General features: G+C 68.7%; 50 protein-coding genes, 1 other RNA gene and 2 riboswitches (1 of these 53 running past the window's edge). Of the genes, 27 read left to right on the top strand and 24 right to left on the bottom strand.

What is annotated here, in order from left to right; genetic code table 11:
- An RNA gene (gene rnpB, locus A9310_RS07650) (RNase P RNA component class A) lies at positions 1-190 on the top strand; it begins 225 nt to the left of the window's first position.
- Between the two features lie 26 nt (positions 191-216).
- Positions 217-1,659, top strand: a complete 1,443-nt coding sequence (locus tag A9310_RS07645; RefSeq protein ID WP_065630069.1) for an RNB domain-containing ribonuclease — start codon at positions 217-219, stop codon at positions 1,657-1,659.
- A 273-nt stretch (positions 1,660-1,932) separates the two neighbouring features.
- Here the strand turns inward: A9310_RS07645 and A9310_RS07640 are convergent, their stop codons facing one another.
- The 3 genes from A9310_RS07640 to panB all read right to left on the bottom strand — a co-directional run bounded on the left by A9310_RS07640 (position 1,933) and on the right by panB (position 5,354).
- On the bottom strand, positions 1,933-3,426 hold the full coding sequence (locus A9310_RS07640; RefSeq protein ID WP_065630068.1) for a CYTH and CHAD domain-containing protein: 1,494 nt from the start codon (positions 3,424-3,426) through the stop codon (positions 1,933-1,935).
- Between the two features lie 67 nt (positions 3,427-3,493).
- Positions 3,494-4,477, bottom strand: coding sequence for a prolyl aminopeptidase (gene pip, locus A9310_RS07635; protein ID WP_065630067.1), 984 nt, complete (start codon positions 4,475-4,477; stop codon positions 3,494-3,496).
- A gap of 31 nt (positions 4,478-4,508) precedes the next feature.
- Positions 4,509-5,354, bottom strand: coding sequence for a 3-methyl-2-oxobutanoate hydroxymethyltransferase (gene panB / locus A9310_RS07630; RefSeq protein WP_058253120.1), 846 nt, complete (start codon positions 5,352-5,354; stop codon positions 4,509-4,511).
- Positions 5,355-5,680: 326 nt separating this feature from the next.
- Here panB and glnA (A9310_RS07625) point away from each other — a divergent pair, with 326 nt between their 5' ends.
- The 4 genes from glnA (A9310_RS07625) to A9310_RS07610 all read left to right on the top strand — a co-directional run bounded on the left by glnA (A9310_RS07625) (position 5,681) and on the right by A9310_RS07610 (position 11,802).
- Positions 5,681-7,021 carry a type I glutamate--ammonia ligase gene (gene glnA / locus A9310_RS07625; protein WP_065630066.1) on the top strand — a complete coding sequence of 447 codons (1,341 nt, stop codon included), beginning with the start codon at positions 5,681-5,683 and terminating at the stop codon, positions 7,019-7,021.
- A 66-nt stretch (positions 7,022-7,087) separates the two neighbouring features.
- Positions 7,088-10,117 carry a bifunctional [glutamine synthetase] adenylyltransferase/[glutamine synthetase]-adenylyl-L-tyrosine phosphorylase gene (locus A9310_RS07620; protein WP_083207295.1) on the top strand — a complete coding sequence of 1,010 codons (3,030 nt, stop codon included), beginning with the start codon at positions 7,088-7,090 and terminating at the stop codon, positions 10,115-10,117.
- A gap of 75 nt (positions 10,118-10,192) precedes the next feature.
- The gene (locus A9310_RS07615) at positions 10,193-11,143 is read left to right on the top strand and encodes an endonuclease/exonuclease/phosphatase family protein (RefSeq protein WP_065630065.1); all 951 of its coding nucleotides are present in this window, start codon (positions 10,193-10,195) and stop codon (positions 11,141-11,143) included.
- Positions 11,140-11,802, top strand: a complete 663-nt coding sequence (locus tag A9310_RS07610; protein ID WP_065630064.1) for a heme oxygenase (biliverdin-producing) — start codon at positions 11,140-11,142, stop codon at positions 11,800-11,802. The genes A9310_RS07615 and A9310_RS07610 overlap by 4 nt, the downstream gene beginning before the upstream one ends.
- Positions 11,803-11,843: 41 nt before the next feature.
- Here the strand turns inward: A9310_RS07610 and A9310_RS07605 are convergent, their stop codons facing one another.
- Positions 11,844-12,029 (bottom strand): hypothetical protein, encoded by a 186-nt coding sequence (locus tag A9310_RS07605; protein ID WP_065630063.1) that lies wholly within the window; start codon positions 12,027-12,029, stop codon positions 11,844-11,846.
- Between the two features lie 192 nt (positions 12,030-12,221).
- Between A9310_RS07605 and A9310_RS07600 the strand changes: the two genes are divergently transcribed.
- Both A9310_RS07600 and A9310_RS07595 read left to right on the top strand, forming a co-directional pair.
- Entirely contained in the window at positions 12,222-13,199 is a 978-nt protein-coding gene (locus A9310_RS07600) for a cyclase family protein (protein ID WP_065630062.1), read from the top strand.
- A gap of 143 nt (positions 13,200-13,342) precedes the next feature.
- Positions 13,343-14,401: an alcohol dehydrogenase catalytic domain-containing protein gene (locus tag A9310_RS07595; RefSeq protein ID WP_065630061.1), complete on the top strand. Its 1,059-nt coding sequence runs from the start codon at positions 13,343-13,345 to the stop codon at positions 14,399-14,401.
- A gap of 46 nt (positions 14,402-14,447) precedes the next feature.
- On the opposite strand, the gene A9310_RS07590 is transcribed toward A9310_RS07595, so the two are convergent.
- Together A9310_RS07590 and glnA (A9310_RS07585) are read right to left on the bottom strand one after the other, a co-directional pair.
- Positions 14,448-14,705 carry a hypothetical protein gene (locus A9310_RS07590; protein WP_065630060.1) on the bottom strand — a complete coding sequence of 86 codons (258 nt, stop codon included), beginning with the start codon at positions 14,703-14,705 and terminating at the stop codon, positions 14,448-14,450.
- 140 nt (positions 14,706-14,845) lie between these two features.
- Positions 14,846-16,279 carry a type I glutamate--ammonia ligase gene (gene glnA / locus A9310_RS07585; RefSeq protein ID WP_010841141.1) on the bottom strand — a complete coding sequence of 478 codons (1,434 nt, stop codon included), beginning with the start codon at positions 16,277-16,279 and terminating at the stop codon, positions 14,846-14,848.
- Between the two features lie 322 nt (positions 16,280-16,601).
- Between glnA (A9310_RS07585) and A9310_RS07580 the strand changes: the two genes are divergently transcribed.
- Positions 16,602-17,108, top strand: a complete 507-nt coding sequence (locus tag A9310_RS07580; RefSeq protein WP_058253112.1) for an RDD family protein — start codon at positions 16,602-16,604, stop codon at positions 17,106-17,108.
- 195 nt (positions 17,109-17,303) lie between these two features.
- Here A9310_RS07580 and A9310_RS07575 read toward each other — a convergent pair whose 3' ends face one another.
- The 6 genes from A9310_RS07575 to A9310_RS07550 all read right to left on the bottom strand — a co-directional run bounded on the left by A9310_RS07575 (position 17,304) and on the right by A9310_RS07550 (position 24,460).
- Positions 17,304-18,044, bottom strand: a complete 741-nt coding sequence (locus A9310_RS07575) for a DUF4191 domain-containing protein (protein ID WP_058253111.1) — start codon at positions 18,042-18,044, stop codon at positions 17,304-17,306.
- A 77-nt stretch (positions 18,045-18,121) separates the two neighbouring features.
- Positions 18,122-19,210 carry a lipoyl synthase gene (gene lipA / locus A9310_RS07570; protein WP_065630059.1) on the bottom strand — a complete coding sequence of 363 codons (1,089 nt, stop codon included), beginning with the start codon at positions 19,208-19,210 and terminating at the stop codon, positions 18,122-18,124.
- Positions 19,207-19,926 carry a lipoyl(octanoyl) transferase LipB gene (gene lipB, locus A9310_RS07565; RefSeq protein ID WP_065630058.1) on the bottom strand — a complete coding sequence of 240 codons (720 nt, stop codon included), beginning with the start codon at positions 19,924-19,926 and terminating at the stop codon, positions 19,207-19,209. Before lipB ends, lipA begins: the two co-directional genes overlap by 4 nt.
- Positions 19,919-20,818, bottom strand: coding sequence for a TIGR01777 family oxidoreductase (locus A9310_RS07560; protein WP_058253108.1), 900 nt, complete (start codon positions 20,816-20,818; stop codon positions 19,919-19,921). The genes lipB and A9310_RS07560 overlap by 8 nt, the downstream gene beginning before the upstream one ends.
- Before the next feature lie 37 nt (positions 20,819-20,855).
- Entirely contained in the window at positions 20,856-22,670 is a 1,815-nt protein-coding gene (sucB, locus tag A9310_RS07555; RefSeq protein WP_065630057.1) for a 2-oxoglutarate dehydrogenase, E2 component, dihydrolipoamide succinyltransferase, read from the bottom strand.
- 242 nt (positions 22,671-22,912) lie between these two features.
- Complete coding sequence (locus A9310_RS07550; RefSeq protein ID WP_065630056.1) at positions 22,913-24,460, bottom strand: leucyl aminopeptidase; 1,548 nt, start codon at positions 24,458-24,460, stop codon at positions 22,913-22,915.
- Positions 24,461-24,569: 109 nt separating this feature from the next.
- Between A9310_RS07550 and gcvT the strand changes: the two genes are divergently transcribed.
- Together gcvT and A9310_RS07540 are read left to right on the top strand one after the other, a co-directional pair.
- Positions 24,570-25,679 (top strand): glycine cleavage system aminomethyltransferase GcvT, encoded by a 1,110-nt coding sequence (gene gcvT / locus A9310_RS07545; RefSeq protein ID WP_065630099.1) that lies wholly within the window; start codon positions 24,570-24,572, stop codon positions 25,677-25,679.
- A gap of 91 nt (positions 25,680-25,770) precedes the next feature.
- A complete protein-coding gene (locus tag A9310_RS07540; RefSeq protein WP_065630098.1) occupies positions 25,771-26,877 on the top strand; it encodes a branched-chain amino acid aminotransferase in 1,107 nt (368 codons plus the stop codon).
- Between the two features lie 16 nt (positions 26,878-26,893).
- Here A9310_RS07540 and A9310_RS07535 read toward each other — a convergent pair whose 3' ends face one another.
- The 3 genes from A9310_RS07535 to A9310_RS07525 are packed head-to-tail and all read right to left on the bottom strand — an operon-like array spanning position 26,894 to position 30,261.
- Positions 26,894-27,691 (bottom strand): adenosylcobinamide-GDP ribazoletransferase, encoded by a 798-nt coding sequence (locus A9310_RS07535; protein WP_065630055.1) that lies wholly within the window; start codon positions 27,689-27,691, stop codon positions 26,894-26,896.
- A gap of 17 nt (positions 27,692-27,708) precedes the next feature.
- Positions 27,709-29,568, bottom strand: coding sequence for a nicotinate-nucleotide--dimethylbenzimidazole phosphoribosyltransferase (cobT, locus tag A9310_RS07530; protein WP_065630054.1), 1,860 nt, complete (start codon positions 29,566-29,568; stop codon positions 27,709-27,711).
- A 3-nt stretch (positions 29,569-29,571) separates the two neighbouring features.
- Positions 29,572-30,261 carry a DUF3043 domain-containing protein gene (locus A9310_RS07525; RefSeq protein ID WP_065630053.1) on the bottom strand — a complete coding sequence of 230 codons (690 nt, stop codon included), beginning with the start codon at positions 30,259-30,261 and terminating at the stop codon, positions 29,572-29,574.
- Between the two features lie 225 nt (positions 30,262-30,486).
- Here A9310_RS07525 and A9310_RS07520 point away from each other — a divergent pair, with 225 nt between their 5' ends.
- The 4 genes from A9310_RS07520 to A9310_RS07505 all read left to right on the top strand — a co-directional run bounded on the left by A9310_RS07520 (position 30,487) and on the right by A9310_RS07505 (position 33,755).
- On the top strand, positions 30,487-31,569 hold the full coding sequence (locus tag A9310_RS07520; RefSeq protein WP_065630097.1) for a glycerate kinase: 1,083 nt from the start codon (positions 30,487-30,489) through the stop codon (positions 31,567-31,569).
- 216 nt (positions 31,570-31,785) lie between these two features.
- The gene (locus A9310_RS07515) at positions 31,786-32,145 is read left to right on the top strand and encodes an iron-sulfur cluster assembly accessory protein (protein WP_058253100.1); all 360 of its coding nucleotides are present in this window, start codon (positions 31,786-31,788) and stop codon (positions 32,143-32,145) included.
- A 176-nt stretch (positions 32,146-32,321) separates the two neighbouring features.
- The gene (locus A9310_RS07510) at positions 32,322-33,299 is read left to right on the top strand and encodes a carbohydrate kinase family protein (RefSeq protein ID WP_189340143.1); all 978 of its coding nucleotides are present in this window, start codon (positions 32,322-32,324) and stop codon (positions 33,297-33,299) included.
- A gap of 65 nt (positions 33,300-33,364) precedes the next feature.
- Positions 33,365-33,431, top strand: a riboswitch (guanidine-III (ykkC-III) riboswitch).
- A 9-nt stretch (positions 33,432-33,440) separates the two neighbouring features.
- Positions 33,441-33,755, top strand: coding sequence for a multidrug efflux SMR transporter (locus A9310_RS07505; protein ID WP_065630052.1), 315 nt, complete (start codon positions 33,441-33,443; stop codon positions 33,753-33,755).
- A 55-nt stretch (positions 33,756-33,810) separates the two neighbouring features.
- Here the strand turns inward: A9310_RS07505 and asnB are convergent, their stop codons facing one another.
- Positions 33,811-35,736, bottom strand: a complete 1,926-nt coding sequence (asnB, locus tag A9310_RS07500; RefSeq protein WP_065630051.1) for an asparagine synthase (glutamine-hydrolyzing) — start codon at positions 35,734-35,736, stop codon at positions 33,811-33,813.
- A 403-nt stretch (positions 35,737-36,139) separates the two neighbouring features.
- On the opposite strand from asnB, the gene A9310_RS07495 reads away from it, so the two are divergent.
- Positions 36,140-37,237, top strand: a complete 1,098-nt coding sequence (locus A9310_RS07495) for a cytochrome c oxidase subunit II (protein WP_058253081.1) — start codon at positions 36,140-36,142, stop codon at positions 37,235-37,237.
- Between the two features lie 2 nt (positions 37,238-37,239).
- Positions 37,240-37,656, top strand: coding sequence for a cytochrome c oxidase subunit 4 (locus A9310_RS07490; RefSeq protein WP_058253080.1), 417 nt, complete (start codon positions 37,240-37,242; stop codon positions 37,654-37,656).
- 103 nt (positions 37,657-37,759) lie between these two features.
- Here A9310_RS07490 and A9310_RS07485 read toward each other — a convergent pair whose 3' ends face one another.
- From A9310_RS07485 to A9310_RS07465, 5 genes are all read right to left on the bottom strand, one after another.
- Complete coding sequence (locus A9310_RS07485; RefSeq protein WP_065630050.1) at positions 37,760-39,208, bottom strand: bifunctional phosphatase PAP2/diacylglycerol kinase family protein; 1,449 nt, start codon at positions 39,206-39,208, stop codon at positions 37,760-37,762.
- A 209-nt stretch (positions 39,209-39,417) separates the two neighbouring features.
- The gene (locus tag A9310_RS07480; RefSeq protein WP_065630049.1) at positions 39,418-41,040 is read right to left on the bottom strand and encodes a cytochrome bc complex cytochrome b subunit; all 1,623 of its coding nucleotides are present in this window, start codon (positions 41,038-41,040) and stop codon (positions 39,418-39,420) included.
- On the bottom strand, positions 41,037-42,194 hold the full coding sequence (locus A9310_RS07475) for a ubiquinol-cytochrome c reductase iron-sulfur subunit (protein ID WP_065630048.1): 1,158 nt from the start codon (positions 42,192-42,194) through the stop codon (positions 41,037-41,039). Before A9310_RS07475 ends, A9310_RS07480 begins: the two co-directional genes overlap by 4 nt.
- Positions 42,191-43,087, bottom strand: a complete 897-nt coding sequence (locus A9310_RS07470; RefSeq protein WP_065630047.1) for a cytochrome c — start codon at positions 43,085-43,087, stop codon at positions 42,191-42,193. Before A9310_RS07470 ends, A9310_RS07475 begins: the two co-directional genes overlap by 4 nt.
- Before the next feature lie 74 nt (positions 43,088-43,161).
- Positions 43,162-43,773 carry a heme-copper oxidase subunit III gene (locus tag A9310_RS07465; protein WP_065630046.1) on the bottom strand — a complete coding sequence of 204 codons (612 nt, stop codon included), beginning with the start codon at positions 43,771-43,773 and terminating at the stop codon, positions 43,162-43,164.
- Between the two features lie 153 nt (positions 43,774-43,926).
- Here A9310_RS07465 and A9310_RS07460 point away from each other — a divergent pair, with 153 nt between their 5' ends.
- Complete coding sequence (locus tag A9310_RS07460) at positions 43,927-44,412, top strand: hypothetical protein (RefSeq protein ID WP_065630095.1); 486 nt, start codon at positions 43,927-43,929, stop codon at positions 44,410-44,412.
- Between the two features lie 21 nt (positions 44,413-44,433).
- A complete protein-coding gene (gene trpD, locus A9310_RS07455; protein ID WP_065630045.1) occupies positions 44,434-45,504 on the top strand; it encodes an anthranilate phosphoribosyltransferase in 1,071 nt (356 codons plus the stop codon).
- 46 nt (positions 45,505-45,550) lie between these two features.
- On the opposite strand, the gene A9310_RS07450 is transcribed toward trpD, so the two are convergent.
- Positions 45,551-45,829: an Lrp/AsnC family transcriptional regulator gene (locus A9310_RS07450; RefSeq protein WP_058253073.1), complete on the bottom strand. Its 279-nt coding sequence runs from the start codon at positions 45,827-45,829 to the stop codon at positions 45,551-45,553.
- A 26-nt stretch (positions 45,830-45,855) separates the two neighbouring features.
- Entirely contained in the window at positions 45,856-47,658 is a 1,803-nt protein-coding gene (locus tag A9310_RS07445) for a DEDD exonuclease domain-containing protein (protein ID WP_065630044.1), read from the bottom strand.
- A 613-nt stretch (positions 47,659-48,271) separates the two neighbouring features.
- A riboswitch (cyclic di-AMP (ydaO/yuaA leader) is annotated at positions 48,272-48,503 on the top strand.
- A gap of 16 nt (positions 48,504-48,519) precedes the next feature.
- Between A9310_RS07445 and A9310_RS07440 the strand changes: the two genes are divergently transcribed.
- The 4 genes from A9310_RS07440 (at position 48,520) to A9310_RS07425 (ending at position 53,004) form a co-directional block, all read left to right on the top strand.
- Entirely contained in the window at positions 48,520-49,206 is a 687-nt protein-coding gene (locus tag A9310_RS07440; protein ID WP_058253071.1) for a C40 family peptidase, read from the top strand.
- Positions 49,207-49,436: 230 nt separating this feature from the next.
- Positions 49,437-50,474, top strand: a complete 1,038-nt coding sequence (locus A9310_RS07435; protein WP_058253141.1) for an NlpC/P60 family protein — start codon at positions 49,437-49,439, stop codon at positions 50,472-50,474.
- Positions 50,475-50,482: 8 nt separating this feature from the next.
- Positions 50,483-51,880 (top strand): hypothetical protein, encoded by a 1,398-nt coding sequence (locus A9310_RS07430; RefSeq protein WP_065630043.1) that lies wholly within the window; start codon positions 50,483-50,485, stop codon positions 51,878-51,880.
- The gene (locus A9310_RS07425; RefSeq protein ID WP_065630042.1) at positions 51,880-53,004 is read left to right on the top strand and encodes a glycosyltransferase family 4 protein; all 1,125 of its coding nucleotides are present in this window, start codon (positions 51,880-51,882) and stop codon (positions 53,002-53,004) included. The genes A9310_RS07430 and A9310_RS07425 overlap by 1 nt, the downstream gene beginning before the upstream one ends.
- Before the next feature lie 25 nt (positions 53,005-53,029).
- Here the strand turns inward: A9310_RS07425 and A9310_RS07420 are convergent, their stop codons facing one another.
- Positions 53,030-54,838 carry a long-chain fatty acid--CoA ligase gene (locus tag A9310_RS07420; RefSeq protein WP_065630041.1) on the bottom strand — a complete coding sequence of 603 codons (1,809 nt, stop codon included), beginning with the start codon at positions 54,836-54,838 and terminating at the stop codon, positions 53,030-53,032.
- A gap of 108 nt (positions 54,839-54,946) precedes the next feature.
- Here A9310_RS07420 and A9310_RS07415 point away from each other — a divergent pair, with 108 nt between their 5' ends.
- The 4 genes from A9310_RS07415 to A9310_RS07400 form a co-directional block, all read left to right on the top strand.
- On the top strand, positions 54,947-55,378 hold the full coding sequence (locus tag A9310_RS07415; protein ID WP_065630040.1) for a hypothetical protein: 432 nt from the start codon (positions 54,947-54,949) through the stop codon (positions 55,376-55,378).
- Complete coding sequence (locus A9310_RS07410) at positions 55,378-55,815, top strand: SRPBCC family protein (RefSeq protein ID WP_065630039.1); 438 nt, start codon at positions 55,378-55,380, stop codon at positions 55,813-55,815. Before A9310_RS07415 ends, A9310_RS07410 begins: the two co-directional genes overlap by 1 nt.
- A gap of 20 nt (positions 55,816-55,835) precedes the next feature.
- Positions 55,836-57,065: an ArsA-related P-loop ATPase gene (locus A9310_RS07405; protein ID WP_065630094.1), complete on the top strand. Its 1,230-nt coding sequence runs from the start codon at positions 55,836-55,838 to the stop codon at positions 57,063-57,065.
- A gap of 201 nt (positions 57,066-57,266) precedes the next feature.
- Positions 57,267-57,671, top strand: a 405-nt coding sequence (locus A9310_RS07400) for a hypothetical protein (RefSeq protein WP_065630038.1), incomplete at its 3' end; no start/stop codon positions are given.

The raw sequence follows: 57,671 nt of genomic DNA, 5'->3' as shown, positions 1-57,671 counted from the left end.
CCCACCCGGAGCAAGGCCGAAGCACGCACCTCACGGTGCGTGTGCGCGGGCGTCACGAGGGCTGCTCGCCCCAGCCCGCGGGTGGGCCGCTCGAGGTACCCGGCGACGGTGTGCCCAGATGGATGGTCGCCGCCCACGCGGTCTCACGACCGTGCGGGAACAGGATCCGGCTTACGTGCCGACTCGTTCGCCTCACTCTTCTCTAGGGTTGGGGGAGTGAAGCGCATCCTCTCCGCCCCCGACATCGACTTCGCCGGCATACGCACCGAACTGGGCGTCGACGAGGAGTACGGCGACGATGCCCTCGCCGAAGCCCGGGCCACCGCGCAGATGATCGACTCCGGCGCTCCGGGTGCCGACCGGTACGCCGACGTCCGCGAGGACCACACCGGCGTCCCCTTCGTCACGATCGACCCGCCGACCTCCCGAGATCTCGACCAGGCGGTGCACCTCACCGCCGACGGCGACGGGTTCGTCGTCGACTACGCGATCGCCGATGTCGCGGCCCTGATCACCCCCGAAGGTGCTCTCGACCAGGAGAGCCGGCGACGCGGCGCGACCGTGTACTTCCCGGACGGGTCGGTCCCGTTGCACCCTCGCGCACTGTCCGAGGGCGCGGGTTCCCTTCTGCCGGAGCAGGTCAGACTGTGTGTGCTGTGGACCATCCGGGTGGCCGGCGACGGATCGGTGACCGATGTCCGGGTGCGGCGGTCCCGCATCGCCTCGGTCGCGCGCCTCGACTACGCCGGGGTCTCGGCCGATGCCGCCGCCGGCCGGCTGCATCCCGCCATCGCCGCCCTGCCTGCATTCGGCGAACTGCGACGCGAGGTCGCGCTGGCGCGGGGCGCGGTCGAACTCGACCTGCCCGACCAGACGGTCGTCCGCACGGCCGACGGGTGGCGTCTTGATCTCGAGGCACACACACCCGCCGACATGTGGAACTCGCAGGTGTCGCTGCTGGCCGGGATGTGCGCGGGCACGATCATGGCCGAGGCCGGTGTCGGGCTGCTGCGCACCCTGCCGCCGGCCGAGGAGGACGCGATCGAGGATCTGCGTGCCGCTGCCCGGGCCCTCGGGGTTCAGTGGCCGGCCGGCTTGCCGGTGGGCCGGTTCCTGGCGGGGCTACCGGGTGGCGAGCCGAGCACGCTCGCCCTGCAATCGGCCGCGGCCGGGCTCATGCGGGGTGCCAATTACCTCGCCCTCACCGGACCCGACGAGCCCGTCGATGACGCGCTGATGCGGCATTCGGCGATCGGTGGGCTCTATGCCCATGTCACCGCACCGCTGCGGCGGCTCGGGGACCGGTTCGCCACCGAGGTGTGTCTGGCGATCGCATCCGGTACGCCGGTACCGGACTGGGTGCACCGCGCGTTGCCGACGCTGCCCAAGATCCTGCGGTCGGCCGACACTCTCGGCGCCACCGCGGATCGCGCGAGCATCGACCTGGCGGAAGCCGTCATCTTGCGTGAGCGGGTGGGTGAGCGGTTCGACGCGGTCGTGATGTCGGGCGCGACCGAGCGCAGGCAGGCGCAGATTTTCCTGTCCGATCCGCCGGTGATCGCGCGCTGCGCGGGTGATCTACGCCCCGGCGACCGCGTGGTCGTCGAACTCACCAAAGCTGACGAAGTGACCCGGACGGTGGAGTTCCGCCGGGTGTGAGCGGTGGTGGCGGAGTGGCTTCGACTCGGCGCCTCGACCTCGACGCGCTCCTTCGTCGCTTGCTCGGCCCGGCGGCTCCGCTCGGTGCCGGCTCAACCAGCAGGGGGGCGCCTCGCTCCGCTCGGTGCCGGCTCAACCAGCAGGGGGGGCGGCCCGCTTCGCTCGGTGCCGACTCAACCAGCAGGGGGACGGCCCGCTCCGCTCGGTGCCGGCTCAACCAGCAGGGGGGGCGGCCCGCTTCGCTCGGTGCCGGCTCAACCAGCGGCCGGTTGGTCAGAGTTCCTTGGCGACTCGGCGGTACGCGGCGATCGCGCGGTGCCCGTCGGCCTCGAGTCGGGCGTCGATCCGGCCGAGTACGAACATGTCGGGGCCGCCGAGGGTGCCGGCCGAGGCGATCTGTGCGAGTCGCGTCCGGTTGATCCGGGTGTCGTTGAAATCGCCCAGCGCGGACTGGATCTTCTTGGCCGCCACGCCGACCTCGCGATACTTCTTCTTGCCGAGCGGTTCGGTCGCGTCGATGCTGTAGCGCAGCCGCTTGGCCCGCTTGCGGATGGTGTGCAGCTGCTCTTCCCACTCGTCGGAACCCTCGGCGAAGCCGGCGAGACGAGCCTGTGCGCGGTGGATGTGCTTGCGGCTGCGGGCGATCGCCTTGTCGACGACCGTGGTGGCCGGGATGTCGGCGTCGGGGCCCGGCGGGGGCGACGCGATCAGGCCGTCGATGCTGTCGAGCAGGGCGAAGTACCGCTTCGACGACATCGCGGCGTGTGCCGCGCGCAGGGCGCGATCGTGGGCGGTGACCTCGGTGCCGGCGAGCTCGGCGAGCAGCTCCGGCGAGGCGTTCTCGCCACGCAGCAGTGATTCGCTCAACTCGAGCTGCACCTCTGAATCGCGTGCGTCGCCGAGGATCTGGGCGAGCAGCTTCAGCTCGGCGCCGATGTGGGCGGTGCGCTCGGCGTCGAGGACGGTGGGGAAGCCCGACAACACGCTTCGTAGGCGGCGACACGCCACGCGCATCTGATGCACCGCGTCGGGGGCGTCGACCCGCACCAGCGGATCGTAGGCGACCAGCGAATTGCGGTGCAGCGCAATGTCGGTGACGACGAGTTCGAGTGCGGTGGGCCGCTTGGACAGGCGCGGTTCGTGCACGGTCGGGGTGGCGCCGATCGCACGGGCGAGCTTCGACGCGCTCGACGCCTCGCGGCCGCCCCCGGCACGCAGCGCCTTGTCGGCGGCCTTGAGGAGCTTCGGCGTGCCACCGGCGAGGAGCTCGAACTCCCACTCCGCCCACTGCTGGCTGTGACCGCCGGGCAGGAGTGACTGGGCGGTGACGAGGTCCTCGGCGAGTTCGGCGAGCGGCTCGTCGTCGGCGCCGAGCAACCGGGTCACGGTGCGCGTCGTGGAGATGACGGCGACCGGCATCAGGGTGCGTTCGCGGATGTGGGCCAGGACCGGTGTCGACAGTGCGGCGGGGACGTCGCCGTCCGCGGGAGCCTCGTCGAAGCCCACGTGCAGCTCTCGCCGGGTTCCCGGAATGCCCGTGGGCCGCTTGAGGTGCCAGCCCTGGTCACTGCCGCCGGTACGCCGCCGCATGGTGATCTTGTTGCCGGCGAGGTCGAGGTTCTCGGTGTCGAAGTAGGTGGCGTCGAGCGAGAACGTCTCCGGGGTCGTCGCCGACACGACACCGGGCAGCACCCGCAGGTCGGGGGCCACGTGTCCGGCGTCCACGTCGAACTTCAGCTCCACCTCGACCTGCTCGGATGCGGCCACCTGTTCCTCCTGGTTTCTCGACGGCTGTCCGTCGAGCTTAGTGGTGCGTGCGGAGTACTGGCGTCGGCTACCGCGCGAACCGGTCCGTGGCCTCGATCAGGTGGTGTCTGATACCCGGCTCGTACGATGCGTGCCCGGCGTCGGCGACGATGCGGAGATCGGCAGCCGGCCAGGCGCGGTGCAGGTCCCAGGCGCTGCGCATCGGGCACACGACGTCGTAGCGGCCCTGCACGATCACGCCGGGGATGGAGGCGATCGTGTCGATCTCGTCGAGGAGCTGACCGTCGCGCAGGAATCCGTGATTGACGAAGTAGTGGTTCTCGATCGATGCGAAGGCGAGGTCGAAGCGGTCGGTGTCCTTCTTCTGGGGGTCGTCCGCCGAGGAACCGTCCGACTCCTCGTCGGGGCGGGGGAGGAGATAGCTGGTCGCCTGCTCCCAACCCGTCCAGGCGCGGGCGGCGGCGCGGGCCGTCGCGGCGTCCCCGGAGGTGAGCAGGCGGTGATAGGCGGCGACGAGGTCGCCGTCGCGTTCGTCGACGGGGATGGGCTCGAGGTAGCTCTCCCACAGGTCGGGGTAGATGTGGGCGGCCCCGCCGTTGTAGTACCAGTCGATCTCGCTGCGCCGCAGCAGAAAGATGCCGCGCAGCACGAGTTCGGTGACGCGGTCGGGATGGGCTTGCGCGTAGGCGAGACCGAGTGTCGAACCCCAGGAACCGCCGAAGACCTGCCAGCGGTCGATCCCGAGATGAGTACGGAGGCGCTCCATGTCGGCGATGAGGTGCGGTGTCGTGTTGACGGTGAGGTTCGCGCCGGCGGCGATGTGGGGCCGGGACTGTCCGCAGCCGCGCTGGTCGAACAGGACGATCCGGTACTTCGCCGGGTCGAAGAACCGGCGCTGCGCCGGGGACGTCCCGCCCCCGGGCCCGCCGTGCACGAACACGGCGGGTTTGCCGTCCGGGTTGCCGGAGGTCTCCCAGTAGATCTGCTGGCCGTCGCCGCCGTCGAGATGGCCGGAGGCGTAGGGCTCGATCTCCGGGTAGAAGTTCCGCATGGACGTCAGCGTAGTGCTGACGTCCGGGCTCTCAGTAGCTGTGTTCGGGGCCGGGGAACACTCCGCGGCGCACCTCGTCGGCGTATTGCTCGGCGGCCGAGCGTAATTCGCCTCCGACATCGGCGAAGCGCTTGACGAACTTCGCGGTCTTGCCGTGGGTGAGTCCGGCCATGTCCTGCCACACGAGGACCTGCGCGTCGGTCTCGTTGCCCGCGCCGATGCCGACGGTCGGGATGGTCAGCTTGCGGGTGATCTGACCGGCGAGATCGGCCGGCACCATCTCCATCACCACGGCGAAGGCGCCCGCCTCCTGGACGGCGATGGCGTCGGCGACGAGCTGATCGGCGCCGTCCCCGCGGCCCTGGACGCGGAATCCGCCGAGCCCGTTGACGCTCTGCGGGGTGAACCCGATGTGGGCCATGACCGGGATACCGGCCGCGGTCAGCGCCGCGATCTGCGGGGCGACGCGTTCGCCGCCCTCGAGCTTCACCGCGTGCGCACCGGTCTCCTTGAAGATCCGGAACGCGTTCTCGAGCGCGTGTTGCGGACCGATCTCGTAGCTGCCGAACGGCATGTCGGCGACGACCAGTGCATGCGGTGCGCCGCGTACGACGGCGCGGATGAGCGGGATCATCTCGTCGACGGTGACCGGGATGGTGGTGTCGTAGCCCAGGACGACGTTGGCGGCGGAGTCGCCGACCAGCAGGACGGGGATCTCGGCGGCGTCGAAGATGCGGGCGGAGGAGTAGTCGTATGCGGTGAGCATCGACCACTTCTCGCCCTCGGCCTTCATCTGCGCGAGGTGGTGGATGCGGGTCACGCGTCGCTTGGCGGACTGGGCGGGGGCGGACGCGCCGTATACCGAGGAATCGGACATCGTTGTCTCTTTTCTGCCTCGAGTCCCGACTGGCCGGAGAGGGCGCGGCGGGTACCCGGGTTGAACACGGACGTAGGCCATTGTTTCACCAGGACGACCGGTTGTGACCTGCCACCTTTATGCAATTGGTCACAGGCGAAAAGGGGTCCGAGATCGCCGTGTGCGACTCTGTCGGCAGTTCACTTGGGATTTCGTGTCCGGCCCGGCGTCCCAGCTACTGGTCGGACGTCTCACGATGTGGGATGCCGTCCGTAAAACTGCAGCACAGCGAGTTGGAATTGCGCGTGTAACACGGATTTAACAGCGTACTTCTAATGTCGGCGACCATGGATCGCCAAAAGGAATTCGTGCTGCGGACCCTCGAAGAGCGCGACATCCGCTTCGTCCGACTGTGGTTCACCGACGTCCTCGGTTATCTGAAGTCCGTGGCGATCGCCCCGGCCGAACTCGAGGGCGCGTTCGCCGAGGGTATCGGCTTCGACGGCTCGTCCATCGAGGGATTCTCCCGGGTCTCGGAAGCCGACACCGTGGCCAAGCCTGATCCGTCGACCTTCCAGGTGCTGCCGTGGACAACCTCGGCCGGTCGGCACCATTCCGCACGCATGTTCTGCGACATCGCGATGCCCGACGGCACTCCCAGTTGGGCCGACTCACGGCATGTGCTGCGCCGGCAGCTCAACAAGGCCGCCGACCTCGGCTTCAGCTGCTACGTCCACCCCGAGATCGAGTTCTTCCTCCTCAAGGAAGCGCCCCTGGACGGGTCGGTGCCGACTCCGGCGGACTCCGGGGGGTACTTCGACCAGGCCGTCCACGACGCCGCGCCCAACTTCCGGCGGCATGCGATCGAGGCCCTGGAGTCGATGGGCATCTCGGTCGAGTTTTCCCATCACGAGGGTGCGCCCGGTCAGCAGGAGATCGACCTGCGCTACGCCGACGCGCTGTCGATGGCCGACAACGTGATGACGTTCCGCTACCTCATCAAGGAGGTGGCGATCAACGAAGGCGTGTGGGCGACGTTCATGCCCAAGCCGTTCAGCGAGCACCCCGGTTCGGCGATGCACACCCACCTCAGCCTGTTCGAGGGCGACCTCAACGCCTTCCATAACCCCGACGACCCGATGCAGCTCTCGGCCACCGGGAAGAAGTTCATCGCCGGCATCCTGCATCACGCCTCGGAGATCAGCGCGGTCACCAACCAGTGGGTGAACAGCTACAAGCGGCTCATCCACGGTGGCGAGGCGCCGACCGCGGCCACCTGGGGCGGCGCCAACCGCTCGGCGCTGATCCGACTCCCGCTCTACACGCCGAACAAGGCGTCCTCGCGCCGCATCGAGGTCCGCAGCCCCGACTCCGCCTGCAATCCGTACCTGACCTTCGCGGTGCTGCTGGCCGCCGGGCTCAAGGGCATCAACGAGGACTACGAGCTGCCCGACGAGGCCGAGGACGACGTCTGGGCGCTCACCTCGGCCGAGCGTCGCGCGATGGGCTACAAGGAACTCCCCGGCAGCCTGGCCGACGCGCTGAAGGAGATGGAGAACTCGGAGCTGGTCGCCGAGGCCCTCGGCGAGCACGTGTTCGACTACTTCCTGCGCAACAAGTGGACGGAATGGACGAACTACCGCAGCCTCGTGACCCCGTTCGAGCTGCAGAACTACCTGCCGCTGTAAGGGCTGCCTTGTCCGGTCGGGGACCGCGATGTCGTGCCGATCGGATCCGGTCGCTACTTTTGTGATGTGACAACACGATCGGGACCCCCGGGGCGAGCCGGACGCAGCACCGTCCCCAGCGCGGGCCGGCTGGGTCTGCTCGACGACTCCGCACCCCGGAACCTCGCCGATCTCGGGTGGAACACGCCGGAGTCGGTCGACGTGTTGTGGGCCCTGTCGCGGTCTCCCGACGCCGACCTGGCCCTCCGCACGCTCGTGCGGTTGCGCAGCGCCGTCGGCGACGAGTGGTCCGAGATCGACGGCCTGGTGCGCACGGAGCGCGCATTCCGTGGGCGCCTGTTCGCGGTCATCGGCTCGTCGGACGCACTCGCCGATCACCTGGTCGCCGAACCGTCGAGCTGGCGGCTGCTGCTCGCCGACGAGTTGCCCGACCGTGCCGAGGTCGACCGTCTGATGCTCGCCTCGGTCGTTGCCGAGCCCGTTCCGGGCGAGGTCGAGAAGGGCAACCGGGTGTACCGGTCCGCGCTCACCGGCCCGAAGGCCGTCATCGCACTCCGCCTGGCCTACCGCAATCTGATCCTGCAGCTCGCCGCCCACGACGTCGCCTCGACCGTCGAGGACGAACCGGTGATGTGGCTGCCCGAAGTGGGTGCCTACCTGTCCGACCTGGCCGACGCCGCCCTGACCGCGGCGCTGGCCGTCGCCTTCGCCGAGGTCTGCGGGGACGATCCGATCCCGGTCCGGCTCGCCGTCGTCGCGATGGGCAAATGCGGTGCGCGCGAACTGAACTACGTCAGCGACGTCGACGTCATCTTCGTCAGTGACCCGGCCGACGGTACCGCGGCGCGGATCGCGGGCGAGATGATGCGCATCGGTTCGCTCGCGTTCTTCGAGGTCGATGCCGCGCTACGTCCCGAGGGGAAGTCCGGCGCGCTGACTCGAACCCTGGAATCGCATGTGGCCTACTACGAACGGTGGGCCAAGACCTGGGAGTTCCAGGCACTGCTCAAAGCCCGGGCGATGACCGGCGACATGCAACTCGCCGACGACTACATCGCCGCGGTCAAACCGATGGTGTGGAAAGCGGCCGAGCGGCCCGACTTCGTGCCCGAGGTGCAGAAGATGCGACGCCGCGTCGAATCCCTGCTCCCCGAGGACGAGCGCGAGCGCAACCTCAAACTCGGGCGCGGCAGTCTGCGCGACGTCGAGTTCGCGGTCCAGCTGCTGCAGATGGTGCACGGCCGGGTGGACGAGAACCTGCGCGTGATGCCGACCGTCGATGCGCTGGCCGCGCTCACCGCAGGCGGTTACGTCGGACGCGACGACGCCGCGAATCTCAGTGCGTCGTACCAGTTCTTGCGTCTCCTCGAACATCGGCTGCAGCTGCAGCGCATGTCCCGGACGCATCTGTTGCCGCAGCCCGACGACCACGAGGCGCTGCGCTGGCTCGCCCGCGCCGCACACATCCGGCGAGAGGGCGAGCTCGACGCGACGGGGGTGCTGCGCGAACAGATCCGCCATCAGAGCCTGCGGGTCCGGCGGCTGCACCAGAAGCTGTTCTACCGCCCGCTGCTCGAGGCGGTCACGCGCTTCAAGACCGACGAGCTGACCCTGACCGACACCTCCGCCGAGAGGCGGCTGGCCGCACTGGGTTACGCGAAACCCGATCGGGCACTGAGTCATATCCGCGCGCTGTCGAACGCGCCGGGACGCCGCGGTCAGATCCAGCTGCTCATCCTGCCGCAGTTGCTCGAACACATCGGGGACACGCCGGATCCCGATGCCGGCCTGCTGAACTACCGCCGGCTGTGCGACGTGATGGAGGACACCGACTGGTTCCTGCGACTGCTGCGCGACGACGGCGTGGTGGCGGCGCGACTGATGAAGGTACTCGGGACGTCGGAGTACATCGCGAACATGCTGATGCGATCGCCCGAGGTGATCCACCAGTACTCCGACGGGCCGGACGGGCCCAAGCTGTGCAACGTGCGCCCCGAGGACGTCGCCAAGGGCCTCGTCGCCTCGACCGTCCGCCAGCAGGACATGAAACGCGCGGTGGCCGTGGCCCGTTCGCATCGTCGGGCCGAGCTGGTCCGCATCGCCTCCGCCGACGTGCTGGGACTGCTGGACGTACCGGCCGTCTGCAAGGCGCTGTCCAGTGTGTGGGCGGCGGTCCTGAACGCAGCGCTCACCGTCGCGATCAACATCTCCGAGCGCGAACGGGGGAGCCGGGCGCCGGCGCGCATCGCGGTGATCGGCATGGGTCGGCTCGGCGGTGGCGAGCTGGGTTACGGATCCGACGCCGACGTGATGTTCGTGTGTCAGCCCGATCGGGACGCCGAGGAGTCCGAGGCGCTCAAGTGGGCGCAGACGATCGCCGAGAACGTGCGGTCGATGCTGGGGAGCCCGAGCGCGGATCCGCCGCTCGAGGTCGACACGGGGCTGCGCCCCGAGGGTCGGAACGGTCCGATCGTGCGGACTCTCGCGTCCTACGCCGCCTACTACGCACAATGGGCGCAACCGTGGGAGGTGCAGGCGCTGCTCCGGGCGCATCAGGTCGCGGGCGACGAGGCCCTCGGCATCGACTTCCTGCACATGATCGACCACGTGCGGTATCCGGCCGGCGGTGTCAGCAACGACGCCGTTCGGGAGATCCGCCGGATCAAGGCCCGCGTGGACGCCGAACGTCTGCCGCGCGGCGCCGACCCGGCCACCCACACCAAGCTCGGCCGCGGTGGCCTCGCCGACATCGAGTGGACGGTGCAGCTGCTGCAGCTGAAGTATGCGCACCGCTATCGGAGCCTGCACAACACGTCGACGCTGGACTCACTGGATGCCATCGGCGCGGCGGAGTTGTTGTCGGAGAACGACGTCGCACTGTTGAAGGACGCCTGGACGACCGCGACGAAGGCGCGCAACGCGCTGGTCCTGGTGCGTGGCAAGCCGATCGATCAACTACCTGGGCCGGGTGCACAACTGCGCCAGATCGCGTTCGCCGCGGGGTGGCCGGAGGACCAGGCCAACGAGTTCCTGGAGAATTATCTCCGGGTGACGCGCCGGGCCAAGGCCGTGGTGCTCAAGGTCTTCGGGGCCTGAGCGCGGAGGGAAACGGACGGGCGCGGAAGGCGCAGCTGACTCCGGCGGGGGAACACCGGATCACATGGGGGAGCGATGACGAGATTTCTGTGGGCGGCCGCGTACGTCCTGGGGTGGGCGATGCTCGCCGGCGTGGTGCTGGGCGTGTTCCTGCACTTCTACCCGTCCCGCGGTGACGTCGCGCTGTACCTCACCAGCGCCGTGCAGTTCGCGTTGATCCCCGGAGTGATCGCGATCGTCGTCTTCGCGGTCCTGCGGCGCTGGTTCATGCTGGCGATTGCGCTCGTGGCCGTCGGCGGTCTGGCCTACACCCAGGTGCCGCTGGTCATCGCCAACGCGGCGCCGTCCGGCGAGCGGTTCACCGTCGTTTCCGCCAACCTCCTCTTCGGCGGGGGCGACCTGGGTGCGCTCGAGAAGATCGTCGCCGACGCCGATCCGGACCTCGTGTCCCTCCAAGAGGTCACCCCCGAGGCGCTGGAACGTCTGCGGCGCAGCGAGATCGGCCGAACCCTGCCGCACGAGTTCGCGATCCCGTACACCTACGCGGCCGGCACCGCGATGTTCAGCAAGCGCCCGCTGGACGAGCGATACAACATCCCGGGGACGGTGCTGCACAACCTGCAGGCCCGCACCGACCTGCCGGGCGCCGCCGGGACCCAGGTCCTGGCCATCCACCCGGCGGCACCGCTGTGGGGTCGCAACTGGGACTGGCACGACGACATGGACACGCTCGCCGCACATTTCGCCGAGCTCCCACCCGGCCGGGTCATCGCGATCGGGGACTACAACTCCACCTGGAATCACGCGAAGTACCGCAGCCTGCTGACCAACGGGCTCGTCGACGGCACCGACATGGCCGGTGCCGGGTTTTTGCCGAGCTATCCCACCGACAAGCAACTCGGCAACCGGCCGCTGGTCGCCATCGACCGGGTCATCCTGCGCGGTTTCGTGGCCACGTCGATGGACACCCACTACCTGCCGGGTTCCGATCACCGGACTCTGGTGGTAACACTGGTGGCATCATGACGCCCGATCCCGAGAACGTCGGACCACATGACCGCCCGAGTATCTCCGAACGTCTGCGTTCGGCCACCGCGGTGGCGCACGAACGCGCCGAGCATGCGCCGTTCATCGACGATCTGATGTCGGGCCGGTTGGACTCCGGCGAGTATCAGCGCCTGGCGGTCCAGTTGTACTTCGTCTACGAGGCGCTCGAGCGTGTCGGTGCCGACCTGGCGGGGGACCCGGTGGCCGACGCCGTGCTCGACCCGAAACTGCTTCGCCTACAACGCCTCGGCGCCGACCTCGCCTCCTTCGGCATCGACCCGTCGACGGCGTCGCCGCTGCCGGCAGTGGCGCGGTATGTGGCGGCGATCGAATCAACCCGCACCGACCCGGCGCGCTACGTGGCTCATCACTACACGCGCTATCTCGGCGACCTCAGCGGTGGCCAGGTGGTGGCCCACCGCATGCGAGAGCATTACGGGGTCGAGGACGCGGCGCTGAGTTTCTACTCGTTCGACGAGATCGACAAGCTCAAGCGCTACAAGGACGCCTACCGGGCGCGGCTCGACGCGCTACCGCTCGACGCCACAGGGATCGAACGGCTCGTCGACGAGGCCATCGCCGCTTTCGACCACAATCAGGCGGTGTTCGGCGATCTCGACGGCGCCCGGGCGGCCTGACCCATAGATCCGCCCGAACGACGGGATCGTCGAATCAGGCGTCAGTTGACCTGCAGCTTGACGGTGCGGTCCAGGACGACCTCGCTCAGGTCGTCGTGGCCCTTCACGAGTTCGATGCGCAACTGGTTGTCGTCGAGACGACTGGTGGTCCGAACCACTCGCGGGGTGCCCTCCAGGCGGATGCGGTCACCGGGTACGAGGTCTTCGACATATACATCACGGGTCATTCGTCCAAACTACGGTCGTACCTTGTGAGTCGGCAGAGTAACAGGTCCCAAAAGTGGTATGGATCACATGTGAGGGTGGCCACTCGCGGAGCGAGATGGATCGGTCCATCAAGGTCGCATATGAGTTCTCAGCTGATCAGACCATCGTGAGCGTTCACCCGGCGAACGTTCCGCGCCTCCGAAAGGTGATCCATGCCCGACGCCCGAGCTTCTGACGCCCGTGTTCCCGAGCTCACCGAACTGCTCGCCGACGCGCCGACCAACTGGGGCAGGTGGGGGCCCGATGACGAGGTCGGCAGTCTCAACTACCTGACCGCGGCGCAGGTTCTGGCCGGAGCCGCACAGATCAAGCAGGGCAAGGTGTTCACCCTTCAGCGTCTGATCGGGGACCCCGCGGGCGATCCGTTGTGGCCGGGTCGTACTCCTGCCGTGCGCGAGATGGTTCTCGACGAATCACACTGGGACGCAGACGGCAACGGGCCGGCGTTCCCGGGCGGCCTGCACTGCGCCGACGACACGCTCTACGCATCCCTGCAGGGGTCGACGCAGTACGACGCGCTCGGTCACGTCTGGTACGACGGCAAGATCTGGAACGGCTTCGACGCCCAGACGACGGTCGGCGGCCTGTCCAAGGCCAGCGTCGCCCCGATCGCCGAGCGCGGGGTCGCCGGCCGTGCCGTGCTCCTCGACATGGCCCGTCACCGGGGCAAGGACCACCTCGAGCCACACGAGACCTTCACCCACGAGGATCTGATCGCGTGTGCGGAGCAGCAGGGCACCCCGATCCGGCCGCGCGACATCCTGGTGGTCCGCACGAACCATCTGCAACTGTTCTACGACAAGGGCGATGACTTCTACCGGGGCTTCTGCGAGTCGGGGCTCGTCTACTCCCCGGAGCTCGTGACGTGGTTCCACGAGATGGAGATCCCCAATCTCGTGACCGACACTTTGGCCAACGAGGTGACCACCGACCCGAACAACGGCGCGGTCCTGGTGTTGCACAACGCACTCATGCGAAATCTCGGCGTGGCGTTCACCGAGATCTGTGACCTCGAGAAGCTCGCGGCGGACTGTGCCGAGGACGGTGCGTACGCGTTCTTCTACGTGGCGGCGCCGTTGAAGATCCACGAGGCGACCGGCTCGCCGGTCAACCCCGTCGCGATCAAGTGAGCCACACCCGGCGTCGACGCGGGACGAGATGATCGGCGCCCCGATGGGCCCGGGACCCGTCGGACAAGTCTCAATGTGAGACGGATCGCGACGGCGATCGTGCTTATTCTGCGCGCGACACCCGCACACATCAGGAGTCGGCGATGAAAGCTCTCGTGTATCACGGTCCCGGGCAGAAGGCGTGGGAACACGTTCCGGGCCCCGTTCTGCAGGAGCCGACGGACGCCATCGTCAAGATGGAGGTGACCACCATCTGCGGAACCGATCTGCACATCCTCAAGGGCGACGTACCGGCGGTCACGCCGGGGCGGATCCTCGGGCATGAGGGCGTCGGAGTGGTCACCGAGGTCGGTCCGGGCTGCGAGCGGGTTCGGGTCGGGGATCGCGTGATCGTGTCCTGCGTGAGCAAGTGCGGAACGTGCGAGTTCTGCCGAGCGGGTCTGACGTCGCACTGCCAGACGGTGGGTGGCATCGGCTGGATCTTCGGTCACCTCATCGACGGCACCCAGGCCGAGTACGTCCGGGTCCTGTTCGCCGACAACGGTCTCATCCCGCTACCCGCGAAGGTGACGCCGGAGCAAGGGACGATGCTCAGCGACATCCTGCCGACCGGATACGAGATCGGGGTGCGCTACGGCGCCGTCGGGCAGGGCGACGTCGTCGCCGTCGTCGGGGTCGGGCCGGTGGGCCTGGCCGCCGTGATGACGGCGGCGGCCGCCGGAGCGTCGAAGGTGATCGCGGTGGACGGCAACAAGTTCCGGCTCGAACAGTCCCGGGACTTCGGAGCGACCGACACGATCGACGTCAACGCAGGCGGCGACGTCGTCGCGCAACTCAAGGAACTCAGCCGGGGCGGCCTCGGTGTGGACGTCGCGATCGAGGCAGTCGGCGTGCCCGCGACGTTCGGCGTCGCGCTCGACTCCGTACGTCGCGGCGGTCATGTCGCCAACGTGGGCGTACACGGCGAGAGCGTGACGTTCCCGATCGAGCGGGACTGGATCAACAACCTCACGATCACCACGGGACTGGTGAATGCCACCACGGCACCCGAACTGTTGGAGAGCATCGAACGCGGCGACATCTCCCTGGAGAAGTTCATCACCCACCGGTTCACGTTCGACCAGTTCGACCAGGCCTACGACACGTTCGGCAACGCGGCCGACGAGCACGCGCTCAAGGTGATCATCGCCGCCGGCGACTGACGGTCCGCCGGCCCGCGGCGACGTACGCACGATCTGCGTGGCGGCGCTATTCTCTGGCTTCGGCGATGGACAGGACGACCGTGGTGCGGTCGTCCGAGTCCAGCGTCTCGTCGTCGGCCGTCTGATCGACCAGCGAGAAGTGCCGGACGTTGGCCAGATTCACGAGGTGAGCCGATCCCTCGAGTTCCAGGGCGATCGGTTCGCGTTGCCTGACCATGTCGCGGACGAACTGCATCACCTCCGGGACCGATTCCGCGAACAGCAGGCGGATCTCGAACTCGTCGGACGTCAGCAGTGTGCCCATGCGGCTCATCGTCGCACGGCGGGACGGTCGGACACGGCTGCTCGCGCGGATTGATGGTCGAGTCGGCCGACAACGAAACGGCCCGCTCGGCGATCGGAGAGCGATCGCGGAGCGGGCCGAGTCGACGTCGGAGCCTGGGCTCAGCAGTCGTAGTACAGCGAGAACTCGTACGGGTGCGGACGGATCTGCACCGGCTCGATCTCGTTCTCACGCTTCAGCGCGATCCAGGTCTCGATGAGGTCCTCGGTGAACACGCCACCGGCGGTGAGGTATTCGTGATCCTCTTCGAGACGGTCGATGACCGCGGCCAGCGAGGTCGGGGCCTGCGGGATGCTCTTGGCCTCTTCCGGCGGGAGCTCGTAGAGGTCCTTGTCGACGGGCTCGTGCGGCTCGATCTTGTTCTTGATGCCGTCCAGGCCGGCCATCATCATCGCGGCGAACGCCAGGTACGGGTTGCCCGAGCTGTCCGGGCAACGGAACTCGAGGCGCTTGGCCTTCGGGTTGTTGCCGGTGATCGGGATACGCACACAGGCCGACCGGTTGCGCTGGCTGTAGACCAGGTTGATCGGGGCCTCGTAGCCCGGCACCAGACGCTTGTAGGAGTTCACGGTCGGGTTGGTGAACGCCAGCAGCGACGGTGCGTGATGCAGGATGCCACCGATGTAGTAGCGCGCCAGGTCCGACAGGCCCGCGTAGCCGGCCTCGTCGTGGAACAGCGGCTTGCCGTCCTTCCACAGCGACTGGTGGGCGTGCATGCCCGAACCGTTGTCGCCGAAGAGCGGCTTCGGCATGAAGGTGACCGACTTGCCGTTCTGCCATGCGGTGTTCTTGATGATGTACTTGAACAGCTGCACGTCATCGGCTGCGTGGAGCAGCGTGTTGAACTTGTAGTTGATCTCCGCCTGGCCCGCGGTGCCGACCTCGTGGTGGCCGCGCTCGAGCTCGAAGCCCGAGTTCTGCAGGTTGGTGGACATCTCGTCACGCAGGTCGACGTAGTGGTCGTACGGTGCGACGGGGAAGTACCCACCCTTCGGGCGGACCTTGTAGCCGAGGTTCGGGCTGCCGTCGGGATCGGTCGGCGACGCGGTGTTCCACCAGCCGGACTCGGACTCGACCTCGTAGAAGGTGCCGTTCATCTCGGAACCGAAGGACACCGAGTCGAAGATGTAGAACTCGGCCTCGGCACCGAAGAAGCAGGTGTCGGCGACGCCGGTGGAGGCGAGGTAGTCCTCGGCCTTGCGGGCGACGTTGCGCGGGTCGCGGCTGTAGGCCTCGCGGGTGAACGGGTCGTGGACGAAGAAGCTGAGGTTCATCGTCTTGGCCTTGCGGAACGGATCGATCCGCGCGGTGGCCGGGTCGGGCAGCAGCATCATGTCCGACTCGTTGATCGACTGGAAGCCACGCACCGACGATCCGTCGAACGCCAGCCCGTCCTCGAAGACGTCCTCGTCGAAGGCCGACGCGGGGATCGAGAAGTGCTGCATGACACCGGGCAGGTCGCAGAAACGGATGTCGACGTACTCGACACCTTCCTTCTTGATGCCCTCGAGTAGTTCTTCTTTACTGCTGTACACCGTGCGGTGACTCCTTCGTGATCGGTGGTCCGTGTATGGGGACACGCCACATCCGCCACTGAGAAACAGCAGCGGATCTCAGCGGCAACCGTATGGAGGCGAAGTTGCCCATGCGTCAAGTCCGTGTTTCCCCCGTGTTACACGCGCAGTGGTGTTGGCTACACAGCGTGATCGGGGGCCGTCGCACTCGGCGCATCCCAACCCTAGCGGCAGGGGCCAACGGGCGGGACGGGTCACGACAACCAGCGACTACGATGGTTCCCAGTGCGGCGACGACGCGGACCGAGGGGGTTGCGCGGTCGCGTGAGAGGAGTCATCACCGATGGGACGAGTCACGGGTTCCTGGCTGTCGGGACCGCAGATCGGTCCCGAGAACGGCGTGGACAACGAGTACCGGGGACAGGATCTCGGCCTGCCGGAGAGCGGTCCCGGGTCGCTGGCCACCGGCTGGCCGCGGGTGGCCGGCCTGCTCGTCGACTGGCTGATCGCCGGTGGGCTCGCGATGGCGTTCTTCGGTGGCTTCAACTCGCCGCATCTGGGCACCGCGCAGATGGGCGTGTGGTTCGTCATGGGCATCTTCGCGGTGACGCTGTTCGGGTTCACCCCGGGCCAGCTCGTCATCGGGATGCGGGTCGCGCGAGTGGATTACGGTGTCGAGCGCAACACCGCCGAAGCGACCGGCGAGCAGAGCCCGGCCGCGGTCGGGATCGTCCGGGCCTTCTTCCGCCAGCTGCTGATGATCTTCCTGGTCCCGGCCCTGATCAACGACTACAACGGACGCGCTCTGCACGACCGCGCAACCGGCACCGCGCTCGTCCGGACCCGCTGAGCAGCACCCGATCCGGCGCACAAGCCACTCATCGACGAAACCCACCACCGAATTACCAGTCCAACTTCCGGGGACCAGTCCATCGGTGGTGGGTTTCGTCGTAGGTCGTCGCTCGTCGAACCCGGTGCACAGTCGACGTAAATCGATGCACAGTCAACGGGATCGGGCGCTCCGTCGACGGAGTGGGCGGAAGCGTCAGCCGCGGCGGCGCGCCGTGCGCTGCATGCTGCGCATCTTGGCGTTCGCGGGCAGGGGACCCTTCGGCATGCCGGGGCCGGGGGCCTTGCTGCCGAGGGCGGACAGCCGGCCCTCCAGGGTCTCCATCCGCTTACGGTCGATGTTGCTGGGCAGCTTGTTGAGGTGCCGCTCGAGCTTCGACAGCGGGACCTGGCCGTCGTCGTTGCCGACCATGATCTCGTAGATCGGGGTGTCGCCGACGACCCGCGCGACCTTCTTCTTCTCCTGGCCGAGCAGCGACTTGATGCGGGTCGGGGAGCCCTCGGCGACCAGGATGATGCCCGGCTTGCCGATGACGCGGTGCACGGCGTCGAGCTGGGAGGTGCCGGCCACGGCCTGCTTGACCCGCCATTGCCCGCGCATGTTGCCCAGGGCCCATCCGGCGGCGCCGGGCTGTCCCTCGGCCTTGGTGTACACGTTCTTCTGGACGCGGCGGCCGAACAGGATGAAGGCGCCGAGGATGCCCAGCACCACGCCGAGCGGGATCAGCAGCCACGGCGAACCGAGGACGAATCCGAGAGCGGTGAAGACCGCGATCGACAGGACGATGACACCCACCATGTAGGGGATGAGTCGTTTGTCTTCCTTGCGCTGCATCTGGAAGGCCTGCCAGAGCTGCTGGCGCCGTTCCTTCGATGCGGCCTTACGGGCCTTCTTCTTCTCGGCCTTGACCTCTTTGCTCACCTGCGCCTTTGCCATGAGGCCAGTTTACGTCCGTGGATCGAGCGATCGGGGCATCGGGTGACCGTCCGAAAAGTCAGCGGACGCGCGCGGCGTCAGCGGGCGAGGCGTGCCATCAGGCTGGAGGCCTCCTGGCTGGCGGATCCCTCGGCTGCCAGGTGTGCGAGAGCCGGTGAGATCTCGCGGCCGTGATGGGCCATCGCCTGCGCGTACAGGCGGCCCGCCCGGTACGACGACCGCACCAGCGGACCCGCCATGACGCCGGCGAACCCGACCTCTTCGGCGAACTCGGAGTGATCGACGAACTCCTCGGGCTTGACCCACCGCTCGACCGGATGATGCCGCTGCGAGGGACGCAGGTACTGCGTGATGGTCAGGATGTCGCAGCCCGCCTCATGTAGATCCACGATCGCCGACTGCACCTCCTGCGGGGTCTCGCCCATCCCGAGGATGAGGTTCGACTTCGTCACCAGGCCGAAATCACGTGCGGCGGTGAGGACTTCGAGGGACCGCTCGTAGCGGAAGGCCGGGCGGATGCGCTTGAAGATGCGCGGCACGGTCTCGAGGTTGTGCGCCAGTACCTCGGGCCGGGCATCGAAGACCTCGGCCAGCAGGTCGGGCTTGGCGTGGAAGTCCGGGATGAGGTTCTCCACACCGGTACCGGGGTTGAGGCGGTGGATCGCGCGGACGGTCTCGGCGTAGAGCCAGGCACCCTCGTCGGGCAGGTCGTCGCGGGCGACGCCGGTGATCGTCGAGTAGCGCAGGCCCATCGCCTGGACGCTCTCGGCGACACGACGCGGTTCGTCGCGGTCGAGTTCGGCGGGCTTGCCGGTGTCGATCTGGCAGAAGTCGCAGCGCCGGGTGCACTGCTCGCCGCCGATGAGGAACGTCGCCTCGCGGTCTTCCCAGCATTCGTAGATGTTGGGGCAGCCGGCCTCTTCGCAGACGGTGTGCAGACCCTCGCGCTTGACCAGGCCCTTGAGTTCGGTGAACTCCGGGCCCATCGTCGCGCGGGTGCGGATCCACTCCGGCTTGCGCTCGATGGGGGTCTGCGCGTTGCGCACCTCGAGCCGGAGCAGCTTGCGGCCCTCAGGGGCCGGGGTCGGGGTCTGTGGTGCGGATGCCGAGGCCGAGGGTGTGGCTTCGGGGGCACCGGGTCCGGGGGTGATGGGGGACGCGGTCACTGGATCGATCCTACGCTCGCAGAAGTGGATGGAGAGGACTGTGCCGACGCGACCGGGCTCGCAGTGGCGTCGAGCGCGGTGAGCACGGCATCGGCGGTGACGTCGAGCAGAGAGGCCACCGACAACGGCCGCCCCAGTTCGCGGGCCAGGGACGTGACCCCGGCGTCGGCGATCCCGCAGGGGACGATCGCCTCGAACGCCGACATGTCGGGGTCGATGTTGAGTGCGAATCCGTGCAGGGCCACGCCGCGTGCCACGCGGATACCGATCTGTCCGAGTTTGCGTTCCCCGGCGTCGTCGGTGATCCACACGCCGGAACGTCCTTCGACGCGGCCGGTGGTCACGCCGAGACCGGCGCAGACCGAGATGAGGGCCGCCTCGAGGCGACGCACGTACTCGACGACGTCGAGCGGCTCGGCGAGCTTCACGATCGGATAGCCGACGAGTTGTCCCGGTCCGTGCCAGGTGATCCGGCCGCCGCGGTCGACGTCGACGACCGGCGCGCCGTTGGTGGGCCGGTCGGCGTCCTCCGTGCGCTTGCCCGCCGTGTAAATGGACGGATGCTCAAGCAGGAGCAGCACGTCGTGATCCAGGACGCCGTCGGCGCGGTCGGTCGCCAGGCCGTGCTGCAGGTCGTAGGCCGTCTGGTAGTCGACGACGCCGAGATGGCGGACCTCGACCGGTTCGGCACTCCCGCGGATCGGCCGCTCAGTCATGACTGGTGGAACCGGTGGCGTAAGCGAGGGCCTCGTCGACACCGGGATGGGTGAAGGTGAATCCGTGATCGGTCAGCACCTTGGGTGTAACGCGCTGACTGAACAGAATCATTTCCTCGGCCATCTCGCCGCCGACCCGGCGCGCCGCGAAGGCGGGTACCTGCAGGATCGTCGGGCGGTGCACGGCCCGGCCCAGAGCCGAGGTGAACTCACCGAACGGGACGGCGCCCGGCGAACTCAGGTTCACCGGTCCGGACAGGTCGGAGTCGAGGAGGAACTCGATGGCGCGGATCTCGTCGATCAGGCTGATCCACGAGAAGTACTGCTTGCCGTCGCCGATCGGTCCGCCGAGCCCGAGCTTGAACAACGGCCGGAGTTTGCCCAGCAGGCCGCCCTGGGTGCTGAGGACCGGCGCCGTACGGAGCAGGACCAGACGCGTGTCCGCGCCGACGCCGGCGGTGGCGGCGCGCTCCCAGTCGACGACCAGGTCGGCGAGGAATCCCTCGCCGGGGCCGTCGGTCTCGACCGCGGCGTGGCCACCGGTGTTCCCGTAATAGCCCGTGGCGCTGGCACTCACGAACGTCGGGATGCCGAGATCGCGGACGGCCTCGGCGAGCAGTTCGGTGGGGGTGATCCGCGAGTCCCGGAGTTCCTGTTTGAACCGGCCGGTCCAGCGACCGTCGCCGACTCCCACGCCGCCCAGCGAGACCACCGCCTCGACGCCGTCGAGACTCTCCGGCGGGACGCCGATCGTCTCGGGATCCCAGCTGAACTCGTCATCGGCGCGTGCCTCGCGGCGGACCAGACGTGTGACCGTGTGGCCCGCCGCGCGCAGCGAGTTGACCAGGGCGTTGCCGATGAGTCCCGATGATCCGGCGACGGCGATGCGCATTCTGTGTCCTCGGTGTGCCGTCCGAAGGAGATCTGGGCTAGAGGCCCAGGTCCGCGGCGAAGGCGGCCTCTTCGAGACGCTTCTTCACCGTGGTGAGGAAGCGGCCCGCGTCGGCGCCGTCGATCAGACGGTGATCGTAGGTCAGCGGCAGGTAGGACATCGACCGCACCGCGATTGATTCCGAACCGTCCTCACCGGTGATGACGACCGGGCGCTTGACGATCGCGCCGGTGCCCAGCATCGCCGCCTGCGGCGGCACCAGGATCGGGGTGTCGAACAGCGCGCCCTGACTTCCGATGTTGGTGATGGTGAACGTGCCGCCGGCGAGCTCGTCGGGCTTGAGGCCGTTGGAGCGCGCCCGGGACGCGATGTCGGCGATGGCGCGGGCCAGACCGGCGATCGACAGGTCGTCGGCGTTGTGGATGACCGGCGACAGCAGCCCCTGCGGGGTGTCGACGGCGATGCCGAGATGCACCTTGTCGTAGTAGGTGATCTCCTTCTTGTCCTCGTCGATCGAGGCGTTGACGTTGGGATGCGCCTTCAGCGCCTCCACGACGGCCTTCGCGATGAACGGCAGGTACGTCAGGTTGACGCCCTCGGACGCCTTGAAGCTCTCCTTCGCCGCCTTGCGGAGTCCGGCGATGCGGGTCATGTCGACCTCGAAGACCTGGGTGAGCTGTGCGCTCTGCTGCAGCGACTCGCGGGTCTTCTTCGCGGTGATCTGACGGATGCGGTTGATCTTCTGCGTCGTCCCGCGCAGCTCGGCGAGCTCGGGCCGGATCTCCGGCGAGCCCGACGACGCGGCCGGCGCCGACGATGCCGCGGGCTTGGCGGCCGGGGCGGACTCCTGCGCCGGGGCCTTGGCCTCCTCGGCCGCGGCGAGCACGTCCTGCTTGCGGATGCGGCCACCGACACCGGTGCCCTTGATGGCGTTCAGGTCGATGTTGTTCTCCGCGGCGAGCTTGCGCACCAGCGGCGTCACGTACGGGGTCGACTCGACGGTCGGCGGGTCGGACTTCTCCGCGGCCTGTGCCTTGGGCTCGGGGGCCTTGGACTCCTGGGCCTTCGGCTGCGGCTTCTGCTCTTCCTCGGGGGCAGGCGCCTGCTCGGGCTCCGGCTCCGGCGCGGACTCCTGCTCGGGCTCGGGTTCCGGTTCGGGTTCGGGTTCCGGTTCGGGCTTCTTCTTCGACGGAGCCGCCGAGGCATCACCGATGACGGCGAGCTTGCCGCCGACCTCGATCACGTCGTCCTCCTGCGCGAGGATCTCGAGCAGGGTGCCGGCGACCGGCGAGGGGATCTCGGTGTCGACCTTGTCGGTGGAGACCTCGAGCAGGGGTTCGTCGGCGGCGACCTCGTCGCCGACGGCCTTCAGCCAGTTGGTGACCGTGCCCTCGGTGACCGACTCGCCGAGTTCGGGCATGAGCACGTCGGTGCCCTCGGCCGAGCCCGAGCCGGTGTCGGCGGTGGGCTTCTCGGCGGGCGCGTCCTCGTCGACGGAGGGCTCCTCGGCGGCCTGCTCGGGCTCGGGTTCGGGGGCGGCCTCGGTCGGCTCGTCGCCGCCGGCGGCGTCGGAATCGGAATCGTCCGAACCGGAGTCGTCGGAACCGGCCTCGTCGGCGTCACCGATCAGGGCGAGATCGCCGCCGACCTCGACGACGTCGTCCTCCTGCGCGATGATCTTGGTCAGCACACCCGAAGTGGGGGCGGGGATCTCGGTGTCCACCTTGTCGGTCGACACCTCGAGCAACGGCTCGTCGGCCTCGACGGTGTCGCCCTCCTCCTTCAGCCACCGGGTGACTGTCCCCTCGGTGACACTTTCACCAAGGGCGGGCATCTGGACGGAGAAGGCCATCGTTGTGAACTCCTGAACTCGACGTGGTGGTCTGTAGGTGATGCCCAGTGGTGTGTGCGCCGTGGGCACGGGGGTCGGGAGGCGGTGGAAGACCGCGCAGATGAGTGGCGGATCAGCCGCTCATCCCCGCGGCCAACCCTACCCGTACGGTGAGCCGCCGACTCGGTTCGGCTCGTACTCGTCGGTAACGATTCTCCGGCGGCCGCGGCACCGGTCTCGGCCGCGGCTCGCCGGAGGTGTTCTCAGCCGTTCGCGGCGATGTCCTCGAGCACGGCCGCGATGGTCCGGACGGGGACGCCCGTACCGCCCTTCGTCGTGTAACCCCAGGGGCCGCCGGTGTTGAAGGCGGGCCCGGCGATGTCGATGTGGGCCCACTGCACGTCCTCGGGCACGAACTCCTTCAGGAAGATGCCCGCGGCGAGCATCCCGCCCCAGCGGTGGGGGGTCACGTTCGCCAGGTCCGCGACGCGGGACTTCAGGTCTGCGCGCAGCTCGGCCGGGAGCGGCATCGCCCAGGCGTTCTCACCTACATCGGCCGACCGGGCCGCGACCCGGTCGCGGAACCCGTCGGTGCCCATGACGCCCGGTGTCCGGGTGCCGAGTGCCACCATCTGGGCGCCGGTCAGGGTCGCGGTGTCGATGAGATAGTCGGGATCGTCCTCGCAGGCCCGCACGATGGCATCGGCGAGGATCAGCCGTCCCTCGGCGTCGGTGTTGAGGACCTCGACCGTGCGGCCGCCGTACTGGGTGAGTACGTCGCCCGGGCGCTGCGCAGTCGACGACGGCATGTTCTCGGCCATGGGGACGGTGGCGATCACCGTCACGTCGACATCGAGTCGGGCGGCCAGGATCGTCGCCGCGATGACCGCGGCCGCGCCGCCCATGTCCGAGGTCATCGCGTCCATGTTGGCGGCGGGTTTGATCGAGATACCGCCGGTGTCGAAGGTGATGCCCTTGCCGACGAGCGCGACCTTCTTCGGCGACTTCTTCGCGGTGTGGGTCAGCCGGACGAGGCGCGGCAGCCGGGACGAACCCTTGCCGACGCCGATGATCCCGCCGTAACCCTGCGCCTCCAGCTGCTTGTCGTCGAGGATCTCGACCTTGAGCCCGGCCTTGCTGCCGAGGGTGCGGGCGCGGGCGGCGAACTCCTCGGGATACAGGTGGCTCGGCGGGGTGTTGACGAAGTCGCGGGCGATCGCCACCGAGTCGGCCACCGCGACCGCGCGCTCCACAGCGGCCTTGGCCTCCTTGGACTTCGATTCGACCAGCAGCGTGATGCGTTGCGGCGGAGTCTTCTTGGGCTTCGACTTGTCCGAACGGAACTCGTCGAACCGGTAGGCGCCGAGGAACAGTCCCTCGGCGGCGGCAGCCAGGTCGACGGCCGAGAGCGTGGTGGCGACCGACTCGTGACCGTCGAGTTCACGGGCGACGACGCCGGCGGCCTGCCGGACCTGGTCGGCGTCGTCGAGGTTGTCGGCATCGCCCAGGCCGACGGCGACGACGATGTCGACGGGCAGCGACTCCGGGGCCGCGGTCCGGGTGACCTCGCCGTGGGACCCGGTCGCGCCGAGGGGGGTGAGAGCGGCGGTGATGGCGGCGGCCTGGGCGTCGTCGAGGATGCCGTCGCCGATGGCGAGGGTCGGTTCGGCTGTGGGGTCGGCATTCTCGGCGTCGTCGGGGGACGAGGCGCTGATCAGGCCGATGACCAGGGCGGAGTCGTCCTTGCCGATCGAGGTGGACAGTTCGAGTTCGGGGCCGCGCGTGCGGTCGACGGTGTCGTTCTTGCTCACCTGGTCAACTCTGCCACAGCTCCGGCGGCGCCGAGTCCCAGCGGGAAGACGTGCAGACGAACGCCGCGTCCGTGCCCGGCCGGCGGGGTCGCCCGATAGCGTGGACGGCATGAGTGAACTCCTCGCCGGGCCGATCGCCGACCGTCATGCCGCACTGGGGGCCACCTTCGCCGAGTTCGGCGGCTGGAACATGCCGGTGTCGTACTCCGGCACGGTCGCCGAGCACGCCGCGGTGCGGGAGAGCGTGGGCATCTTCGACGTCAGCCACCTCGGCAAGGCACTGGTGTCCGGCGAAGGTGGGGCCGCCTTCGTCAACTCGACGCTCACCAACGACCTCGGCAAGATCGTGCCGGGCAAGGCGCAATACACGTTGTGCTGCAACGACTCCGGTGGTGTCGTCGACGACCTGATCGCCTACCTCGTCGGCGAGGACGAGGTCTTCCTGGTGCCCAATGCGGCGAACACCGCGTCCGTGGTCGACCAGCTGCAAGCGGTTGCGCCGGAAGGGATCTCGATCACCGACCAGCACCGCGACCTCGCCGTCCTCGCGGTGCAGGGGCCGAAGTCGCCCGAGATCCTTGCCGGGTTGGGACTGCCCGCCGACATGGAGTACATGGCGTTCGCCGACGCCGACCTGACGACCGCCGACGGCGTGGCACCGGTCCGCGTGTGCCGCACCGGATACACCGGTGAACGCGGGTACGAGATCGTGCCGCGGTGGGACGATGCGGGTGCGGTGTTCGACGTCCTGCTGGAGGCGATCGCGGCGGCCGGCGGGTTGCCTGCGGGCCTGGGCGCGCGGGACACCCTGCGCACCGAGATGGGATATGCGCTGCACGGCCACGAGCTGGGGCCCGACATCTCGCCGGTGCAGGCGCGGTCGAGTTGGGCGGTCGGCTGGGACAAGCCGTCGTTCTTCGGACGCGACGCCCTACTCGCCGAGAAGGAGGCCGGACCGACGCGTCGTCTGTACGGGTTGCGGGCGACCGGCCGCGGGGTGCCGCGTGCGGGGTGCGTGGTCCGCCTGGCGGGGAAGGACCAGCAGATCGGCACCTGTACGTCGGGGACGTTCTCGCCCACCCTCAAACAGGGCATCGCACTGGCGCTGCTCGATACGGCGTCCGGGGTGCGAAAAGGCGACGAGGTCGTCGTCGACGTCCGCGGGCGGGACCTGGCGTGCGAGGTCGTGATCCCGCCGTTCGTGCCGTCGCACGTGTGACCTGCGGGCCCTCGCGCGACGTCCCACGCAGCCCCGGGGGTCAGCCGACCGGGCCGGGAAATGCTTTTGTGCCCGGCGGTACGATGGCGTGATGACCTTGGAGTTCAACCGTACCGAGCATCCGCACCCGGTGTCTGAGGGCCGGCGCGCGGAGATCCTGTCCGCCCCCGGATTCGGGCGCCACTTCACCGACAACATGGTGATGATCGATTACGACGCAGGGGTGGGTTGGCACAACGCCACGGTGAAGCCGTACGGTCCGATCGCCCTCGACCCCGCGGCCACGGTTCTGCACTACGGCCAAGAGGTGTTCGAGGGGCTCAAGGCCTATCGGCAGCCGGACGGTTCGATCGCCGCGTTCCGCCCCGAGGCGAACGCCGCGCGTCTCCAGCGCAGCGCGGAGCGGCTCGCGATGCCCGCGCTGCCGGTCGAGGATTTCATCGCCTCGCTCAAGGCCCTGCTCGAGGCCGACAACGAGTGGGTGCCCGCCGCTGGTGGCGAAGAGGCGCTCTACCTCCGGCCGTTCATGTTCGCGTCGCAGGCCAGCCTCGGCGTCAACGCCCCGTCCTCCAGCTACATCTACTCGGTCATCGCCTCGCCGGCGGGCGCCTACTTCGCCGGTGGGATCAAGCCGGTGAGTGTCWGGCTGTCCACCGAGTATGTCCGCGCGGCACCGGGCGGCACCGGATTCGCCAAGTGCGGTGGCAACTATGCCGCCGCGTTCCTCGCCCAGCGGCAGGCCACCGAGCAGGGGTGCGACCAGGTCGTGTGGCTCGACGCGATCGAACGCCGCTTCATCGAGGAGATGGGCGGCATGAATCTGTTCTTCGTGTTCGGCTCGGGCGCCGACGCCCGGCTGGTGACCCCCGAGTTGTCGGGCTCACTGCTGCCCGGCATCACCCGTTCGTCGCTGCTGACGCTGGCCACCGATGCCGGCTTCGAGGTCGAGGAACGCAAGATCACCACCGAGGAGCTGCGCAAGGGCGTGGCGTCGGGCGACATCACCGAGGTGTTCGCCTGTGGCACCGCCGCGGTCATCACCCCGGTCGGTCGGGTCAAGGGTGAGGGCGAGGACTACACCATCAACAACGGTGAGACCGGTGAGGTGACGCAGGCGTTGCGTGACACCCTGACCGGCATCCAGCGCGGCACCTTCGCCGACACCCACGGGTGGATGACGGAGCTCTACCGCCGCTGAGCGGCGCCACGACGCCTCAGAGCAGGAGGCCGACGACACCGATCGCGACCCCGAGTTCGATGGTCGCGCCCAGCACGTCGCCGGTCATCCCACCCATCCGGCGAGCGCAGTGCCTCGTGAACCACCACGCGAAGGCGGTCACGGCCAGCACGATCGCACACCCCTGGACGACGGCGGCCACCTCGACGTGGCCGCCGTCGAATCCGTTGGCGGACAGTCCGAGCGGCACGGTTGCGAGCAGGGCCACCACGAACCACGCGGCGACCGAGGTGCGCTGGGTCCCCGCGACCAGGGCGCCGAAACCGTTGTGGTGGGCCGGTTCCAGGGACCGCCGGGTGCCGACGACTGCGCCGAACCGCCCGAGGGCGATCGCGAAAGCGAGGTCGTACCAACGAGACCCGTTCGCGAGCGCGGCGAACCCGGTCGACTGCACGGCCAGCGTGAGGACAAGCGTCGCGACGCCGAACGGTCCGACGGTGCCGCTGCGCATGACCTCGGTGACACGATCGGGCGGCCCGTAGCACCCGAGTCCGTCCGCGGTGTCGGCGAGCCCGTCGAGGTGCATGCCCCGGGTGGCGACGCCGAGCAGCACAACGATCAGCACGCCCGCCGTGACCGCCGGGAGATCGGTCTGCGCGAGGCCGAAAGCCAGTCCCGCCGACGCCGCGCCCAGGGCGGCGCCGATCGCCGGGACCGACGCCATGACCGCCGCTCCCAGCTCCCGGTCGGGTGCGGAAGCGCCTGCGTGACCACCGACGGGTACCACCGTGAGCCAGCTGAACGCGGTTCGCAGCGCCCGGATCGGCGAGATCATCTCGGATCGGTTCGGCGTCAGGTCGTCTCGACGGTGGCGTGCTCGGCCTCCCGGTCGGACACCCCCGCCTCGTCGAAGGTGGCCATCGAGCCGAGCAGGTCGGCGGCGGATTGCACGATCGGCAGTGCCAGGACGGCACCGCTGCCTTCGCCCAGGCGCATCGAGAGGTCCAGCACCGGAACGAGATCGAGGTGGTCGAGCGCGATCTGATGGGCGGGTTCGACCGATCGGTGTCCGGCGATCCACCAGCGCATCGCGCCCGGTGCGAGTTCGTTGGCGACCATCGCCGCGGCGGTGATCACCACGCCGTCGAGAATGACCGGCGTCCGACGCAGTGCCGCTTGGGCGAGGAAGCCGACGGTGGCGGCGAGATCGGCGCCGCCGACGGCGGCGAGCAGCGCGAGGGGGTCGTGGATGACCTTGCGCGCGCGACGCATTCCGTCTCGGATCGCGGCCGTCTTCCGCATCCATCCGGCGTCGTCGACGCCGGTGCCGCGGCCGACGATCTCGACCGGCTCGCGCCGGGTCAGCGCGCCAATGAGGACGGTCGCCGGGGTGGTGTTGCCGATGCCCATCTCGCCGGCGATGAGCAGGTCGGTGCCCGAGTCGACGAGGTCGTCGGCGATGGCGCGGCCGGCGGCCAGCGCCTCGCGTGCCTCGGCGAGGCTGATGGTGTCGGTGGTGCGGAGGTCTTCGCTGCTGCGACGGACCTTGTACCGCGACAGTTCCGGCGGGGTGTCGGCGTCGACGGACATGTCGACGACCTTCACCGCGGCGCCGACACGGCCCGCCATCACGTTCACCGCGGCACCGCCCGCGGCGATGTTGGCGACCATCTGCGCGGTCACCTCGGGCGGGAACGCCGACACCCCGCCGCGTGCGACTCCGTGATCGCCGGCGAAGACGACGACGGTGGGGGAGATGAGTGGCGCGGGCGGACACTGCCCCTGGCATGCGGCGATCCAGACGCCGATCTCCTCGACGCGGCCCAGCGACCCCGGCGGCTTGGTGAGTACCGCCTGCCGTTTCCGCGCGTCCTGCGCGACCGCCTCGTCCGGCGGCGCGATCGGTGCGAACACCTCGGCATCCGTGGGGTCGGGCCGGGGCCGTTCCGAGACACCCACGCCCGCAACAGGTTCGGGTGCTGAGCCGAAAGTGGTTGCCACAGCGGCCGCCGTGCTCGGCGGCGCCATGGGCGCGTCGTCGGAGGCGGGCGGAGTCGTCGTCGGGGTGTCCGATGCCGGGGTGTCCGATGCCGGGGTGGCCGAAACCGGGGCGTCCGACGCCGGGTCCGCGCCGGCTGTTGAATGCGGGATTCCGGACTCGTCGGCGGGTGCTCCGGCGGGGAGGTGCAGGACCCGGCCGGCGACGACGAGATCGACACGCTCGCACACCTCGGCGACCCGGACGTTGAGAGTCCCGAGCAAGTCCTGGAACACCCGGCCGGCGGGGGTGGGCGGTACGAGCGAGAGGCCGGCTTCCGGGCTGATGATCACCACGTCGGCCGACATCGCGCGCAGGGCATCGCAGAGGTCGTCGATCCGGCCGTCCAGGTCGATCTCCGAACCCGAGGTCCATCCGTGGACGGCGTCGATCTGCGCGGTGAGCCAGTTGCCCAGGTCGTCGACGAGGGCCGGGATGTCGGGCGCGGCGCGCAGGGCCTGGCCGAGATCGGTCGTCTCGATCGTCGTGTACCGGTCGTCGCGGCGTTCGCGATGGAGCCGGACACGATCCATCCACTCCCCGTCGGAGGACGTCAGCGGGCCCGTGGCCAGGTAGCGGATCTGACGGTGGCCGTCGAGCAACGACTCTCCGTGCGCGGACTTACCCGAGCGCACGCCGCCGAGGACGAGGGTGCGCACTGCGCGATCGGTCATCGATCAGACTTCGTCGCCCGGCGAGACCATCGGCTTGGGGGCGCGCATCTTGCGCAGCTGCATCGCGCGCGTGAACGCGTACCAGCCCAGCTTGAAACCGCCGTCGCTGGACTCGGGGAAACGTTCGGCGACCCGCCGGTTGACCATGCGGCCCAGGATCACACCGTCGGCCGCCATCAGCACGACGAAGGCGACCAGGATCAGGTTGGTCAGCGCCGCTGCCTGCGGGACCAGGAACATCAACACGATCAGCAGGATCGCGAACGGCATGAACAGCCCGGCGAAGTTGCGTCGGGCGTCGACGATGTCGCGGGTGTAGCGCCGCGAGGCGCCCTTGTCGCGCGGCATCAGGTAGGCCTCGTCGCCGGCCATCATCCGTTCGCGCTGCTGGAGCCGCTTCTCGCGGCGTTCGGCGGAGAGTGCGCGCTTCTCCTCTTTGGAGAGCGTGGACTTCAGTTCCTTCTTGCGGGCGCGCGCCTCGGCGCGGTTCGTCGGGGGCGGTGCGACGGGACCGCGTCGCTTGTTCTCGGCCTGTCGGCGAGACGGCGTCGGACGACCCTTGCCCGGGGTGAACTTGCTGCCCTTGGTGGAGGGCGCGACGTCGGTGCCGGACTCGTCGTCGGCGGTGTAGGTGGAGACCGAGCTGTCGCCGGAATCCGCCTGGGTGTCGTCCTTCTTCCATGGCAGCTTCACGCTGTAGAGCCTAGGTGATCGATGTTGCGAGACAAACGCGTGGTCGTCGCTTTCGGGTGGTCACCCGGCGTACTCGGCATCCGCGGCGTCGCGCGCTGGCTCGCCGATCCGCCCTGCGTCGATGTCGCGCTGCCGGGTCGGGTTCGGCCACTTACACTCCGTGCTCATGACCGGGAACGGCGCGAAGCGCGGTGGAGCACCTACGGGGCCGACGGCGGGATCCCGGTGCGGATCCTGATCGCGCCGGATTCGTTCGGTGACACCATGTCCGCAGTGGTCGCCGCGCGGGCGATCGCCCGGGGGTGGCGTGCGGCACGGGATGGGGACGAGCTCGTCGTGGCTCCGCAGTCGGATGGCGGACCCGGCTTCGTCGACGTGCTCGCCTCGCGGTTCGGGACCGTGATCGCCGAACCGGTGTCCGGTCCGCTCGGGGCGGGGGTCATCGCGCGATGGCTTCTCGACGACGCGTCGACCGCATACATCGAGTGCGCCCAGGCGTGCGGTCTGCACCAGCTGGGCGGGACGCCGACGCCGCGGACGGCGACGGCAGCCGATACCCGCGGAGTCGGCGAGCTCGTCGCGGCGGCGCTGGCGCGCGGGGCCGAGCGGATCGTGGTCGGGCTCGGCGGCAGTGCGACCACCGATGGCGGCGCCGGCCTCGTGGAAGCCCTCGGCGGCGGCGACCGCGCCCGGGAGCGACTCCGGGGTGTGGATCTGGTGGTGGCGTCCGATGTGGAGAACCCGCTGCTCGGGCCGTCGGGAGCCGCCGCCGTCTTCGGTCCGCAGAAGGGCGCCGATCCGGAGACGGTCGAACTGCTCGAGACGCGCCTCGCCCACTGGGCACAGGTGTTGAGTGCGCTCGCCGACCGGGATGTCGCCGATGAGCCCGGCGCCGGCGCCGCGGGCGGGCTGGGTGCGGCGCTACTCGCACTCGGCGGTACCCGGGTGTCCGGTGCCACCGTCGTCGCGGAGGCGACCGGGCTGGCGGCCGAGGTGGCCGCGGCCGATCTCGTGGTCACCGGAGAGGGGAAGTTCGACGCCCAGACGCTCCGGGGCAAGGTGGTCGCCGCACTTCACGAGGCTGCCTCGACGATCGGCGCCCGGGGCGCGGGTGCGCCGACGATCGTCCTCGCGGGGCAGGTCGCACTGGGCCCCGACGAGATCCGAGCGGCCGGTGTCGCGGCCGCGTACGCGATCGTCGACATCGCCGGATCGGTCGAGGTCGCGATGAACGATGCGGAGAACCAGCTCGTCGCGCTCGCGACGTCGGTCGCATCCGACTTCCGGGCGGCGGACGGTCCGGGCTGACCTCGGCGTCGCGCCGTGCCGCCGAATCGGGTGCCGACCTCCCGGAAACGCCCGTCCGACTGGACGGGAATACCACGGGGAGGAGTACGGTTGTACGCACGGGCACACCGGTCGACCTCCCGGCAAGCGGGTGAATCCCGAACGACCGTGAGGGCACACCCCAACCACGGCATCGGGCCACGATGCACCGGGACCACACCACTTACAGGAGCATCCATGACCGTGCAGAACGAAACGGGCACAGCCACGAGCACCGGCGTCATCCTCAGCGACGCAGCCGCGTCGAAGGCCAAAGCGCTGCTCGACCAGGAGGGCCGCGACGACCTCGCGCTGCGTATCGCCGTACAGCCGGGTGGTTGCGCGGGCCTGCGATACCAGCTCTTCTTCGACGACCGCACTCTCGACGGCGACATCACCACCGATTTCGGTGGCGTCACCCTCGCCGTCGACCGCATGAGCGCCCCCTACGTGCAGGGTGCCACCATCGACTTCGTCGACACCATCGAGAAGCAGGGCTTCACCATCGACAACCCGAACGCCACCGGCAGTTGCGCCTGCGGCGATTCGTTCAACTGACGCCGTACACGTCAGCAATTTTCCGGTACCGGCCGCATCCCACTTGGGGTGCGGCCGGTGTCGTTTGCCGATGAGTGAGTAGCGTGGACACCTGTCTGCGTCATCACCTGTCCGGGTGAGGTGACCACCTGCTGGGTACATCCGTCGGGCAACCAATCGAAGGGTCGAGATCTCCAGTGGCAATCGTTGTGTGTGGGTCCATCGCAACCGACCATCTGATGAAGTTCCCGGGCAAGTTCTCCGAGCAGCTGCTCGGAGACCACCTCGAACACATCTCCCTCAGCTTCCTCGTGGAGGATCTCGTCGTGCGGCGCGGCGGTGTCGGCGGCAACATCTGCTACGCGATGGGTCAGCTCGGCGGTGCGCCCGTTCTGGTCGGCGCGGTCGGGTCCGACTTCCACGACTACCGCCAGTGGCTCGAAGCCAACGGGGTCGACTGCCGCGGCGTGCGGGTCTCGGAGACCCACCACACCGCCCGGTTCATGTGCACCACCGACGAGACGATGGCCCAGCTCGCCACGTTCTACGCCGGCGCGATGAGCGAGAGCCGCGAGATCGTGCTGTCCGAGGTCATCGCCGAGGTCGGGACGCCCGACCTCGTCCTCATCGGGGCCGACGATCCGGCCGGGATGATCCGCCACACCGAAGAGTGCCGGGCCGCCGGTATCCCGTTCGCGGCGGACCCGTCGCAGCAGCTGGCCCGCCTCGACGGGGAGCAGACCCGCACGCTCATCGACGGCGCCGCCTACCTGTTCACCAACGAGTACGAGTGGGGACTCCTGCGTCAGAAGGCCGGATTGTCCGAGGCGCAGGTCGCGGAGATGGTCGGCGTGCGCGTCACCACGCTCGGCAAGGACGGCGTCGAGATCGTCGACCGCGACGGCACGCGCATCCACGTCCCCGTCGTTCCGGAGACGGAGAAGGTCGACCCCACCGGTGTCGGCGACGGGTTCCGCGCCGGGTTCCTGTCCGCGCTGGCGCGCGGACTCGACTTCGAGCGGGCCGCACAGGTCGGCTCGATGGTCGCGGTGCTCGTGCTGGAGACCGTCTCGACACAGGACTGGGCCTGGGACCCGGACTCGGCCCTGGCTCGGATCGAAGGCGCCTACGGCGCCGAGGCCGCCGCGGAGATCAAGGCGGCGTTCGCCGGCTGAGTCCGGTTCCCCGGGGTGGTGACGCGTCTGACGTTGCCACCCCCGCCCCGGCGTGAGACGTTGGAACGGAGTCCCGATCGAGGACTCCCGGACGAGGGGTGCTGTACCCGGTGTGCGACAAGACGGCCCGGAGGGAGCGTCATGTCGTGGATCGTTCTGATCGTGTCCGGTGTCCTGGAAGCCGTGTGGGCAACCGCGCTGGGCAAGTCGGAGGGTTTCAGCAAGCTGGGTCCGACGGCCGTGTTCGGGGTCGCGCTGGTCGCCAGCATGGTCGGACTGGCGTATGCGATGCGCGATCTGCCGGTCGGGACCGCCTATGCGGTATGGGTCGGTATCGGCGCGGTGCTGACCATCGTCTATGCGATGGCCACCGGCGAGGAACCGGTTTCGCTGCTCAAGACGCTGTTCCTGGTGATGATCGTCGGCGGGGTCATCGGTCTCAAGCTCGCGCACTGACGCCGTCGCCACCGAAGCCGCCCCGGATTCGTGGGCGGCTTCGGTTGTCGGGGAATCAGACCCGCACGGGATAGGTGTGGTCGATGATCTCCGGAACGATCGTGCCCTCGACGAAGATGCCGTGCCAGACCATGAACATCAGGACCGTCCAGAGACGACGGCTGTTGTCCACCACGCCTTCTCGGTGCTCGTTCAGCATCGCGACAACCGCGTCTTTGGCGAAGATGTGATCGGTCTGCGAATGCATGATCGTGTCGTGCGCCCAGTCGAACATCTCGGTGCCGGCCAGCCAGTGGCGGATGGGGACCGGGAAGCCGAGCTTCTTGCGATGCAGGACGTGCGCCGGGACGATCTGCTCCAGCGCCTTGCGCAACGCGTATTTCGTTGTGCCGTGCGCGATCTTCTCGTCATGGGGGAGACCCTCGGCGATCGCGAAGACCTCTGGGTCGAGGAACGGCACCCGCAGCTCGAGGGAGTTGGCCATGGTGATCTTGTCGGCCTTGACCAGGATGTCGCCGCGCAGCCAGGTGAAGAGGTCCAGATGTTGCATCCGGGCCACCGGGTCCCAGCCCTGGCTCATCGCGTAGATCGGTGCGGTGACGTCGGTGTGGGTCCATTCGGGACGGTAGTCGCGCAGCACCGCGCGGAGCCGCGCGTCGTCGAAGCTGCGGGCGTTGCCGTAGTAGCGCTCCTCGAGCGTGAGCGACCCGCGGTGCAGCAGGCTCTTGCCGCGGGTCCCCTCCGGAATCCGCTCGGACACCTTGCCCGCCGCACGACGCAGCGCACGGGGCAGCCGGTCGAACGCGGCGAGGGACAGCGGTTCCTTGTAGATCGTGTAGCCGCCGAACAACTCGTCGGCGCCCTCGCCGGACAGGACCACCTTGACGTGCTTGCGCGCCTCGGCGGCCACGAAGTACAGCGGGACGAGTGCCGGGTCGGCGACCGGATCGTCGAGGTACCAGACGATCGACGGGATCGACTCGATGAACTCCGACGGCCCGACGACCTTCACGACATGCCGAGCGCCGATCGCCTCCGCGGACTCGGCGGCGACGTCGACCTCCGAGTAGCCCTCGCGCTCGAAGCCGGTGGTGAAGGTGATGAGGTCAGGGTTGTGCCGGATCGCGAGCGCCGCGATGGCCGTCGAATCGATGCCGCCGGACAGGAACGACCCGACCGTGACGTCGGCGCGCATGTGCTTGGCGACCGAATCGGCGAGGACGTCGGCGATCTCGTCGTACCGCTTCTGCCGGGTGGCCTCGGTGACCGGGCGAACCCCGAACTGCGGGGTGAAGTACCGCCGGATCGACAGGGGACTGCCCGGCGTGGCGGTCGCGTGGCAGCCCGACTCGAGCCGCCGGATCGACGCGTGGATCGTCTCGGGCTCCGGGACGTACTGCAGCACGGTGTAGTGCTCGATCGCGCGGGGATCGAGCTCGGTCGACAGCCCGACGCGTTCGATCAGCTCGAGCAGGCTCTTCTTCTCGCTGCCGAAGATCAGCCCGCCCGGGCCCGACGCCACGAACAGCGGCTTGATGCCGAACGGGTCGCGGGCGAGGAAGAGCGAGCGGTTCTCGGTGTCCCAGATCGCGAAGGCGAACATGCCGCGAAGCCGTTTGACCGCGTCGGGGCCCCAGTGGTGGAACGCTGCGACGATCGCCTCGCTGTCACCCTCGGTCCGGAACAGCACCCCCTCGTCCTTCGCCAGCTCGGCGCGGATCTCCAGGTAGTTGTAGATCTCGCCGTTGAACACCAGCGCGTAACGGTCGGGATTCTCGGGCGGGCCCCAGCGCAGCGGCTGATGCGAATGCTCGATGTCGATGATCGAGAGGCGATTGAACCCGAACACGATGTCGTCGTCGTGCCATGTACCGGGCTCGTCGGGTCCGCGATGCCGCATGCAGTGCGAGGCCACCGCCACCGGTTCGACGACATCGGCGGCCGTTCCGTCGGATGTCAGCAGGCCGAGCAGACCACACACGTCTCGTTCTCTCCGTTCAGTTGCCAGTCCACGCACGATTCCGACGCCGGGCCGGATCGCGTCCGAGTATGCCTGAAGCGGCGGGCGGAGTTTCTATGTGGCGCGGTGGGCCGTGCGAGCGAACGCGACTGTCGCGCGCGACCCGTGGGCGCCGGTGCGGGACCGAGGGAGGGGGACACGACGCCGATCGCGCCCCGATTCCGACAGCTTCCGCGGGTTGGTCTACGCTGCGTAGTACTAGGTGCAAGAATTGCTGTGTGTCCACGGCAAGACCTTGCCCCGTGCAGGTCATGTGGCATGCACTCACCTCGGCGCGAGGGCGCCGGTGAGCGAGCAGGAAGGCGTGAAATTGGCACACGGTGGACGGCCCCGAGCGAGGCGTGTCTCATCAGCGTCGCGGACGATGAAGCGACTCGGATTCGTCGCCGCTCTCGGCCTCGGCGCACTGCTGATGTCGGGTTGCAGCGCCAGTGAGGCGATGCGTTTCGGTTGGCCCGAGGGCGTCACGCCCGACGGCAAAGAGATGGTCGATCTGTGGACCTGGTCGGTCATCGCGGCGCTGGTCATGGGTGTCCTGGTCTGGGCGCTGATCTTCTGGACGATCACGTTCCACCGCGCGAACGACGCCAAGAAGGGCGTGTTCCCGCGCCAGACGGCATACAACGTGCCGCTGGAGCTCACCTACACGGCGATCCCGTTCGTCATCATCGCCGTGCTCTTCTACTTCACGGTCATCGTGCAGAACAACGTCGAGGGCAAGAACAACGACTCCAAGGTCGTCGTCGACGTCACCGCGTTCCAGTGGAACTGGAAGTTCGGCTACAACCAGGTCGAGTTCTCCGACGGCACCACCTACAACGGCTTCGAGCAGAACGGCAACCCGTTCGAGATCCAAGCGCAGACCGGTAGCGGCGCCGAGACCGAGCACGCCGGCAGCGACGAGGGCGGCGAGCACGGTGAGCTCCCCGGTCCGGCCGGTGGCCGTGACGACGACGTCCGCGACTACCTGAAGTTCGACCGCATCGAGACGGTCGGCTCGTCGTCGGAGATCCCGGTCCTGGTGCTGCCGACCGGCAAGCGCATCGAGTTCAACATCGCCTCGGCCGACGTCATCCACTCGTTCTGGGTGCCGGAATTCCTCTACAAGCGCGACGTCTTCCCGTTCCCCGAGCAGAACGCGACCGACCCGATCTTCCAGATCAAGTCGATCGACCGGACCGGCGCCTTCGTCGGCCGCTGTGCCGAGATGTGCGGTACGTACCACTCGATGATGAACTTCGAGGTCCGCGCCGTCTCGCCGGAGGACTTCGACAGCTACATCCGGTTCCGCGAGGCGAACCCCAGCGCCACCAATGCGGAAGCGCTCGCGTCGATCTGCCAGGCACCCGAAGCGGTGACCACGGTGCCGTTCGACACCCGCCGCGCGACCGACGGCTCCGTCGGTGCCACCGGTGATCCCGACAACCCGACCCTCGCCAACTGCACCAAGGAAGTGAGCTGACGATGAAGATCGAGGCACGCCTCTTCGAGATGCTGACCGCCTTCTTCTTTCTGACGGGCGTCGCATACACCCTCTTCACCGCGTTCACCAGCAAGGGCATCGAGTGGGTCGGCGTCGTCGGCCTGTTCTTCGCGGCCGGCCTGACGCTCATCGCGGGCACGTTCTTCCGGTTCGTCGCCCGACGCGTCGAGATCCGCCCCGAGGACTACGAAGACGCCGAGGTCGAGGACGGCGCCGGCGAGCTGGGCTTCTTCAGCCCGCACTCCTGGTGGCCCATCCTGATCGCGCTCGGCGCCTCGACCTTCGCGGTCGGCTTCGCCACCGGTAACTTCTGGCTGGCGATCTTCGCGGCCGTGGTCATCATGGGCACCGCTGCGGGCCTGGTCTTCGAGTACCACGTCGGTCCCGAGAAGCACTGAGCGCAGGCACTGAACGCCGCCAGGCGTCACGCACCACGAAAGCGCCCCACCGAGATTCGGTGGGGCGCTTTCGTGTCTTCGCCGAGGAACCCTCGGTGAGCGGTCAGGGACGCTCCCGGCCGACCGGCCGGAAGACCTTCAGGACGCGGTAGTCCACGCGGAAGTCGGCCTGCGAGAACGACTCCTCGACCTCGCCGTCGTGTGACACCGCGACGGGGCCGTCGACCGCGGTGAAGCGGAACTCGGGGACCTGCATCTCGTGGTACAGGTGGGAGCGTTCGAGACGACCGAGCGCCAGTGAACCCAGGAGCCGCAGGGTCGCCCAGCGATGGCTCGTCTCGAGGATCCGTACGTCGAGAAGGCCGTCGTCGAGCCGGACGCGTCGCGACGGTAGGAACCCGGTGGGCTGGTAGATCGAGTTGCCGACGAGGAACAGCGACGCATCGAGTACACGGCCCTCCACCTCGATTCGGACGTGCGGATCTTTGCGGAGGACGTGGAGAACGGCCGCGGCGGTCGCGAGCGGCCGGCTGATGCGCCGCTGAAGGCGCCGGCGGACCCGGACGAAGTCGGGGTGCGCGCCGATGCTCGCGGTGTTGAGGATCAGGCGGGAGTCGTTGAGCCACATCGCGTCGACACGGGACGCCGAACCCGAACGGATCGCGTCGATCGTGGTGTCCACCGTGCCGCAACCGATGTCGCGCGCGAAGTGGTTGAACGTGCCGGCCGGGAAGACCGCGACGGGGATGTCGGCGGCGAGCGCAGGAGCGGCGGCACATGCCACGGTGCCGTCGCCGCCGGCCACCCCCAGGATCTCCGCGCGGGCCGCCACGTCGGCGAAAACGGTTGCCATGTCGTCGGTGTCGTCGAGCTCGATGATCTCGGCGGCCGGCAGCCCGGTGCGGATCGCATCCACCACGCGGCGACCCCGTCCGTCCGCGGAGCCCGGGTTCACGACGACGACCAGCCCGGTCCCGTCGGGGTTGGGTCCCACGTCGACGACGGACGGGGCGGCCAGGGACAGCGACGGTTCGGTGATGGGCGGCACGACACGGGCACCGATCGTGGCGATGACGGCGCCGATGCCTAGCCCCGCGACCACGTCGCCGGGGTAGTGTGCCCCGGTCGCCACCCGGGACAGCCCGACGAGCCCGGCCAGTGCCGACAACAACAGACCCGCGGGCGGATTCTCGACGGCCACACCGACCGCGAAGGCGGCAGCACTGGCGGAGTGTCCGGACGGCAGCGAGTTGGAGGTCGGGCGTCGACGACCCCGCCGGGACAACGGGATCAGTCCGTGGGAGGGCCGCGAGCGGTTGCGGATCCGCTTCGCCCCCTGGTTGGTGACCAGACTCGTCACGGCGAGCGAGACCAGTCCGCGTGCGGCACCGCGCTGCAGCGAGGGACGGCCGGACACGGCGAGCCCGGCAGCGATCGCCATCCACAGCTTCGAATGGTCGGCGGCCCGGGTGAGTATCGGCATCGTCACGTCGAGGAGCGGGCTCGGGGACCGGGCGATCGAATCGTAGATCTCGGCATCGAGAGTGCCCATCCCGCGGGTGATCTGGGACAGACCGGAACTTCGGGGAGGTGACCGGCGCATGGGGTACACCGTGCCACATCGGACCCGCGCCGGCAGCCACCCCGGGGGAGGGGAGTGGTGTCGGTCGGCGACGTGAGCCACTGCGCACAACGAACCGCGGGCCGTCGCGCACCAGATGGTGCTCGACGGCCCGCGGTGGGTCGTGCGACCTCGTGTGACTACTCGCCGAAGGGGTTGCCGCCCTTGGCCTGCAGCTCGCGGAGGGCCTTCCGCTCGCCGGCCTCGATCTCGTGCTCGAGTTCGACGTTGCGCAGCTGCTCCTCCGGCGGATCCGCCGTGAGGATCGAACCCGTACCCGGGGCACCGGCGGAGCCGAGCTTGTTCATCCGCTTGGGCAGTGCCGCACCCTCGTAGGGGAGCGGGATCGGGTGACCATGGCTGTCGACCGGGCCGAGCGGCTGGTGGATCTCGATGTACTCACCCTGCGGCAGCCGCTTGATGATGCCGGTCTCGATGCCGTGTGCCAGTACCTCGCGGTCACTGCGCTGCAACGAGAGCGCCCAGCGGTAGGCGATGAAGTAGACCAGCGGCGGCAGGACGATCAGACCGATACGCCCGATCCACGTGGTCGCGTTCAGCGAGATGTGGAACTTGAACGCGATGATGTCGTTCATACATGCGATCGTCAGCAGGATGTAGAACGAGACCGCCATGGAGCCGATCGCCGTCCGCACCGGGGTGTCGCGGGGACGCTGCAGCAGGTTGTGGTGCGCATCGTCGCCGGTGAGCTTCTTCTCGATCCACGGGTAGGCGAACATCAGGCCGAAGATGATGGTCATGATCAGCACGACCCAGTTCGACATCGGCACCGTGTAGTTGCCCAGGTAGAGCTCCCACGCGGGGAACAGACGTATCAGACCGTCGGTCCACATCATGTAGATGTCCGGCTGAGATCCGGCCGACACCTGTGCCGGGTTGTACGGACCGATGTTCCAGACCGGGTTGATCTGGAAGACGCCCGACATGATCGCCAGCACGCCGGTGACGAAGGCGAACATCGCGCCGGCCTTGGCAGCGAAGACCGGCATGATGCGGACGCCGACGACGTTCTTCTCGGTGCGGCCGGGGCCGGGGAACTGCGTGTGCTTCTGGTACCAGACCAGCGCGAGGTGTGCGCCGATCAGAGCCAGGATGATGCCCGGGAAGAGCAGGATGTGCAGCACGTAGAGGCGCGGGATGATGATGACGCCGGGGAAGTCGCCGCCGAACAGTGCCCAGTGGATCCAGGTGCCGACGACCGGGATACCGAGGACGATGCCACTCATGGCGGCGCGGACGCCGGTGCCCGACAGGAGGTCGTCGGGGAGCGAGTAACCGAAGAAGCCCTCGAACATCGCCAGGATCAGCAGGAGACAACCGATGATCCAGTTGGCCTCACGCGGACGTCGGAACGCACCGGTGAAGAAGATGCGCATCATGTGGATGATGATCGACGCGGCGAACAGCAGAGCCGCCCAGTGGTGGATCTGACGGACGAAGAGACCGCCGCGCACCTCGAACGAGATGTTCAGCGTCGTCTCGTACGCCTTGGTCATCATCACGCCGTTCAGCGGCTGGTAGGCGCCGTCGTACACCACGCGCGTCATCGACGGATCGAAGAACAGCGACAGGTAGACGCCTGACACCAGCAGGATGATGAAGCTGTACAGCGCGATCTCACCCAGCATGAAGGACCAGTGGGTGGGGAAGACCTTGTTGATCTGGCGACGCATGCCCGCGGCGAGGTGATACCGCGAGTCCACTTCTTCGGCTTGAGTGCCGAGGCGTTCGGCGATGCTCATGACTTACGCTCCCAGAATGCCGGACCGACGGGCTCGATGAAGTCGCCTGCGGCAACGAGGTAGCCCTCGTTGTTCACCGTGATCGGCAGCTGTGCCAGCGCACGTGCGGCCGGTCCGAAGATGGGCTTGGCGTACTCGAGCGCATCGAACTGCGACTGATGGCAGGGACACAGGATGCGGTTGCTCCGCTGCTCGTAGAGCGAGGCGGGGCAGCCGAGGTGGCTGCAGACCTTGGTGTAGGCGAAGTAGTCACCGTAGTTGAAGCTCTCCTGACCCTTGCGCTTGACCGCACGGGCCGCATCCTCGGGACGCAGACGGATGAGCATGACGGGGTTGCGGACCTGGTGCAGGCCCTCCTCCAGCAGATGGCGGGAGTGCTCGGACTCGCCGAACCCGTCCGAACGACGCCACGGGAACACGGTTTCCATACCGCCGGCGTCGAGATCTTCCGGCCGGACCAGGGCGACCTGGAACGGGTTGCCGGTGTCACGCCGCAGGTAGATGGTCTCGTTGGGCGCTTCCGGCGGATTGTAGATCGGCGACCATCCCGAATGCCACAGCGGCGAGTCGGGGCCCTCGGCCCACGGGTTCTTGATGAAGCCACCGAGGAAGGCGACGAGTCCGGTGACCGCGAAGGCGCCGAGACCGAAACCGGCGGAGCCGATGATCATCTTGCGACGACCCAGGGTGGACGTGGCGCCGGTGTCCTGGAGCAGACCGACGATCGTCTTCTTGTCGACCTCGGTCGATCCACCGTCGTGACGATCCTGAACCGAGATCTCGGCCGGGATGAACTTCTTGGTGATGAGGATCAGCGCGACGCCGATGGCGAACACCGACAGGCCGAACGTCACGCCGAGGAGCGGCGTGTTGAACGTGTACCACCAGTAGTTCGGATCGTCCGGGAGGGCGAATTCCCAATGGTTGAACAGGAAGATGCCGAGGCACGCGAGGGCGGACACGCCGGCCACGGTGAACCAGATGGCCACCTGGCGCTCGGCCCGCTTCTCGACCTTGGTGCCCGGCACCGTGTAACGCTCGGACCGGTGGATGATCTCGACGCCGTCGAGATTGGTACCGAGTTTGACGAGCTCATCGGTGCTCATCTGTTCGAGTTCGTCCCGCGACGGGACGTCTTTGTCGTTCGCGCTCATGCTCGAGATCCCATCCACATGGCGCCGGCGACGATGGCGATGACGCCGACGAACCACATGACCATGCCTTCACTGACCGGGCCGAAACCGCCGATTCCGAGTCCGCCGCTGGGCTTTGCCTCACTCACGTACTTGACGTAGGCGATCACGTCCCGCTTCTCTTCCGGATCGAGCTGACGATTCGAGAACTTGGGCATGTTCTGCGGACCGGTCAGCATCGCGGTGTAGATCTGCGCCTCGTTGACCCCGTCGAGGTTCGGCGCGAACTTGCCCGACGACAGTGCGCCACCACGGCCGGTGAAGTTGTGGCAGGAAGCGCAGTTCAATCGGAACAGCTCACTGCCGCGTCCGATGCTGTCGCCGCGCAGCGACTCCTGCGCGACGGTGCCGTCGGCATTGCGCGGCGCCTGCGGCCCGCCACCCTCGGCCTGGATGTAGGCGCCGAGCTGGTCGATCTGCTCGGTGGTGAACTTGGCCGGCTTGCGCTGGGCCTGCGCCTCACCACGCGCTGCCGGCATACGTCCGGTCGACACCTGGAAGTACACGGCGGCGTCGCCGACGCCGAGAAGTGCGGGACCGCGCTCGGGCACGCCCTGGAGGTTCGCGCCATGGCAGGTGATGCACGAGGTCTCGTAGAGCTTGCGACCGTCGTCGATCATCGCGGCGTTGCTCTCGTCGGCGACCGCGACCTGCGGCTCGGGGGTCAACACCGAGGCGAGCACACCCGCCATGACGAGGCCGGCCAGCAGCACGATGGTGCCGCCTGCGCGCCGACGGAGCTTGCGTCGTGCTTTGGCGCGGCGGCCGGCGTCGCGTGCAGAGGAGCGTCGGGCCGAGGCATCGGGTCCGACCTCGGTGCCGCTATCCGACGGACGCGGTGGAGATGAACTCATCTGTGACTCTCTACTAAGCGGGACGGACTGTTGTTAGATCGAGCTGCGCTCGGTCGTGCTGGAGCGGGCCGGCGTCATCGGATGAAGTAGATCGTGACGAACAGCCCGATCCACACGATGTCGACGAAATGCCAGTAGTAGGAGACGACGATGGCCGCGGTTGCCTGCGCCGGCGTGAACTTCGACAGCTTGGTCCGGATGAGCAGATACACGAACGCGATCAGACCGCCGATCACGTGGAGGCCGTGGAACCCGGTCGTCATGTAGAAGACCGAGCCGTACGCATCCGACGCGAGGGTCGTGCCGTGGCCGACCAGCACGGTGTACTCGTACGCCTGCCCGATCACGAAGATCGTTCCCATGATGAGGGTGATGACGTACCAGCGGCGGAGGCCGAAGACGTCACCGCGCTCGGCGGCGAAGACACCCATCTGGCACGTCACCGACGACAGGATGAGAATCGTCGTCACCGGGATGGCGAGGGCGAGATTCAGCTCGGTCGGTGGCGGCGGCCAGCCGACGGCGGAGTTGGCACGGGCGACGAAATACATCGCGAAGAGGCCAGCGAAGAACATGAGCTCACTGGACAGCCACACGATCGTGCCGACGCTGACCATGTTGGGCCGGTTCAGCGAGTGCACGCGCGAGGTGATGGCTGTTCCTGAGGTACCTACAGCGCTTGTCACAAGTGAAGTATGACGGTTCGTAGTAAGCCGTGGCCACCCGGGTCGGAAATTGCCCCCGATTAATTCTCCCGGTGCAGGTCCGGGCCCGAATCGGGCGACCTTCGGCGTGTCCGGGAAGGGCGTGGCGGACGCCCGGCTCGCTACCGTGTGTTCATGTCCAGTTCGGCGCCGCCCGGCCCCCGTGATCTCAACGGCCGACTCGTCGAGCAGGGTCGCCTGGCGCGGCTCCGCTCACGGCTGCGCCCGCGTGTCGGCGCCGGTCCGCTGACGCTGCGTGAGCAGGTGGAGGTGGTGGCCCGGTCCGACGACGACGCCATCGCGAGTTCGGTGGCCCTCGACGCGTCGTCGTGGCGAGCCGCGGAGGAGGTGATCCTCCGGCACGTCGTCGAGGTGCCACCCGACCGGCGGGCCGACGCGGCCGCGGTGGCCGCGCTCGACGGTTACGAGTCCGTCGACGACGAACGCTGGGGGCCGAGGCCGGCACCGCGCGACGACCGGCTCGTGGTCCTGGTCCTGGCGCGGGTCCAGTTGCTCGACGCGATGCATCTGTCCCAGGAACGGTCCCGGATGGCGAGCCTGGGTTCGCGGCACGGCGGATTCGCACGCGAGTGGGCCGTCCTCCAGCGTCCGCCGCTCTGAACACGAATATGCTGACTCCCCGTGAGCACCGCACAGTCTGACTTCAGCTGGCCGCAGATCCTCGGCAAGGTCACCGATCGCCTCGACCTCGACGCCGACGAGGCGGCGTGGGCGATGAACGAGATCATGACCGACAGTGCGACCGGAGCCCAGATCGCCGCGTTCGGCGTCGGCGTGAAGATGAAAGGTGCCGCACCGGCGGAGCTCCTCGGGTTGTCCCGCGCGATGCTCGACCACGCGACGCTCGTGGACGTCGGTCGCCCGGCCGTCGACGTCGTGGGGACCGGCGGCGACCGGTCGCACACGGTGAACATCTCCACGATGACGTCGATCGTGATCGCTGCGTCGGGCGTCGCGGTGGTCAAGCACGGCAACCGTGCGGCGTCGTCGAAGAGCGGCGGTGCCGACGTGCTGGAGGCGCTCGGCGTCGACATCTCCCTCGACGCCGCCGCGGTCGCGCAGTGCGTGTCGGAACTCGGGATCGGCTTCTGCTTCGCGCCGGTGTTCCATCCGGCGTTCCGCTTCACCGGTCCGCCGCGCAAGGAGATCGGCATCCCGACGGTCTTCAACGTGCTGGGGCCGCTGACCAACCCGGCGACACCCAGCCGGGGGCTGATCGGCTGCGCCTTCGCCGACCTCGCGCCGGTTCTGGCGCGGGCCTTCGCCGAGCGCGGCGGCTCCGCGCTGGTGGTCCGCGGCGACGACGGTCTCGACGAACTGACGACCACCACCACGTCGACGGTCTGGCAGGTCGTCGCCGGGCAGGTGAACGAACTCACCGTCGACCCGACGGATCTGGGGATCGCGCGCGTGGAACTCTCCGCCCTGCAGGGGGGAGACGCGACGGTCAACGCCGCGATCGCCCGTGAGTTGCTGGCCGGGACCACGGGCCCGGTCCGGGACGCGGTGCTGCTGAACTCGGCCGGGGCCATCGTCGCGTTCGAGCAGGAGGCGCCGATGAGCTCGGCGGAACTGACCGATGCCCTCGGCGCCGCGAAGGAGCGGGCGGCCGATGCGATCGACAACGGTGCCGCCGCCGACCTGCTGCAGCGGTGGGCCGAGCTCAGCGGCCGGCTCGCCGCGCCCGCCTGACGGTCACGCTGTCCCGAAATCCTTGTGGGGCTCAGTGTTCGGCGGGTCAGTTCTCGCCGATGGAGAAACCGCCCTCGACGTCGGAGCTGGAGTAGCTGCGGAACGCGATGTGTGTCGCGCTCTTGAGAACCCCGGGTAGGCGGTTGATCTGGCCGGTGACGACCGTCGCGATCTGTTCGTGGTCACGGACCCGGATCTTCGCGATCAGATCGACGTCGCCCGCACAGGAGTACACCTCTTCGACCCCGGGGATGTCGGCGACGGCCTGGGCGGTCTCCGGGATCCGGTGGATGTCGGCCTGGATGAGGACGATGGCGGTGATCATGCCGCCAGCCTAGTGGTGCGTGGCCCTCAGCTCGCCTGCCGTGTGCGAGAGTCGGCGACGGGTCTGGCCGCACGTGCGTCGTGCGCCGACTGCGACCAGCCGAGCCGGCGTTCGGCGCAGCCGGCGGGCAGGGCGACCGGCTCACTCGTCGACACGATGCGCGCGCCCGGTTCGGTCATCCAGCGGTACACGAGGCCGACCTCCTCGGCCGGCGCGCCCCGCAGCGGACCGGGGCCCGGTAACACGGTCTCCGCGGCCGCGACGAGCGCGTCGACGACGGGCATGGGCGAGACGCCGCGTCGGGCGCGCCCGGCGGCGGCGAGCCGTCCGTGCCGGATGACCGCGAACTGCCAACCGCGTTCACCGTCGGGCCGGGCGACCACGATCTCGGCGATCGCGCACAGCGCGGCCAGTCGCTGGCAGCGGGCGAGGGCGTCGATCGTGAGCGCGAGACGGTCCCGATGCCGCGCCGCGGTCTCGAACATGTGCGCCTTGGCGAGGTCGGTGAGGCGCGCGGTGAGGCCGTCGAGGAGCTCGTCGGCCTCACCTCGCATGAGCCGGCGGGCCGCGGTGACCCGGGGAGAGTAGTCCGGCACCGTCTGCGGCTGCGCCGTGGCCGCCCGGCAGGACCCCGGCCGCCGCCTCCCATCGGCCTCGGGACACCAGTGGTAGCCCGTCGCGCCGAGCCGTGTCGTGCACGTGCGCAGACCGGCGGCCGCCGAGATCACGTCGGCGACGGTCGCCGCGTTGTTGCGGTTGCCCACCGGGCCGATCGACTCGTCGGTGGGTGTTCGGCTGACCTTGAGCCGGGGGAAGCGTTCCTCGGTCAGGGTCACCCACCAACCCTTGTGCGGCTGGGTCGATCGTCGGTTGTACGCCGGTGCGTGCGCGCCGAGGAGCCGGCGTTCGCGGACGGCGGCCTCCAGGGCGTGGGAACACTCCACGACGTCGACCCGTTGGGCGAGGAGCACCATCTCCGCGATGCGGCGGCGCGGGTCGTTGCCACTGAAGTACGACCGGACCCGGCGGCGGAGGTCCACCGCGGTGCCCACGTAGAGGACCTCGTTCGACGGGCCGCGGAACAGGTACACCCCGGGACGGGCCGGGACATGGTCGGCGAGTGCGCGTTTGGCGCGCAGGCGCGGGTCGGTCTTCGGGAGATACGACGTCAGCTCGCCGACGGTCGCGATGCCCTGATTGCCGACGCGCTCGAGGAGCCGGTGGAAGACCTCCACCGTGGCGCGCGCATCGTCGAGCGCCCGGTGGGTGGGCCGCACGGAGACGTCGAACAGGTCGGCGAGCGCGCTGAGCTTGACCGTCGGCGCCTCGTCACGGCTGAGGATGCGCCGGGCCATGGTCACCGTGCACAGGCTGAGGCTGAACGTCCACGGCAGGTGGAGCCGGATCGCGTTCTGCCGAAGGAAACCCATGTCGAAACGAGCGTTGTGGGCCACCAGGATCGAGCCGCGGGCGAACTCGAAGAACGACGGCAGCACCGACTCGATCCGGGGGGCGTCGGTCAGCATCGCGGTGGTGATGCCGGTGAGGGTCACGATCTGCGGGGGGATCGGCCGGCCGGGGTCGACCAGCGTGGCGAACTCGCCGACCACCTCGCCGCCGCGGATCTTGACCGCGCCGATCTCGGTGATCCGGTCGCGGACCGGGTCGGACCCGGTGGTCTCGAGGTCGACGACGACGAGGGTCGTCTCGAAGAGCGACCGGTCGCTGAATTCGTTCGTCGTCTCACCCGTGGCCCCCTGGTCGGCGGCCTCCAGGTCGGCGAAGGTGAGCTGCCCCGCGGGCGAGCCGTCCACGCTGGTCTGCGTCACCCGGCGAACACTAGTTCGATCCACCGACATCGCGACCGCGACGCTCCGACATCGTGTCGTGTGACCCGTGTGACTGCTGTGTCGATCGCTGTTCGACGGACTTGTCGGTGGGCGCCCCTAGTCTCCACCTGGACGTGAGAAATGCGGTCTTCTCACGGTCACAACGACCCGTAACGGGGCCGCCGCGGCCCACCCTCGCCAGATGAGATGGAGATCACATTATGTACGTCGATTGTGCGCGCTGCCCGGCTCGTCCCGTCGCTTGCGACGGGTGCATGATGACAGTGCTGTTTGGTGGTCCGAGCTGGGACGATATGTCCCACGAAGGTGGAGGTTCGGTAACGGCGGCCACCTCGGACGCGGATGCCGAACTGGACCTCGCCATCGACGTTCTGCAGGCTGCTGCAATGGTGACCAGCGGCGCTGCACGATCTGCAAGATCAGCCAAAACCGCAGTTCAGGCGCCGGATCGACGCGCTTCTGTGACCGTCCTCAGGGCAGGCTGAGAAGCGGCCGAGGTTTGGCTGTCTGTCGCTTAGTGGACAGAGCGCATCCGATTTCGTAACCTTTCCGAGACCTTTGCGGAGCGTCCCGCTTCAACAGAAGTGGTCCGCAGTAGTCACCGCTCAATCGCCCTCGCGGGCGAACCGGGGAACCACAACCTTCGGACGGGCTCGTCGGAGCGCATCACCACTGATGCGACTCGGTCGAAACCGATCCGAATCGGGGTGAATCGCGTTGCCATGCATGAGTGTCCAGTGGATACCTCATGCGCGAAAACGTGTAGGGCCACTCTTCCGGCCCGAACCCGACAGCTAACTCGGTCGGCGGTAGAGGAAGATCTGAAGGAGAACTCGCTTCGTGGCCAAACATCGTTTGGAACAGCCCAATCGTGGCAGCACGGTCGCCAAGAAGGCGGTGATCGCTGGATCGATCACACTCGGTTCGCTCGCCGCAGCCGCCGGCCCTGCTCTCGCCGCCCCGGTCCACACCCCGCTGGGCACTTTCGAGATCCCGGCCCTGCCCGGCGCGAAGGCCCCGGAGGCCAAGCCCGCGCCTGAGGCCACGCCGGTGAAGAAGTCGCCCGCCGCCACGGTCGAGATCCCCAACCTGGGGCAGTTCACCGTGCCGGGTATCGCGCCGGAGCAGATCCCGCAGCAGTTCCGCCCGCAGGGTGGCGGCGCGCCCCTGGGCCAGCCGCAGCTGACCGCCGGTCAGAAGGCGGTAAAGGCCGCCGAGAGCAAGATCGGTGCGCCGTACTCCTACGGCTCCGCCGGCCCCAACGCATTCGACTGCTCGGGCCTCATCTACTGGTCCTACAAGCAGGCCGGCAAGAACATCCCGCGCGACAGCTACGGCCAGCTCGGCGGCGGACGCGCGGTGTCGTACTCCGAGGCCAAGCCCGGCGACGTCATGATCTTCAACGGTGGCGGCCACGCCGGCATCTACGTCGGCAACGGTCAGTTCGTCCACTCGTCCAACTACGGCACGCCGGTCAAGCGCGACGCCGTCAAGGAGTGGACCCTGACGGGCATCCGTCGGTACTGACGACAACTGAACACGAACAGACTGAGCACGAAGGTCTCTGGACGGGCGGATCGCGTGGATTGCGATCCGCCCGAACCAGTCCCGGGGGCCGGTCGGCCGCCTAGGGTGGTCGACGGGACGCGGGGTACGGGTGCAGGGGCCCGGGATGCTCAGGGATCGACGAGCACACACGAGGGAGTGAGTAGACCGTGCTGATCGGGGAGGGGCGTGGTCGCGCGATGCGGCCGAGGATGCGTTCGGGTCCGCTGATGGTGGCGCTCTGTGTCCTGTCGGCGTTCGCCGTTCTGGCACCGACCGTCGCCGGCGGCGTCGGGGACGCCCGTGCGGTGCCCGCGCGCTCGGCCGATCAGCTGCTCGACCGCTACAAGCAACTGGGCATCGACGCGGAGAAGACCACCGAGGCGATGCACAACGCCAAGATCGAGTACGACAAGCAGCGCGGCATCGTGGCGGCGGCCAAGAAAGCCGCGGCCGAGGCGCAGCAGACGCTGGACACCAGCCGCGCCCAGCTCGCCGTGCACCAGAACCGAGTCGACGCGATCGTCCGCGCCAGCTATCAGGGCGCGCGGGTCAGCGGACTGTACGCCGTGATGGTCAGCGACTCCCCGCAGGCGCTCCTGGACCAGATGTCGGGTCTCGACATGATCTCGCGTCAGGCGTCGGTGGACCTGACCGCGATCAAGAAGGTACGGGCCAGGACCGCTGTCGCGAAGAAGGATGCCGAGCGCACGGCGGTGGCCGCCTCCGAGGCGGTCTCCCGCGCCGAACGGGTCCGTGGTGACCTCCAGACGAAGCAAGCCGACCTGCAGCTCCAGGCGATCCAGATCCGGTCGATCTACAAGTCGATGACCGGCAAGCAGTTGGCGGCTCTGCGCGGTCCGACCTTCGACTTCGATCCGCGACTGGTGCCCAAGGGCACCGCCGCCGGACTGATCGCCACCCACGCCGCCCTCACCCGGATCGGTGACCCCTACGTGTGGGGCGCCACCGGACCGAATTCGTTCGACTGCTCGGGACTCATGGTGTGGGCGTTCCGGCAGGCCGGCAAGACCATCCCGCGATCGAGCCAGGCGCAGATGGCCGGCGGTCAGCCGGTCGAGAAGAACGACCTCAAGCCCGGTGACCTGGTCATCTACTATCCCGATGCCCATCACGTCGGTATGTACGTCGGTGACGGCTATGTCATCCACGCCTCGACCTTCGGTGTGCCGGTCAAGGTCGAGCCGCTCGACGAGGCCGGACCGTACAACTCTGCCCGCCGGTTCTAGTCCCACCGGTGACCTCACCGCGCGGGCGCGCCGGCCTCGTCTCGGCCGTGGTCGTTCTGGTCATCGCAGTTGCCACCGCGTGCGGCACGGGCGACGTGCCCGACGGGCCCGGCTCGTCCGCCGCGCCCGTGTCGTCGAGCGCCGCGGTCAACGTCTACGAGCGTGATCGAGCGGCGGGCGTGACGCGGTTGCTCGACGCGCTCACCGAAGCGGTGCGTTCCGGGGATGTGCGGGCGATCGGCACCCTCGTCGACACCGCTGCCACCCCGGCGTTCAAGGACAGATTCGTCACGGCCGCCGCGGGTTTCGCGCCCAGCCGGTTCACGCCGCGGAACGGTGGCAGCGGCACCCTGCGGCTCGCACGGTTCGGTTATCAGCTTGCGCCCACCGAAGAGGCGGAGGTGCTCGTACCCGGTGAGTTGCAGGAGCTCCTCGATGCCGGGGGGAGTTCGGACTCGTGGGTCGCTCCGGTGGAGTTGCGCTATGCGCTCGGCGGCGAGGGGGTCCCGGGAGTCGACGAGGCCGAGGTGGTCGTCGGCACCCAGTTCGTGGTCGCCCGCTACGGCGAGGCCTGGCGCCTCGTCGGAGACGCCACGGCCCTGGGAGGAGAATCCGCACCCACTCAGATGTGGGAGCTGCCCGGACTCCAGGTGGCCAACACCGCGACCGCAGGCGGCACGTCGGTGGTCGCCTCGTATCCCCGAACGTCTTCGACGGTGGCGACGCTGCAGCGGGAGCTGCCCGGGGCGGTGGATGCCGTCAGTGACTTCTGGGGCGACGATTGGGATCGCCGCGCCGTCGTGGTCGCCACGGCGACCGACGACGAGTTCGCCGCCCTCGTACCCGAGGGCCGAGCGGCGACCGGGACCGCGGCGGCCGCGACCGTGTTCAGCAGCCTCGACCTGGTCCAGCGCACCGCGACCGGACAGCGCATCATCCTGACCCCGGCGGCCCGGGAACTCGCCGCACCGACGCTCGCGGTGGTTCTCCGGCACGAGTTGACCCATGTCGCGGCCCGCGTTCACACCGCGCTCGACGCGCCGCTCTGGATCACCGAGGGCGTGGCCGAATACGTCGGGCGCAAAGGGACTCACACGAGGATCGCGGATGCCGCACCCGACCTGATCGCGTCCGTGCGTGCCGGTCGAGTTCCGACCGGGCCACCCGCCGACACCGACTTCGCGATGGACGGTCAGACTTCACAGGTGGCTTATCAGAGTGCGTGGTCGCTGGCCGCCTACGTCGCCGATCGATTCGACGAGGCGCGGCTGAAGAAGATGTACATGGGGGTCGCGGCGTCGGCCCTGCCCGCGGCGCAGGACACGGCGATCGCCTCGAGTCTCGGGCTGACGCGTGCCGAACTGGTCGCGGGGTGGCAGCGGTGGCTCGAAGTGCAGGCCCGTTGATGTCTCGAACGTTGTTGCTCACCAACGACTTTCCGCCCCGTCCGGGCGGGATCCAGTCCTACCTGCAGAATCTGGTGGACCTGCTGCCGCCGGAGGACGTGGTCGTCTACGCGCCGCGCTGGCGTGGTGACTCGCACGAGAAGTTCGACGCGGCCGCCCCGTATCGGGTGTACCGGCACCCGACGACGCTCATGCTCCCCACCCCGTTCGTGGCGCGGCGTGCCGCGGAGATCGTGCGCCGCGAACAGATCTCGACGGTGTGGTTCGGCGCGGCCGCGCCGCTGGCCGTGCTGGCGCCGGCGATGCGTCGCGCGGGCGCCCAGCGGATCATCGCCAGCACGCACGGTCACGAGGTCGGGTGGTCGATGCTGCCGGGCGCGCGGCAGGTGCTCGGGCACATCGGCCGCCACACCGATGTGATCACCTTCGTCAGCCGATACACCCGCGGCCGGTTCGCGTCGGCCTTCGGCGCCCGCGCGGCCCTGGAACACCTGCCCCCCGGCGTCGACACCGAGCGGTTCGCCCCGGATTCGGTGCTGCGACAGCGGTTTCGCGAACATCTCGACCTAGGGGAGCGTCCGACGATCCTCTGCCTGTCGCGGCTGGTGCCCCGTAAGGGCCAGGATGTGTTGATCCGCGCCCTGCCGCTGATCCGACGCACCATCCCCGACGCGACGCTGGTCATCGTGGGCGGTGGTCCCTACGGGAAGACCCTGCGCGACCTCGCGGCCGACACGGGCGTGGCCGACCATGTGATCTTCACCGGCTCGGTGCCCGCCGACGACCTCGCGGCGTACCACAACATCGCGGACGTCTTCGCGATGCCGTCCCGGACGAGGGGACGCGGGCTGGACGTCGAAGGCCTGGGGATCGTCTACCTGGAGGCATCGGCGTCGGGCGTGCCCGTGGTCGCCGGGTTGTCCGGTGGGGCGCCGGAGACCATCGAGGAAGGGGTCACCGGCACGGCCGTCGACGGCACCGATGTCGACGCGGTCGCCCTGGCGATCCTGGCGATCCTCGGTGATCGCGCGGCCGCGGCCGAGATGGGCCGGGCCGGACGGCGTTACGTCGTCGAGAACTGGCAGTGGAGCCAGATGGCGGCCCGCCTGCGCCAGTTGCTCTGAGGAGCAACCGGCGCCGGCGGGGAGCTCACCGCTGGTAGATCGCCTCGATGTCGCCGGCGAACTTCTCCACGACGACGTTGCGCTTGACCTTGAGGGTCGGCGTCATCTCGCCGGTTTCCTCGGTGAAGTCGGTCGGCAGGATGCGGAACTTCTTGATGGCCTCTGAATGTGACACCGTCTTGTTGGCGAGGTCGACGGCCGACTGGACCTCGGCGCGCAGGTCGGCGTCGTCGGCGAGGTCCGCGACCGTCGCGGTTGCCGGCTTGCCGGTGCGCTCTTTCCACGCCGGAAACGCCTCCGGATCGATCGTGATCAGGGCGGCCACAAACGGTTTCGCGTCGCCGACGACGGTGGCCTGCGAGATCAGGGCGTTGGCGCGGATGACGTCCTCGAGTCCGGCGGGGGAGACGTTCTTGCCGCCCGCGGTCACGATCAGTTCCTTCTTGCGGCCGGTGATGGTGATGAAGCCGTCGGCGTCGACGGTGCCGAGGTCGCCGGTATGGAACCAGCCGTCGACGACCGCGGATGCGGTCGCCTCGGGGTTCTGCCAGTACTCGGTGAAGACGACACCGCCGTGCAGCAGCACCTCTCCGTCATCGCCGATCCGAACAGCATTGCCCGACAACGGCTTCCCGACACTGCCGATCTTCGACGCCGACGGGGTGTTCACGCTGAAGGCCGCCGTGGTCTCGGTCAGGCCGTACCCCTCGTAGACGGGCACACCGACGCCGGAGAAGAAGTGACCCAGGCGGGCGCCGAGCGGCGCGCCACCGGAGATCGCCATCTGGCACTCGCCACCGAGGGCGGCCCGGAGCTTCTTGTAGACGAGCGCGTCGAAGACGCCGTGCTTGACCTTCAGCGCGAGACCGACCTGCCCCTTCTCCGTCGCCTGCGAGTAGGCGATCGCGGTCTCGGACGCGGCGTCGAAGATCTTTCCCTTGCCGCCGTCGTGGGCCTTCTGCCGGGCGGTGTTGTACACCTTCTCGAACACGCGCGGCACGGACAGGATGAGCGACGGTTTGAAGACGGCGAACTCGTCCACCAGGTTCGGGATGTCGCTGGTGTGTCCCACCTCGATGCCTGCCTCGATGGCGACGAGCGTGATGGCCCGGGCGAGCACGTGGGCGAGGGGAAGGAACATCAGCAGACGCTTCTCGTCGCGGGCGATGACCTGATCGAGGAGGTCGCCGGCGAGGACCGCCCGCACCTCCGACAGCATGTTGGCGTGGGTGAGTTCGCAGCCCTTGGGCCGTCCGGTGGTCCCCGAGGTGTAGATCAGCGTCGCCGGGTCGGCGGCCCTGACGGTGGCCCGGCGGGCCGCGACCTCGTCGTCGTGGACGTCGGCACCGGCGGCGACGAGCTCGCCGACGGCACCCGGCCCGTCGGTGCGGTCGATCTGGAAGACGGTCACCGGCGTGGTCAGGGAGTCGATGGACTCGAACTCGGCGCGATGTCCGTCGTCCTCCAGGACGATCGCGACCGCACCGGAATCCTGCATGATCCATTCGATCTGGCCGGCGGAGGACGAATCGTAGATGGGCACGGTGATCGCGCCCGCGGACCAGATCGCGAAGTCGAAGAGATTCCACTCGAGGCGGGTGCGCGACAGCAGCGCCACCCGGTCCCCGGGGTTGACGCCGGAGGCGATCAGGCCCTTGGTGATGGCGGAGATGCGGGAGGCGGCCTCGGCGGCGGTGACCGGCTCCCACCGGTCGCCCTGCTTGTGGCGGAACACGATGTGCTGCGGTGATCGCTGCGCCAGGCCGAAGATGATGTTCGTGCAGTTCTCGTCGTCGCCGATCGAGAACTTCGCGGGCACGCTGTACTCGCCCATCGTGGTTACCCTTCAGTAGACATCAGTCACCGAATCGTATCCCCGACACGGAATCGGACTCATCGCGACGTCGGTTTCGGGTGCACTACCCTGCGCCGACACGAGTATGTGAAGCTAGTGGGCGTGACGAGCATCCAGGTGGCCGACGAGGTCTTCGTCGCCGCGGCGCCGCCGTTGGCGACCGCCGTGATCGGCGACCCCGCCAACTGGCGCCGGTGGTGGCCGGACCTGCGTCTGGCGGTCACCGAGGACCGGGGCGAGCAGGGCGTGCGCTGGCAGGTCGCGGGTCCGGTGTCGGGGACGATGGAGATCTGGAACGAGGCGGTCCTCGACGGCTTCGTGCTCCACTACTTCCTCCACGCCGAACCCACCGGTCCGCTGCCCGACGACCCCCGCACCCGCGCCGACGTGCTGGCCGAGGAGAACAAGCTGCGCCGCGTGACGGGCAAAGAGGTCTCCTTCGAGGTCAAGCGACTGCTGGAGAAGGGCCGTGTCGTCGGTGGTCCCGCCGCCGGTCTCGAGTCGGCCGGGATGCGGTGATGGCCGACCACACCGAACGCGACATCGTCATCGGCGCCGACGCCGACGCCATCCTCGCCGTCATCGCCGACTTCGAGCACTACCCGGAGTGGGTGACCGCCGCGCGCGAGGTCGAGGTGCTGCGCACCGATGAAGCCGGCCGCGCCCTCGAGGTCCGGTTCGTGCTCGACGCCGGCGTCCTCCAAGACACGTATGTGCTTGCCTACGAATGGGATCGGAATGCCTCGGCGGTGTCGTGGCGTCTGGTGTCGAGCGATCTGCAGAAGGATCAGCGCGGACGGTACGTGCTGACCCAACAGGTCCCGGGATCGACGAAGGTGACCTACGAACTCATGGTCGACCTGCAGGTGCCCATGATCGGCCAGCTGAAGCGGCGAGCCGAGAAGGCGATCACCGATGCCGCGCTGAACGACCTCAAGAAGAGGGTCGAAGGCTGATCGATCTCACACCCATCCACATCGTGCTCGGGCCGGGGGGTTCCGGTGTCTCCGCGGTCGCGGCCGCCGGCGCGACCCAGCGTCCCGGCACCTCCCGGGCGGCCAAGGCCGTGCCCCGGTCGGGCCTGTCGGCAGCCGAATCCGACACGCTCCTCATCACCGTCGACCGCTGGTCGCCGGTTCCCGACTGGGCACGGGTGTACCGCCGGCCCGGCGAGCCCGTCGCGGTGTCCAAATACCTGCACCTGTTGACCCTGGACCGACTGGACCTCACCGAACGCACATGGTCGGCGTTCGTCGAGGTGCTCGAGCACACCGTGAGCCGCAGCAAGACGGCCCTGCCCGGCGTCGGCACCCTGGCCGGGATCGACCCCGCCGAGCTCACCTCGTTGCCCGGGATCGACGACTTCCTGCTCCTGCGCCGTATCCGGGACGAGGCGATCAGCGGCCGGTGGCAGCGGATCGTCGTCGACTGTTCCGGGTGTGGTGACCCACTCCAGTTCCTCCGTGGCGGAGCAGTTCTCAGCCAGGCCCTCAACCGGTTCTGGCCGCGTCACCGACGCCTCGCGATGGCTTCCGAGCGTCCGATGGTCGCGCAATTGACGGCCGCGGTCGACGCCATCGACCGGGACTGCCTCGACATCGCCGAACTGTTCGCCGATCCGCATGCGGTGGCGGTGCACCTCGTTCTCGCCGCCGACGACCGGAGCCGACGACTCACCGGCCACCATCTCGCCGCCGCCGACCTCATGGGCCTGCCGCTGGCCTCGGTCCAGGTCAACGCGGGCGTCGGCGCCGAACCGGCGGCCGAGGTCGCGGACATGGTGCGGGCCGAACTCGCCGGTTCCGACGGTTCGCGTTCCGTCGTCGTCGAGGTGGTCGAGAAATCGTCCGGTGCGATCGATCGCATGGCGCGGCTCCGCAAGCTCTCGGTCTCATTGCCGGCACCGCACGGCGTCCCCCGGGGTTCGGCCGCGGCCGAGGTCGAGGCGGGCCAGGGGCGCGTGAGCGGCAAGCCGGCCGGTCCGGTGTACCGGTTGTCGTGGCCGCAGCGCCTACCGGAACCGGATTCGCTGGCGCTCGGGCGCAGCGGAGACGACCTCCTGGTGACGATCGCGGGATTTCGCCATCCGGTGCGGCTGCCGTCGGTGCTACGGCGCTGCACGGTCGTCGACGCCGACTGGGACGGCACGACCCTGGGCATCGGCTTCGTCCCCGATCCGGCGGTGTGGCCCCGGCCGCAGAACTGAGCCGGTTCCTCGGCCCCGGTACGTCGACGCCGCCCAGTTCCCGACGGCCAGGTGGGACGGCGACGGTGGAATGATTCCGCCCGGGCGGGGTACGTTCGCCAGACCGCACCGTTCGAGACGGCAGGGTACGGTGCCGATGACCCCGACGACAGACACGCGGGTGGGTGTTCGCGCGGGGCCGGGAGAAGGGGAGAGTTGGCGATGGGCACGGACGACGAGACGTTCCGGCAGGCCGGTGACGGGTCCGCGGACGGACGTCGCGACGGACCCGCCGATCCGGTGCGCGACCTGCTGCTCGGACTGGCCGCCCAGATCGACCACCTGGCCGCGCTCTTCGCGCCGGCTCCGCAGTCGGCCACCGCCGGTGGTGCGGACGCAACGGGGACGCGCCCCGGTTTCGCCGCTTTCGCCGACGGTGGTCCGCTCGGACATGCGCTCTCCGGGGCGTCGGGGGAGATCACCTCGTTGCTCGCCGAGATCGGCGATCTGGTCGCCCGGCTGATCGCCGCGGTCATCGCCGTACTCGAGGCCATCGCCGAGGCGCTGCGTTCGTCGCCGACCTCATCGGCGTCACCACGCCAGTACGAACCGATCGCGGTGCGATTT

The sequence above is a fragment of the Gordonia sp. UCD-TK1 genome, assembly GCF_001691435.1.
Classification (GTDB): Bacteria; Actinomycetota; Actinomycetes; order Mycobacteriales; family Mycobacteriaceae; genus Gordonia; species Gordonia hongkongensis.
Note: the sequence above shows the minus strand (reverse complement) of the source record. Positions and strands in the feature narration are given on the sequence as shown.

Bases quoted from the DNA above. Each gene is read 5' to 3' on its own strand.
- pip (WP_065630067.1), bottom strand. From the start codon at position 4,477: ATGCGGAACTTCTACCCGGAGATCGAGCCCTACGCCTCCGGCCATCTC.
- panB (WP_058253120.1), bottom strand. From the start codon at position 5,354: ATGTCCGATTCCTCGGTATACGGCGCGTCCGCCCCCGCCCAGTCCGCC.
- glnA (WP_065630066.1), top strand. From the start codon at position 5,681: ATGGATCGCCAAAAGGAATTCGTGCTGCGGACCCTCGAAGAGCGCGAC.
- A9310_RS07615 (WP_065630065.1), top strand. From the start codon at position 10,193: ATGACGAGATTTCTGTGGGCGGCCGCGTACGTCCTGGGGTGGGCGATG.
- A9310_RS07610 (WP_065630064.1), top strand. From the start codon at position 11,140: ATGACGCCCGATCCCGAGAACGTCGGACCACATGACCGCCCGAGTATC.
- A9310_RS07605 (WP_065630063.1), bottom strand. From the start codon at position 12,029: ATGACCCGTGATGTATATGTCGAAGACCTCGTACCCGGTGACCGCATC.
- A9310_RS07600 (WP_065630062.1), top strand. From the start codon at position 12,222: ATGCCCGACGCCCGAGCTTCTGACGCCCGTGTTCCCGAGCTCACCGAA.
- A9310_RS07595 (WP_065630061.1), top strand. From the start codon at position 13,343: ATGAAAGCTCTCGTGTATCACGGTCCCGGGCAGAAGGCGTGGGAACAC.
- A9310_RS07590 (WP_065630060.1), bottom strand. From the start codon at position 14,705: ATGGGCACACTGCTGACGTCCGACGAGTTCGAGATCCGCCTGCTGTTC.
- A9310_RS07580 (WP_058253112.1), top strand. From the start codon at position 16,602: ATGGGACGAGTCACGGGTTCCTGGCTGTCGGGACCGCAGATCGGTCCC.
- A9310_RS07575 (WP_058253111.1), bottom strand. From the start codon at position 18,044: ATGGCAAAGGCGCAGGTGAGCAAAGAGGTCAAGGCCGAGAAGAAGAAG.
- lipB (WP_065630058.1), bottom strand. From the start codon at position 19,926: ATGACTGAGCGGCCGATCCGCGGGAGTGCCGAACCGGTCGAGGTCCGC.
- A9310_RS07560 (WP_058253108.1), bottom strand. From the start codon at position 20,818: ATGCGCATCGCCGTCGCCGGATCATCGGGACTCATCGGCAACGCCCTG.
- sucB (WP_065630057.1), bottom strand. From the start codon at position 22,670: ATGGCCTTCTCCGTCCAGATGCCCGCCCTTGGTGAAAGTGTCACCGAG.
- gcvT (WP_065630099.1), top strand. From the start codon at position 24,570: ATGAGTGAACTCCTCGCCGGGCCGATCGCCGACCGTCATGCCGCACTG.
- A9310_RS07535 (WP_065630055.1), bottom strand. From the start codon at position 27,691: ATGATCTCGCCGATCCGGGCGCTGCGAACCGCGTTCAGCTGGCTCACG.
- cobT (WP_065630054.1), bottom strand. From the start codon at position 29,568: ATGACCGATCGCGCAGTGCGCACCCTCGTCCTCGGCGGCGTGCGCTCG.
- A9310_RS07515 (WP_058253100.1), top strand. From the start codon at position 31,786: ATGACCGTGCAGAACGAAACGGGCACAGCCACGAGCACCGGCGTCATC.
- A9310_RS07505 (WP_065630052.1), top strand. From the start codon at position 33,441: ATGTCGTGGATCGTTCTGATCGTGTCCGGTGTCCTGGAAGCCGTGTGG.
- A9310_RS07495 (WP_058253081.1), top strand. From the start codon at position 36,140: ATGAAGCGACTCGGATTCGTCGCCGCTCTCGGCCTCGGCGCACTGCTG.
- A9310_RS07490 (WP_058253080.1), top strand. From the start codon at position 37,240: ATGAAGATCGAGGCACGCCTCTTCGAGATGCTGACCGCCTTCTTCTTT.
- A9310_RS07485 (WP_065630050.1), bottom strand. From the start codon at position 39,208: ATGGGCACTCTCGATGCCGAGATCTACGATTCGATCGCCCGGTCCCCG.
- A9310_RS07480 (WP_065630049.1), bottom strand. From the start codon at position 41,040: ATGAGCATCGCCGAACGCCTCGGCACTCAAGCCGAAGAAGTGGACTCG.
- A9310_RS07475 (WP_065630048.1), bottom strand. From the start codon at position 42,194: ATGAGCGCGAACGACAAAGACGTCCCGTCGCGGGACGAACTCGAACAG.
- A9310_RS07470 (WP_065630047.1), bottom strand. From the start codon at position 43,087: ATGAGTTCATCTCCACCGCGTCCGTCGGATAGCGGCACCGAGGTCGGA.
- A9310_RS07460 (WP_065630095.1), top strand. From the start codon at position 43,927: ATGTCCAGTTCGGCGCCGCCCGGCCCCCGTGATCTCAACGGCCGACTC.
- A9310_RS07450 (WP_058253073.1), bottom strand. From the start codon at position 45,829: ATGATCACCGCCATCGTCCTCATCCAGGCCGACATCCACCGGATCCCG.
- A9310_RS07435 (WP_058253141.1), top strand. From the start codon at position 49,437: ATGCGTTCGGGTCCGCTGATGGTGGCGCTCTGTGTCCTGTCGGCGTTC.
- A9310_RS07425 (WP_065630042.1), top strand. From the start codon at position 51,880: ATGTCTCGAACGTTGTTGCTCACCAACGACTTTCCGCCCCGTCCGGGC.
- A9310_RS07420 (WP_065630041.1), bottom strand. From the start codon at position 54,838: ATGGGCGAGTACAGCGTGCCCGCGAAGTTCTCGATCGGCGACGACGAG.
- A9310_RS07410 (WP_065630039.1), top strand. From the start codon at position 55,378: ATGGCCGACCACACCGAACGCGACATCGTCATCGGCGCCGACGCCGAC.